This is a genomic window from Candidatus Pelagibacter communis (genome assembly GCF_001179925.1).
Taxonomy (GTDB): domain Bacteria; phylum Pseudomonadota; class Alphaproteobacteria; order Pelagibacterales; family Pelagibacteraceae; genus Pelagibacter; species Pelagibacter ubique_E.
In genome coordinates this window covers 57,672-110,237 of record NZ_CVSF01000064.1, presented here as the reverse complement: position 1 = coordinate 110,237, position 52,566 = coordinate 57,672, and the positions used below count along the sequence as shown (strand labels likewise).

The 52,566-nt window shown below is 28.9% G+C and carries 60 protein-coding genes, 1 tRNA gene, 1 pseudogene and 1 riboswitch (1 of these 63 cut by a window edge); of the genes and pseudogenes, 35 read left to right on the top strand and 27 right to left on the bottom strand.

Annotated features, from left to right (window positions below; genetic code table 11):
- A pseudogene (locus AMN70_RS04140) lies at positions 1 to 285 on the bottom strand (5'-methylthioadenosine phosphorylase); the annotation flags it as partial.
- Positions 286 to 326: 41 nt separating this feature from the next.
- On the opposite strand from AMN70_RS04140, the gene AMN70_RS04135 reads away from it, so the two are divergent.
- The 7 genes from AMN70_RS04135 to AMN70_RS04105 all read left to right on the top strand — a co-directional run bounded on the left by AMN70_RS04135 (position 327) and on the right by AMN70_RS04105 (position 7,081).
- Entirely contained in the window at positions 327 to 854 is a 528-nt protein-coding gene (locus AMN70_RS04135) for an adenine phosphoribosyltransferase (RefSeq protein ID WP_075502036.1), read from the top strand.
- A gap of 7 nt (positions 855 to 861) precedes the next feature.
- Positions 862 to 1,875: a dTDP-glucose 4,6-dehydratase gene (gene rfbB, locus AMN70_RS04130; RefSeq protein WP_075502034.1), complete on the top strand. Its 1,014-nt coding sequence runs from the start codon at positions 862 to 864 to the stop codon at positions 1,873 to 1,875.
- Entirely contained in the window at positions 1,872 to 2,747 is an 876-nt protein-coding gene (locus tag AMN70_RS04125) for a sugar nucleotidyltransferase (RefSeq protein WP_075502032.1), read from the top strand. Before rfbB ends, AMN70_RS04125 begins: the two co-directional genes overlap by 4 nt.
- A 15-nt stretch (positions 2,748 to 2,762) precedes the next feature.
- Entirely contained in the window at positions 2,763 to 3,467 is a 705-nt protein-coding gene (locus AMN70_RS04120; RefSeq protein WP_075502030.1) for a sugar nucleotide-binding protein, read from the top strand.
- Between the two features lie 109 nt (positions 3,468 to 3,576).
- A complete protein-coding gene (locus AMN70_RS04115; protein WP_179850389.1) occupies positions 3,577 to 4,143 on the top strand; it encodes a DUF4956 domain-containing protein in 567 nt (188 codons plus the stop codon).
- Positions 4,144 to 4,145: 2 nt separating this feature from the next.
- The gene (locus tag AMN70_RS04110; protein ID WP_075502026.1) at positions 4,146 to 6,461 is read left to right on the top strand and encodes a hypothetical protein; all 2,316 of its coding nucleotides are present in this window, start codon (positions 4,146 to 4,148) and stop codon (positions 6,459 to 6,461) included.
- Between the two features lie 2 nt (positions 6,462 to 6,463).
- Positions 6,464 to 7,081, top strand: coding sequence for a VTC domain-containing protein (locus AMN70_RS04105; RefSeq protein ID WP_075502025.1), 618 nt, complete (start codon positions 6,464 to 6,466; stop codon positions 7,079 to 7,081).
- Positions 7,082 to 7,093: 12 nt separating this feature from the next.
- Here the strand turns inward: AMN70_RS04105 and AMN70_RS04100 are convergent.
- The 3 genes from AMN70_RS04100 to AMN70_RS04090 form a co-directional block, all read right to left on the bottom strand.
- A tRNA-Met gene (locus tag AMN70_RS04100) sits at positions 7,094 to 7,170 on the bottom strand.
- 58 nt (positions 7,171 to 7,228) lie between these two features.
- Positions 7,229 to 7,447, bottom strand: a complete 219-nt coding sequence (locus AMN70_RS04095; protein WP_075502024.1) for a hypothetical protein — start codon at positions 7,445 to 7,447, stop codon at positions 7,229 to 7,231.
- Between the two features lie 40 nt (positions 7,448 to 7,487).
- Positions 7,488 to 7,718: a hypothetical protein gene (locus AMN70_RS04090; RefSeq protein ID WP_075502022.1), complete on the bottom strand. Its 231-nt coding sequence runs from the start codon at positions 7,716 to 7,718 to the stop codon at positions 7,488 to 7,490.
- 111 nt (positions 7,719 to 7,829) lie between these two features.
- Between AMN70_RS04090 and AMN70_RS04085 the strand changes: the two genes are divergently transcribed.
- Positions 7,830 to 8,807 carry a DeoR family transcriptional regulator gene (locus AMN70_RS04085; RefSeq protein ID WP_143323418.1) on the top strand — a complete coding sequence of 326 codons (978 nt, stop codon included), beginning with the start codon at positions 7,830 to 7,832 and terminating at the stop codon, positions 8,805 to 8,807.
- 40 nt (positions 8,808 to 8,847) lie between these two features.
- Positions 8,848 to 9,699, top strand: a complete 852-nt coding sequence (locus tag AMN70_RS04080; protein WP_075502018.1) for a bile acid:sodium symporter family protein — start codon at positions 8,848 to 8,850, stop codon at positions 9,697 to 9,699.
- Here AMN70_RS04080 and AMN70_RS04075 read toward each other — a convergent pair whose 3' ends face one another.
- Together AMN70_RS04075 and AMN70_RS04070 are read right to left on the bottom strand one after the other, a co-directional pair.
- Entirely contained in the window at positions 9,700 to 12,144 is a 2,445-nt protein-coding gene (locus AMN70_RS04075) for a GcvT family protein (RefSeq protein WP_075502016.1), read from the bottom strand. It abuts the gene before it with no gap.
- Positions 12,141 to 13,199 (bottom strand): NAD-dependent epimerase/dehydratase family protein, encoded by a 1,059-nt coding sequence (locus AMN70_RS04070; RefSeq protein ID WP_075502014.1) that lies wholly within the window; start codon positions 13,197 to 13,199, stop codon positions 12,141 to 12,143. The genes AMN70_RS04075 and AMN70_RS04070 overlap by 4 nt, the downstream gene beginning before the upstream one ends.
- A 67-nt stretch (positions 13,200 to 13,266) precedes the next feature.
- On the opposite strand from AMN70_RS04070, the gene AMN70_RS04065 reads away from it, so the two are divergent.
- Positions 13,267 to 14,274, top strand: coding sequence for an NAD-dependent epimerase/dehydratase family protein (locus tag AMN70_RS04065; protein ID WP_075502012.1), 1,008 nt, complete (start codon positions 13,267 to 13,269; stop codon positions 14,272 to 14,274).
- On the opposite strand, the gene AMN70_RS04060 is transcribed toward AMN70_RS04065, so the two are convergent.
- Positions 14,271 to 15,428 (bottom strand): glycosyltransferase, encoded by a 1,158-nt coding sequence (locus tag AMN70_RS04060; RefSeq protein ID WP_075502010.1) that lies wholly within the window; start codon positions 15,426 to 15,428, stop codon positions 14,271 to 14,273. The two genes, AMN70_RS04065 and AMN70_RS04060, sit on opposite strands and share 4 nt — an antisense overlap.
- A 57-nt stretch (positions 15,429 to 15,485) precedes the next feature.
- Here AMN70_RS04060 and AMN70_RS04055 point away from each other — a divergent pair, with 57 nt between their 5' ends.
- Together AMN70_RS04055 and AMN70_RS04050 are read left to right on the top strand one after the other, a co-directional pair.
- Entirely contained in the window at positions 15,486 to 16,697 is a 1,212-nt protein-coding gene (locus AMN70_RS04055; protein ID WP_075502008.1) for a nucleotide sugar dehydrogenase, read from the top strand.
- A 1-nt stretch (position 16,698) separates the two neighbouring features.
- A complete protein-coding gene (locus tag AMN70_RS04050) occupies positions 16,699 to 17,820 on the top strand; it encodes a glycosyltransferase (RefSeq protein ID WP_075502006.1) in 1,122 nt (373 codons plus the stop codon).
- On the opposite strand, the gene ald is transcribed toward AMN70_RS04050, so the two are convergent.
- Both ald and AMN70_RS04040 read right to left on the bottom strand, forming a co-directional pair.
- Positions 17,813 to 18,925 (bottom strand): alanine dehydrogenase, encoded by a 1,113-nt coding sequence (ald, locus tag AMN70_RS04045; RefSeq protein WP_075502004.1) that lies wholly within the window; start codon positions 18,923 to 18,925, stop codon positions 17,813 to 17,815. The two genes, AMN70_RS04050 and ald, sit on opposite strands and share 8 nt — an antisense overlap.
- A 9-nt stretch (positions 18,926 to 18,934) precedes the next feature.
- Complete coding sequence (locus AMN70_RS04040; protein WP_075502002.1) at positions 18,935 to 20,281, bottom strand: omega-aminotransferase AptA; 1,347 nt, start codon at positions 20,279 to 20,281, stop codon at positions 18,935 to 18,937.
- Positions 20,282 to 20,458: 177 nt separating this feature from the next.
- Here AMN70_RS04040 and AMN70_RS04035 point away from each other — a divergent pair, with 177 nt between their 5' ends.
- The 3 genes from AMN70_RS04035 (at position 20,459) to AMN70_RS04025 (ending at position 24,212) form a co-directional block, all read left to right on the top strand.
- A complete protein-coding gene (locus AMN70_RS04035; RefSeq protein WP_075502000.1) occupies positions 20,459 to 21,400 on the top strand; it encodes an ABC transporter substrate-binding protein in 942 nt (313 codons plus the stop codon).
- Positions 21,401 to 21,488: 88 nt separating this feature from the next.
- Positions 21,489 to 22,286 carry a taurine ABC transporter ATP-binding protein gene (locus AMN70_RS04030; RefSeq protein WP_082255077.1) on the top strand — a complete coding sequence of 266 codons (798 nt, stop codon included), beginning with the start codon at positions 21,489 to 21,491 and terminating at the stop codon, positions 22,284 to 22,286.
- Positions 22,287 to 24,212 (top strand): ABC transporter permease, encoded by a 1,926-nt coding sequence (locus AMN70_RS04025; RefSeq protein WP_075501998.1) that lies wholly within the window; start codon positions 22,287 to 22,289, stop codon positions 24,210 to 24,212.
- Between the two features lie 12 nt (positions 24,213 to 24,224).
- On the opposite strand, the gene AMN70_RS04020 is transcribed toward AMN70_RS04025, so the two are convergent.
- The gene (locus AMN70_RS04020) at positions 24,225 to 25,103 is read right to left on the bottom strand and encodes an NAD-dependent epimerase/dehydratase family protein (RefSeq protein WP_075501996.1); all 879 of its coding nucleotides are present in this window, start codon (positions 25,101 to 25,103) and stop codon (positions 24,225 to 24,227) included.
- Positions 25,104 to 25,187: 84 nt separating this feature from the next.
- On the opposite strand from AMN70_RS04020, the gene AMN70_RS04015 reads away from it, so the two are divergent.
- From AMN70_RS04015 to hisD, 3 genes are all read left to right on the top strand, one after another.
- A complete protein-coding gene (locus AMN70_RS04015; protein WP_075501995.1) occupies positions 25,188 to 26,192 on the top strand; it encodes an Ldh family oxidoreductase in 1,005 nt (334 codons plus the stop codon).
- A 65-nt stretch (positions 26,193 to 26,257) separates the two neighbouring features.
- Complete coding sequence (locus AMN70_RS04010; protein ID WP_075501993.1) at positions 26,258 to 27,169, top strand: bifunctional enoyl-CoA hydratase/phosphate acetyltransferase; 912 nt, start codon at positions 26,258 to 26,260, stop codon at positions 27,167 to 27,169.
- Positions 27,170 to 27,264: 95 nt separating this feature from the next.
- Complete coding sequence (hisD, locus tag AMN70_RS04005; protein WP_075501991.1) at positions 27,265 to 28,551, top strand: histidinol dehydrogenase; 1,287 nt, start codon at positions 27,265 to 27,267, stop codon at positions 28,549 to 28,551.
- On the opposite strand, the gene AMN70_RS04000 is transcribed toward hisD, so the two are convergent.
- Together AMN70_RS04000 and AMN70_RS03995 are read right to left on the bottom strand one after the other, a co-directional pair.
- On the bottom strand, positions 28,544 to 29,152 hold the full coding sequence (locus AMN70_RS04000; protein WP_075501989.1) for a LysE/ArgO family amino acid transporter: 609 nt from the start codon (positions 29,150 to 29,152) through the stop codon (positions 28,544 to 28,546). The two genes, hisD and AMN70_RS04000, sit on opposite strands and share 8 nt — an antisense overlap.
- A 12-nt stretch (positions 29,153 to 29,164) precedes the next feature.
- Positions 29,165 to 29,575, bottom strand: a complete 411-nt coding sequence (locus tag AMN70_RS03995) for a VOC family protein (protein ID WP_075501988.1) — start codon at positions 29,573 to 29,575, stop codon at positions 29,165 to 29,167.
- An 82-nt stretch (positions 29,576 to 29,657) separates the two neighbouring features.
- On the opposite strand from AMN70_RS03995, the gene epsC reads away from it, so the two are divergent.
- From epsC to AMN70_RS03960, 7 genes are all read left to right on the top strand, one after another.
- The gene (gene epsC / locus AMN70_RS03990) at positions 29,658 to 30,227 is read left to right on the top strand and encodes a serine O-acetyltransferase EpsC (protein WP_075501986.1); all 570 of its coding nucleotides are present in this window, start codon (positions 29,658 to 29,660) and stop codon (positions 30,225 to 30,227) included.
- The gene (locus AMN70_RS03985; RefSeq protein WP_075501984.1) at positions 30,227 to 31,228 is read left to right on the top strand and encodes a cysteine synthase A; all 1,002 of its coding nucleotides are present in this window, start codon (positions 30,227 to 30,229) and stop codon (positions 31,226 to 31,228) included. The genes epsC and AMN70_RS03985 overlap by 1 nt, the downstream gene beginning before the upstream one ends.
- A gap of 68 nt (positions 31,229 to 31,296) precedes the next feature.
- Positions 31,297 to 31,671 (top strand): hypothetical protein, encoded by a 375-nt coding sequence (locus AMN70_RS03980; protein WP_075501982.1) that lies wholly within the window; start codon positions 31,297 to 31,299, stop codon positions 31,669 to 31,671.
- 20 nt (positions 31,672 to 31,691) lie between these two features.
- Positions 31,692 to 32,108: a hypothetical protein gene (locus AMN70_RS03975; RefSeq protein WP_075501980.1), complete on the top strand. Its 417-nt coding sequence runs from the start codon at positions 31,692 to 31,694 to the stop codon at positions 32,106 to 32,108.
- Between the two features lie 16 nt (positions 32,109 to 32,124).
- Positions 32,125 to 32,445: a nuclear transport factor 2 family protein gene (locus AMN70_RS03970; RefSeq protein WP_075502050.1), complete on the top strand. Its 321-nt coding sequence runs from the start codon at positions 32,125 to 32,127 to the stop codon at positions 32,443 to 32,445.
- Positions 32,445 to 32,666, top strand: a complete 222-nt coding sequence (locus AMN70_RS03965) for a DUF2798 domain-containing protein (protein WP_075501978.1) — start codon at positions 32,445 to 32,447, stop codon at positions 32,664 to 32,666. Before AMN70_RS03970 ends, AMN70_RS03965 begins: the two co-directional genes overlap by 1 nt.
- Positions 32,667 to 32,682: 16 nt before the next feature.
- Positions 32,683 to 33,018, top strand: a complete 336-nt coding sequence (locus AMN70_RS03960; protein ID WP_082255076.1) for a DMT family transporter — start codon at positions 32,683 to 32,685, stop codon at positions 33,016 to 33,018.
- Here the strand turns inward: AMN70_RS03960 and AMN70_RS03955 are convergent.
- A complete protein-coding gene (locus AMN70_RS03955) occupies positions 33,011 to 33,817 on the bottom strand; it encodes an inositol monophosphatase family protein (RefSeq protein WP_075501976.1) in 807 nt (268 codons plus the stop codon). The genes AMN70_RS03960 and AMN70_RS03955 overlap by 8 nt on opposite strands.
- A 67-nt stretch (positions 33,818 to 33,884) precedes the next feature.
- Here AMN70_RS03955 and AMN70_RS03950 point away from each other — a divergent pair, with 67 nt between their 5' ends.
- On the top strand, positions 33,885 to 34,988 hold the full coding sequence (locus tag AMN70_RS03950; protein ID WP_075501974.1) for a TauD/TfdA family dioxygenase: 1,104 nt from the start codon (positions 33,885 to 33,887) through the stop codon (positions 34,986 to 34,988).
- On the opposite strand, the gene AMN70_RS03945 is transcribed toward AMN70_RS03950, so the two are convergent.
- The 3 genes from AMN70_RS03945 to AMN70_RS03935 are packed head-to-tail and all read right to left on the bottom strand — an operon-like array spanning position 34,981 to position 37,730.
- Positions 34,981 to 35,562: an FMN-dependent NADH-azoreductase gene (locus tag AMN70_RS03945; protein ID WP_075501972.1), complete on the bottom strand. Its 582-nt coding sequence runs from the start codon at positions 35,560 to 35,562 to the stop codon at positions 34,981 to 34,983. The two genes, AMN70_RS03950 and AMN70_RS03945, sit on opposite strands and share 8 nt — an antisense overlap.
- Before the next feature lie 6 nt (positions 35,563 to 35,568).
- Positions 35,569 to 36,276 carry a cytochrome c biogenesis CcdA family protein gene (locus AMN70_RS03940; RefSeq protein WP_075501970.1) on the bottom strand — a complete coding sequence of 236 codons (708 nt, stop codon included), beginning with the start codon at positions 36,274 to 36,276 and terminating at the stop codon, positions 35,569 to 35,571.
- Positions 36,277 to 36,287: 11 nt separating this feature from the next.
- Positions 36,288 to 37,730, bottom strand: a complete 1,443-nt coding sequence (locus tag AMN70_RS03935; protein WP_075501968.1) for an NAD-dependent succinate-semialdehyde dehydrogenase — start codon at positions 37,728 to 37,730, stop codon at positions 36,288 to 36,290.
- 102 nt (positions 37,731 to 37,832) lie between these two features.
- Here AMN70_RS03935 and AMN70_RS03930 point away from each other — a divergent pair, with 102 nt between their 5' ends.
- From AMN70_RS03930 to AMN70_RS03920, 3 genes are all read left to right on the top strand, one after another.
- The gene (locus tag AMN70_RS03930) at positions 37,833 to 38,150 is read left to right on the top strand and encodes a GYD domain-containing protein (protein WP_075501966.1); all 318 of its coding nucleotides are present in this window, start codon (positions 37,833 to 37,835) and stop codon (positions 38,148 to 38,150) included.
- Positions 38,151 to 38,291: 141 nt separating this feature from the next.
- A complete protein-coding gene (gene msrP / locus AMN70_RS03925; protein WP_075501964.1) occupies positions 38,292 to 39,191 on the top strand; it encodes a protein-methionine-sulfoxide reductase catalytic subunit MsrP in 900 nt (299 codons plus the stop codon).
- A gap of 6 nt (positions 39,192 to 39,197) precedes the next feature.
- The gene (locus tag AMN70_RS03920; protein WP_075501962.1) at positions 39,198 to 39,779 is read left to right on the top strand and encodes a protein-methionine-sulfoxide reductase heme-binding subunit MsrQ; all 582 of its coding nucleotides are present in this window, start codon (positions 39,198 to 39,200) and stop codon (positions 39,777 to 39,779) included.
- Here the strand turns inward: AMN70_RS03920 and AMN70_RS03915 are convergent.
- From AMN70_RS03915 to AMN70_RS03885, 7 genes are all read right to left on the bottom strand, one after another.
- Positions 39,762 to 40,337, bottom strand: a complete 576-nt coding sequence (locus tag AMN70_RS03915) for a nucleotidyltransferase family protein (protein ID WP_075501960.1) — start codon at positions 40,335 to 40,337, stop codon at positions 39,762 to 39,764. The two genes, AMN70_RS03920 and AMN70_RS03915, sit on opposite strands and share 18 nt — an antisense overlap.
- Entirely contained in the window at positions 40,334 to 41,014 is a 681-nt protein-coding gene (locus AMN70_RS03910; protein WP_075501958.1) for an XdhC family protein, read from the bottom strand. Before AMN70_RS03910 ends, AMN70_RS03915 begins: the two co-directional genes overlap by 4 nt.
- Positions 41,014 to 41,343 (bottom strand): XdhC family protein, encoded by a 330-nt coding sequence (locus AMN70_RS03905; protein ID WP_075501956.1) that lies wholly within the window; start codon positions 41,341 to 41,343, stop codon positions 41,014 to 41,016. The genes AMN70_RS03910 and AMN70_RS03905 overlap by 1 nt, the downstream gene beginning before the upstream one ends.
- Positions 41,344 to 41,364: 21 nt before the next feature.
- Complete coding sequence (locus tag AMN70_RS03900; RefSeq protein WP_075501954.1) at positions 41,365 to 42,150, bottom strand: FAD binding domain-containing protein; 786 nt, start codon at positions 42,148 to 42,150, stop codon at positions 41,365 to 41,367.
- 9 nt (positions 42,151 to 42,159) lie between these two features.
- Positions 42,160 to 44,538: a xanthine dehydrogenase family protein molybdopterin-binding subunit gene (locus AMN70_RS03895; RefSeq protein WP_075501952.1), complete on the bottom strand. Its 2,379-nt coding sequence runs from the start codon at positions 44,536 to 44,538 to the stop codon at positions 42,160 to 42,162.
- Between the two features lie 24 nt (positions 44,539 to 44,562).
- Positions 44,563 to 45,024 carry a (2Fe-2S)-binding protein gene (locus AMN70_RS03890; protein ID WP_075501950.1) on the bottom strand — a complete coding sequence of 154 codons (462 nt, stop codon included), beginning with the start codon at positions 45,022 to 45,024 and terminating at the stop codon, positions 44,563 to 44,565.
- Positions 45,025 to 45,151: 127 nt separating this feature from the next.
- Entirely contained in the window at positions 45,152 to 45,730 is a 579-nt protein-coding gene (locus AMN70_RS03885) for an SRPBCC family protein (RefSeq protein WP_075501948.1), read from the bottom strand.
- Positions 45,731 to 45,754: 24 nt separating this feature from the next.
- Between AMN70_RS03885 and AMN70_RS03880 the strand changes: the two genes are divergently transcribed.
- Positions 45,755 to 46,000: a DUF1244 domain-containing protein gene (locus AMN70_RS03880; RefSeq protein WP_075501946.1), complete on the top strand. Its 246-nt coding sequence runs from the start codon at positions 45,755 to 45,757 to the stop codon at positions 45,998 to 46,000.
- A gap of 1 nt (position 46,001) precedes the next feature.
- On the opposite strand, the gene AMN70_RS03875 is transcribed toward AMN70_RS03880, so the two are convergent.
- Together AMN70_RS03875 and AMN70_RS03870 are read right to left on the bottom strand one after the other, a co-directional pair.
- Entirely contained in the window at positions 46,002 to 46,718 is a 717-nt protein-coding gene (locus AMN70_RS03875; RefSeq protein WP_082255075.1) for a class I SAM-dependent methyltransferase, read from the bottom strand.
- Positions 46,719 to 46,723: 5 nt separating this feature from the next.
- Complete coding sequence (locus AMN70_RS03870; protein WP_075501944.1) at positions 46,724 to 47,224, bottom strand: molybdenum cofactor synthesis domain-containing protein; 501 nt, start codon at positions 47,222 to 47,224, stop codon at positions 46,724 to 46,726.
- An 11-nt stretch (positions 47,225 to 47,235) separates the two neighbouring features.
- Between AMN70_RS03870 and AMN70_RS03865 the strand changes: the two genes are divergently transcribed.
- From AMN70_RS03865 to AMN70_RS03850, 4 genes are all read left to right on the top strand, one after another.
- Positions 47,236 to 47,982 (top strand): sulfite exporter TauE/SafE family protein, encoded by a 747-nt coding sequence (locus AMN70_RS03865; RefSeq protein ID WP_075501942.1) that lies wholly within the window; start codon positions 47,236 to 47,238, stop codon positions 47,980 to 47,982.
- 36 nt (positions 47,983 to 48,018) lie between these two features.
- A complete protein-coding gene (locus AMN70_RS03860) occupies positions 48,019 to 48,624 on the top strand; it encodes a putative 2OG-Fe(II) oxygenase (protein WP_075501940.1) in 606 nt (201 codons plus the stop codon).
- Between the two features lie 59 nt (positions 48,625 to 48,683).
- A riboswitch (SAM riboswitch) is annotated at positions 48,684 to 48,747 on the top strand.
- Between the two features lie 6 nt (positions 48,748 to 48,753).
- Complete coding sequence (locus tag AMN70_RS03855; protein ID WP_075501938.1) at positions 48,754 to 49,665, top strand: homocysteine S-methyltransferase family protein; 912 nt, start codon at positions 48,754 to 48,756, stop codon at positions 49,663 to 49,665.
- 26 nt (positions 49,666 to 49,691) lie between these two features.
- Positions 49,692 to 50,597: a glycosyltransferase gene (locus AMN70_RS03850; protein ID WP_075501937.1), complete on the top strand. Its 906-nt coding sequence runs from the start codon at positions 49,692 to 49,694 to the stop codon at positions 50,595 to 50,597.
- A 2-nt stretch (positions 50,598 to 50,599) separates the two neighbouring features.
- On the opposite strand, the gene AMN70_RS03845 is transcribed toward AMN70_RS03850, so the two are convergent.
- Entirely contained in the window at positions 50,600 to 51,472 is an 873-nt protein-coding gene (locus AMN70_RS03845) for a DMT family transporter (RefSeq protein WP_075501935.1), read from the bottom strand.
- The gene (locus AMN70_RS03840) at positions 51,469 to 51,948 is read right to left on the bottom strand and encodes a YbaK/EbsC family protein (protein WP_075501933.1); all 480 of its coding nucleotides are present in this window, start codon (positions 51,946 to 51,948) and stop codon (positions 51,469 to 51,471) included. Before AMN70_RS03840 ends, AMN70_RS03845 begins: the two co-directional genes overlap by 4 nt.
- Positions 51,949 to 52,087: 139 nt before the next feature.
- Here AMN70_RS03840 and glnA point away from each other — a divergent pair, with 139 nt between their 5' ends.
- Positions 52,088 to 52,566, top strand: the start of a protein-coding gene (gene glnA / locus AMN70_RS03835; protein ID WP_075501931.1) for a type I glutamate--ammonia ligase. The gene runs 928 nt beyond the window's last position; only the first 479 of its 1,407 coding nucleotides appear in the window; its start codon is at positions 52,088 to 52,090; its stop codon lies off the right edge, out of view.

The following is a 52,566-nucleotide window of genomic DNA, read 5'->3' as shown; positions in this document are numbered from 1 at the left end:
ATCTTCTTTTAAAGAACCAACAGCAGATACTGAAACTATATCTGTTACCCCTAACTGTTTGAGTGCATCAATATTTGCCCTAAAATTTATTTTTGATGGTGAAATACAATGACCTCTTCCGTGTCTAGGCAGAAAATAAACTTCTTTATTTTTATAGTTGGTTTTTAATATTTTATCTGAGGGTTTTCCCCATGGTGTATTTAAGTCTAATAATTCTCGATTTTTGAATTCCTCAACATCATAAAGTCCACTTCCACCTATGATTGCTAATTTATTTATTGTCATGTTCAAAATTTAATTTATTTATTGTTTTATAAATAAGTATTATGAATTTAAAAGATTTTATTAGATCAATTCAAGATTATCCAAAAAAAGGTATATTATTTAGAGATATCACAACACTAATAAAGGATGAAAATGCATTTTCTGAAACAATTGACCAAATTGTAAAAAAATCAAAAAAATTTAAATTTAATAAAATTGCTGCAATAGAATCAAGGGGCTTTGTATTTGCTTCAGCTGTTTCATACTTATTAAAAAAACCTTTTGTGATGCTAAGAAAAAAAAATAAATTACCTGCAGAAGTCCACTCTGTTGATTTTGAGTTGGAGTATGGAACTGCTACCATAGAAGTTCATAAAGATTCAATTGAAAAAAATGATAATATCTTAATAATTGATGATTTAATTGCTACTGGTGGTACTGCTGAAGCTGCAGCAAAATTAGTTGAAATTTCTGGTGGTAAAGTAGCCTGTTTTATATTTGTAATTAATCTTTTTGACTTAAATGGATCAGACAATTTAGTAAAAAAAGGTTATAACGTTGAAAATTTAATTGAATTTCCGGGTCATTAAAATTTAGATGAAAAAAATTATTGTTACAGGAGGACTGGGCTTTATAGGTAGTAACTTAATTGACCTGTTAATTAGAAAAAATTATTACGTTATTAATATTGATAAAGTAACTTACTCATCTAATTTTTATAACGTCCAAGAACACAAAAAATCAAAATATTATAAATTTTTAAAATGTGACATCAAAGATAAAAAAATTAAAGAAATTTTATTTAAATATAAGCCAGTAGCAATTTTTAATCTTGCGGCTGAAACTCATGTTGATAGATCCATAGATAACCCTGAAAATTTTATTCAAAGTAATATTGTTGGAGTTTATAATTTACTAGAATGTTTTAAAGAATATGTAAAAAGTCATAAATCAAAACTAATTCATATTTCTACAGATGAAGTTTATGGAGACATTTTATCTGGCAGATCTTCTGAAAATTATCCTTATCAACCTAGTTCTCCATACGCTGCAAGTAAAGCTTCTTCAGACCATTTGGTTAGTTCTTACGTAAGAACCTATAAAATTCCAGCTATGATTACAAATTGCTCAAATAACTATGGTCCCAAACAACACCCAGAAAAATTAATACCTAAACTAATTTACAACATATTAAATAATAAACCTCTTCCAATTTATGGGAAAGGCACCAACTCTAGAGAATGGATATATGTCAAAGATCATTGTGAGGCTTTACTAAAGGTTTTTATCAAAGGTAAAATAGGAGAATTTTATAACATTGGGTCTAATAAAAATTTAAATAACATTCAAGTTTCAAAAGAACTAATTAATGTTTCAAAATCAGTTTGTAAAATTGGAAAAAAAGTTAAAATTTTATTTGTAAAAGACCGTCCAGGTCACGATGTTAGGTATGCTTTAAACAGTAATAAAATTAAGAAAAAAATTGGATGGAAACCCAGAACAAATTTTAGACAAGGTATTAAATTAACATTTGATTGGTATTTTAAAAACAGAAATTATTATAAATCACTATCTAAAAAAGATATTGTTAAACGATTGGGTAAACTATGATCAAAAAGGGAATTATATTAGCTGGTGGCAAAGGAACACGAATGAGTCCAATTACTAAAGCTGTCAACAAACAACTTCTTCCAATTTATGATAAACCATTAATTTTTTATCCCTTATCAATTTTAATGTTAGCGAATATTAAAGATATACTAATCATTGTAAATAAAGGGCAACTTAATCAATATAAGAAAATTATACCTAACGGAAATAACTTAGGTATCAAAATTAATTATTTAGAACAAGATAAACCGAGAGGTTTACCTGATGCATTTGTGATTGGTGAAACATTTATAGGAAAAGAGAATGTTGCAATGATACTTGGAGATAATTTTTTTTATGGCCAAAATCTTACAAAAAAACTTCTAGAAAATACAAGACTTAAAAAAGGTGCAAGAGTTGTTTTGCACAAAGTTCCAAAACCAGAACTATTTGGAGTAGCTAAAATTAATAAACAAAATAAAATTATTTCTATAAAAGAAAAACCTAAAAGATATATATCTGACCTAGCAATTACTGGTTTATACTTTTTTGATAATCAAGTAATAAAATTTGCAAAAAACTTAAAACCCTCAAAAAGAGGTGAAGTTGAAATTGTAGATCTTTTAAATCGTTATAAATCAAAAAAACAATTAACTGCTGATTTAATTGGAAGAGGTGGTGCATGGCTTGACACCGGTTCAATTGAAGATTTTTACAAAACTTCTGCTTTCGTTTCAGCAATAGAGAATAGACAAGGTTTTAAGATCGCTTGTTTAGAAGAAATAGCTTTTAACTCAAAATGGATAAATAAAAAACACATTAAAAAAGCGATTAATTTCTATGGTAATTGTGATTATTCAAAATACTTAAAAAAACTAATCAACAAATCATAAATTGATAAAATCTGAATGAATAAAAATAAAATTCTTGTAACTGGTGGCAGTGGAAGGTTTGCGAAGGTTTTAAAGGATAAAAATTATAAATTGAATCTTTATTTTGCGTCGAAAAAAGAATGTAATATTTTAAGTGAAAACTCAATTATTAAAATTATAAAAAAAATAAAACCTTCTATAATTTTACATACTGCAGGTTTGTCTAGGCCAATGAATATTCATGAGACTAATATTAGCAAAAGTATTGACCTAAATATTATTGGCACAGCTAATTTAGTAAAAGTTTGTAAGAAATATAAAATTAAAATTGTATATTTTTCTACAAGCTATGTTTATGAGGGATTGCGCGGAAATTATAAAGAAACCGATCCTGTTAAACCATTTAACAATTATGGTCTTTCAAAGTTAGGTGGAGAATGTGCTGTCTCAATGTACAATAATTCTCTAATATTAAGAATAAATATGACAGAAAAACCATTCATGTTTAAAAAGGCTTATAATAATTTAATTGCAAATTACATGTATCACGAAGATTTAGTGAAAATTTTACCAAAAATAATTAATAAGAGAGGGATATTAAATATAGGTGGAAAACCACAGTCTGTTTATAAATTTGCAAAATCAAAAAAACTTGACGTAAAAAAAATTAAAGCTAAAAATTTATCAAAACTCCCCTTAAGACAAGATATGAATATAAATAAACTAAAGAAATTAATTTAAATCTAACAAATCTTTATATATAACATTAACTATGTTCGAGTTTATTGATTATAATCGATACTTATATAAATGCCTTTTTTTAATTTTTGCAGGTTTTACACTTAGGTATGTGCTTATAATTTGTGGACAAAGATGGGCTAATACGTATCATCATCTTGGTTCCTACCTGTTATTACCAATAATTTCTTTGGTAATTAGCACTATCATAAAAGATGACATAGCATTATCTTTGGGAATGATAGGAGCTCTTTCGATAGTAAGATTTAGAAATCCTGTAAAAAGTCCTTTTGAATTAGTGATGTTTTTTGCTCTAGTAACTCTTGGAGTAACTGCAGGTGTTAGTATTGGTTTATGTCAAAATTTATTTTTCATGATAGTCTTTGTTTTACTTGGTATTAAGATATTGGATGCTTTTTTAAAAAAATACCTTAACTTAAGCTTATTTCAATATTCTTTTGGCGATGGAAATATATCCTATTCATTAGAAATAGAAGCTTCAAAAGATTTAAAGATCTTAAGTGAGCATAAAGGGCTAATAAGTTCTTTTAATGATAAAAAAAATAACGCATATAATTATCGATTAGTTTTTAAAAATAGAAATGAATTAATTCAATTCAAAAATGAATTATCAAATATTGAAAATATAAATAATATCAGATCTGACCTTCAATCTTAAATATGTTTTCAAAAATTTTAGGATTAATTTTACTTGTAACGATAGTTTTCTTTTCCAGCTTTAAAGAGAATTTAAACTATGAAGTTTTTAAAAATAAAAAAAAAACAAACCAATGTAGTAAATTGAATTATGAAGAATTAGATTACATTGAAAATCAAAATTTTTCTGATTTAAGCTTTGAAGTTTACTTTAAAAATAAAAGAAAATGGAAGACAAACAGATTAGAAGCACATATACAAAGTGAGAAGAATAAACTTGCATCATCAGAAGGCATTAAATTTTATAATATCTCTGAAAGACAAAAAGGTTTTATTAAAATAAAAACAAATAAAATTGAATGTACACTAGAGGCTAGTATTAGACCACACGGAAATTTTGAAGATCATAGAATTGGAAATATGCCAAGCTTGAACATCAACCTCAAAGAAGGAAATATAAAAGGAATTACTCGTTTTCTTTTGTTAAAACCAGAGACTAGAAATGGAAATAATGAAATATTTACCACAATTTTATTAAAAAATGTTGGTTTCTTAACACCTACAACTTTTAAAACCGATCTATTTTATAATGACCAAAAATTTAATGTTATTTTTCAAGAAAAAAGAGCAAAAGAAATGCTTGAACGAAATAATTTACGCGAAAGTTTTATGTTGGAAGTTGATGAAAGATTTTATCGACTTGATCCTGTAGAGGCAAAACACTTTTCGCTTTATGGAGTTTCAAATTCCAAGCTTGTCTTAAAAAATGAAAAAAATAGAATTATAGCTGAATATGCAACTTCATTATTAAACGATCTCAATAGAGTTCATGTAAAATTAGAGAGAGACATAAAAGATTTCTCAACATTATCGCAAATTTTGAACAAAGATTATTTCGAAAGAGTGGAAGTTTATGATGCACTTATGTATTCGCTTTATGCAAGTCATGGCATAGAGTATGATGATAGAATATTTTATTTTGACCCTTTTTCCAGAAAGTTTCTACCAATTTATTATGATGGTATGGGAAATATATTAGATAAAAAAAAAAATAAACTATCAAAAAGAAATATAACCGAAAAAGATAAATTTTTACCCTCAGGAAAAAAAGGTGCTAGTCAAGCATTTAAGGCTATATCTGAAATAAACTTAGAATTTTTACAATTGGAATTAAGAAAAATGGGAGTTTTTATAGATAAAGAGGAATTATATTTAGTAATTGAAAAAATAAAATCTAATTTGTCATATTTGAACTCTTTAGATGAAGATCAATTATATAAGATTTCTGCTGTTGAGGAGAAAGAAGTGATTAATAGTAAAGTTAATTCTTACAATAAGTCATTAAAAAGAAATTTTGTCTATTATTCTGACGATTTCCAAAAATTTATAACTTGTGAATTTAATAAGGTAAATTGTAGAGACTTCAATACAAATACTAAGGATATCAGTGAATTATTAAGACAAAATTTATCCTATAATCAAACTCATTTTGTTTACCTGGGGCAAAATTTATTGGGTTCTTCCTCAAAAAATTTCTACTATCAAAATGTTGATAAGATTAGAAAAAATAACTTCGATACCAAAATTATAAATGATGAAATTAAAATTTTTTATAATAAAAAAACAAATATTGAATTTTTTGAAAATAAAAAAGAAATTCATATAAAAAACTCCGGTCAGGAAAAAATTGTTTTTTTTGACTCTAGCTTAAAAAATTGGAAAATTTTTTTTTCAAGGGATCAAATAAAGGATGAAAAAAACGAAATATCAAATTTTACTAGGTCTGATGAATATGGTTTAACTGGTTGTTTAACCTTTTTAAATTCAAAAATTCATAATCTAAAATTAAATATAGAAAATATGGAATGTGAAGATTCAGTTAATTTTATTAATACAATTGGAAGTGTGGAAGAACTTAAAATAAAAAACTCAAAATATGATGGGGTTGATGCGGATTTTTCAGAAATTAGTTTTAAAGATGTTGAAATTAAAAACAGTGGTAACGATTGTTTAGATTTTTCATATGGAAATTATAAGATACAAAATGCACTCCTTGTTCAGTGTAGTGATAAGGCTATTTCAACTGGTGAAAAAAGTATGTTAAAAGTTGAAAAAATTAATATCTCTAATTCAAATATTGGAATTGCCTCAAAAGATAGTTCAAAAGTTTTTATAGATAATGCTGAGATGAAAGATATTACTAATTGTTTATCTTCTTATAAGAAAAAACAAGAATTTTGGGGTGGATATATTTTTTCAAATAATATCAAATGTTCAAATTTTTTTGAATTTTTAAAAAAAGATAAATATTCAAAAATAATTATTAACAAATCAATTTAGAAATGAGTTTCAGATTAGAGGATAAATATATTGTTAATAATGAAGATAAAATTAAAATTTTATCTTTCATAGAAAAGTCTGATTTTGAACAAGAATTCAAAAATAGAGATATTACAAGTATTTATTTTGATGATAAAAATTTAAGAATGTTTCACGATTCTGAAGAGGGTTCAACACCAAGAAAAAAAATAAGAGTAAGATTTTACGAGGATAAAAATAAAAATTTAAATTTAGAAAAAAAAATAAATAGTCAAGAGGGTAAATTCAAAATTACAAAGAAAATTAACTTTAATGATTTAAATAATTATAAAAAAAACGGATATTATGACTCAACTTATGGAATTTGTTACCCTGTACTTAAAGTAAATTACAATAGATATTATTTTAAAAAAAAAGATTATAGAATTACATTTGATATTAATATTAATTTTAAAGACACGAATAATGAAAATTTTAGATATTTAGAAAATTTTTCTGTTTTAGAAGTGAAAATATTAAATAAGTTTAATATTCCATTGGAGTTAGAGCAATTACCATTAAATAAAATTAGATACTCAAAATATTCAGAGGGTATTAAAAAAATCTATGATAGAATTGATAAAAATAGAATATATTTTTAATTAGCGTTAAAATGGTAGCGGGAAGTGGGATCGAACCACTGACCTCGGGCTTATGAGTCCCGCGCTCTAACCAACTGAGCTACCCCGCCAAATTAGCCTATCGGTTTATACTACTTTTAAATAATGATGCAAATATGAAGAAGTATTTTAAAATATTAAAACACCAAATAAAACAACACCTAATGATGTTGCGGCAGTAAATATAAGTTTTTTTCTACTCTCTTTTTTTTGATCTAGTTTAACTCTATTTAGTAAAACATTAATATTTGTAGATTTAGCACTTTCTAAATTTTCATCGATAGATGTATATCTCTCTGTATATTTTTGAATAATTTTGTCTTTTAAAGATGAAAACGAATTTTTCATAGAGTTATATAATCATCAAAACTTAATATTTACAAATTATTTATATGGAGAGATAAATTCCAACCACTCCAAGAATTGCTAAAAAGAAAACAAAAATAAAAATATTTTTTCTATTTTCTTTATCTTGGATTTCTTGAGCTCTAGCTTTAAGAACATTGATATCAACTTTTTTAGCTCTGTTATTCTCGGATTTTAAAGGCTTTTCTTCAGTTACTTTAAAACTTGGGGTCTCATTAAAAGTAATATCTGCATCAAAGCCTTTTTCATTCATGAGGACATTTAAACATATAAATTTATTGTACTCAAATTAGGCAAGTTCAAACTGGGTCACTAATTGATTGACAACTGTCCAAAATGGGTTTCTACTCAGATTTTTGAAATTATGAATTTACAAGAAATAGACTTTACAAAAACACTCACCGACGATCAGGTCTATGAGAGTATCATGTCTAATTATTCTGATCTTAGTAAAGAATGGATATTTCACCAATGGAATTGGATGAATAGTGTCTATTCCTCATTTAATGATCATTATAAGTACTTAATAATAATTTCTTTAGTTGAAAAAACTCTTCAATTTTTCGATCAAATGAACATTCAATATAATTATGATGAATATTATTCAAAATCATATCTGCAAATTGAAAGATTTAGTATTACTGAACTCTGTGAAAAATTAGATTTACCAAAAGAAACTGTTAGAAGAAAAGTTTTAGAGCTTGAAAAAGAAGGGGTAATAACACGTACTAAAAAAAAAATTGTAATTGACAGAAAAGCATTTTCTTTTGTTAAGCCTGAAAATCAAATTAAATTCTCGTCAAAATACATTTATTTAGTATCTAAACTTTTAAATAAAGACCATAATTTTTCAAAAAAATTAGATCAAAAGTTTATTGAAACTGTAATAAGAAAAAAATTTACATTATGTTGGAGATGGTTTTATAGAATGCAAATCCCGTTGGTGATTGGATATCATAAATTTTTTAAAGATTTAACTACTTTTCATATTTGGGGAACTATTTGCATGAATCAGGTTTTGAATGTTACGAAACAATTAGATACTCCTGTTGACCAACCTGCGTTAGATTATTTTAGGACTAATAATATTCTTATAGATAACATGGGCTCAGATGCTGGTATAAGCGCTATGTCGATTTCTGATATGACTCAAATTCCTCGAGCAACAATTATTAGAAAATGTAAATATTTAGTTAATGAAGATTTAATTAAAATGAATAGTAAAAAACAATACATGTTATCAACCATGAATTTTAGAAAGATTTTACCTTATCAAACAGAAATTTTTAAATTTAAAGCCAAATTTATTCGTAAAGTTTTAAATCTTCTTGTAATTTCTTAAATCTCTAATAAATTGTCCTAGAGTATTACACAGAGGGGTCATGGGTATAGTAACAACAATAGCGCCATTTGCGCTAGCTCTTATAATGTTAGGGCTTGGTGCTTCATTAACAGTAAAAGATTTCACAAGAGTTTTTCAGCATCCAAAAGAATTTTTTGTTGGTTTAATTTGTCAATTAGTTGTTCTTCCAATTATAGGTTATGTGTTAATAATTATTTTAAAAACTCCTGTAGAGTTGGCATTAGGGGTAATGTTGATTGCAGCTGCACCTGGTGGGGTAACTTCAAATGTACTTACTAAATTTGTTGATGGTGATGTTGCGCTATCTATATCTCTTACTGCATTTACTAGTTTAATAAGTATTATATCAGTTCCTTATATTGTTTTTTTATCAATTGATTTATTTGATATTACTTATGTTGAAAAAGAAGTTTCAATGCTTGGAATATCGTTAAAAATGTTTTTTGTTGTGACGATCCCTGTAATAATTGGAATGATTATTAGAAAATTTTTTAATAATTTTATTGAAAATAACATGAAATATATCGAAAAAATATCTATTGGATTATTTTGCCTAGTTTTTATTGCCATCTATATTGAGGAATGGGATAGCATTATAATGTTCATGACTACAGCTGGATCTGTATCTTTGATTCTAAATATTTCTATGATGATAATAGGATACTACGTAGCTAAATTTTTTGCATCAGGCATTGCTCAACAAAGATGTATTTCTTTAGAGTGCGGATTACAAAATGGAACTTTAGCAGTTTTTGTTGGAACACAATTGTTTGGCCAAAACATGACTTACATGGTACCAACTGCAGCTTATGCTTTAATCATGATGGCAACTTCAGTTATATTTGTACTTTTTTTAAGAAAAAGAACTTAATTACAAATTTTTATAATTTGTTCGTTTTAAGGAATTTTCTTCAATATTGATAGGATATTTCTTTTTTTCCACCTCAATAAATAAATTCTTTTTTTTTAGTTCCTGATTAGAAAAGTCATTATTAATATATCCAAAAGTCAAATTTTTCTTAAAATTAAATGAATAATTACCTGAGGTTGATCTACCTATAATTTTATCGTCTAAATAAATAGGTTCATCATGGAGTAATAATGGTTCACCTGGTTTACTTTCTTTTAAAGTAAACATTGCAAATCTACGTTTAATCTTATCTTTTTTAATTTTTTCTAAAGCTTGTTTTCCTATAAAATCTATATTTTTTTTATTACTTATAGTGAAAGATAAACCAGCTTCATATTGATTTTCCTCAGGTGAAATATCGTGACCCCAATGTAAAAAACCACTTTCCATTCTCATAATATCCATTGCATGCATACCACAATTTGAAAGATTAAAATCTTTGCCTTTTTCAATCAATAATTCATATATTTTTTTTGCATTGCTAATTTTTACGTATAACTCATATCCTAATTCACCGACATAAGATAACCTTTGAGCCCAAATTCTTATCTCATCTACGGTAATATATTTTGCAGTACCAAATTGAAAATTATTATTATCAAAATTATCTTTTGAAATTGTTTTAATTAAATCTCTGCTCTTTGGTCCAAATAGCCCAAATACACAATAATAATCAGTTACATCCTTTAATTCTATTCCTTTAGAAAGATGTTTGTTTATATGAAATTTATCTCTTTCCCTTGTAGCCGCTGAACTTATTATTCTGAAATAATTTTGATCTAAACAAACAATCGTTAAATCAGTCTCAATTCCACCATCACTATTTAACATATGAGTATATGTACATTTGCCAATCTCATTTTTAATATTTGCAGTACAAATTCTCTGTAATTCTTGATGAGCTTTATCAGATTTAATCTCAAACTTAGAAAAAGGCGTTAAATCAAATAAACCAACATTTTTTATAGTATTATTAGTTTCATATTCTGCAGAAGGATACCAAGACTGATAATTGTAACTATATTCATATTCAGCTTTTTCTCCATCTAAGGCAAACCACATAGGTCTTTCATATCCTCCTGAAACACCAAAACATGCTCCAAAGCTTTTTAAATTATCATGATACGGGAGTGTTTTAATATTTCGGGAAGTCTTGTGTTGTTTAAAAGGCCAATGCATTCCATATAAATCACCTAAAGACTCTGTAATTCTTTTTTTGATAAAACCTAATTCTGAGTGAAATTTTTGAAATCTTTTTATGTCATAATTAAAAATATCCTCATTAATGTGACCGGTCATCATCCATTCAGCTGTAACTTTGCCAACACCTCCTCCACTCCCAATACCAATACTGTTTAATCCACAACATACAAAAAAGTTTTTAACCTCTGGAACTTCACCTAATAATGTATTTGTATCTGGAGTAAAAGATTCTGGTCCTGAGAAAAATTTTCTTATTCCAGCAGTTTCTAAAACTGGAAATCTTTTTATTGCAGATGTTAAATAAGGTTCAAAATGTTCAAAATTTTCTTGAAATTCACCAAAAGAAAAATCCTCTGGAACTTTATTTGTTTTATCCCAAGCAGGAATTGAATTTCCTTCAAAAATACCCACTAATATTTTACCAGCATCTTCTTTAATATAAGTTCTATTATCAAAGTCCCTTATAACTGGTAAAGTTTTTGAGAGATTTTCTATCGGCTCAGTAATAATGTAAAAATGTTCAGCGGGATAAAGAGGAATACTTACACCAGTTTTTTCTCCAATTTGTCTTGACCACATCCCAGATGCTAGAACGATATACTCACAATGAATTATTTGACCATTAACTTTAACACCTGAAATTTTGCCATTCTTAATAAAAATTTCTTCAACAGGTGATTTTTCAAAAATTTTTGCCCCTTCCATTCTTGCAGCTTTCGCTAACATATGAGTTACACCTGATGGGTCAGCTGCTCCATCACCTGGCATTAAAATTCCACCTATAACATTATCGGTGTTTACAATTGGATAATCTTTTTTTATTTGATCTTTATTTAAAATTCTTACATCTACATCATAAAGCTGCGCAGTTGTTGCTTGTCTTTGTAACTCTTGCCATCTTCCTTTAGTTTCTGCAATTGAAAGTGCACCGTTTAATCTCAATCCTGCAGAATGATCAACTTTTTTTTCAAGTTCTTTGTATAAGTCTAAAGTATATTTTCTTATTTTAGTAATTGATGCGGATGGTCCTAATTGGCTTACAAGTCCTGCTGCATGCCATGTTGTACCTGAGGTAAGCTGATCTCTTTCTAAAAGAATTGTATCTTTCCAACCAAATTTAGCTAAATGATATGCTACAGAACATCCAACCACACCACCGCCTATAACAATTGTTTTTACAGATTTTGGTAAAGTTTTAATCATCCAAGATTTTTTATTTCATGAGCTATCATTTTTTCAAGAGATTTTTTTAAGTTAACTTTTATCTTCCATTTAGGAAAATCTTTTTTAAATTTAGAATTATTAGAAATCCACCAAATATGATCTCCAACTCTATTTTTATTTAAGATTTTATATCTACTTTTTTTACCACTTATTTTTTCAATCATTTTTATCGCTTCAAGAATTGAACAACTGTTTTCTCTACCACCCCCTAAATTGTAAACCTTACCTCCTCTCAAAGGTTTTTTAATAAAATGATCAAAAGCGTTAACAACATCAATACTGTGAATATTGTCACGAACTTGCTTTCCTTTATAACCAAATACTGAATATTTTTTTCCCGAAATAATTGATTTAACCAAAAAAGATAAAAAACCATGAAGTTCAGCACCAGAATGATTTTCTCCAGTCAAGCAGCCACCTCTAAAAGTTACAGTTTTTAGATTAAAATATCTTCCATACTCTTGCACAAGTAAATCTGCTCCAGTCTTAGATGCTCCAAAAATTGAATGAGTAGTTTGATCTAATGACATACTTTCATCTATGCCTTTTTTATAAAATTGATGTTTTTTATCTATTTCAAATCTTAATTTTTTTTCTTTCAATGGGAGATAGTTAGGCCTATCTCCATAAACTTTATTAGTAGAAGTAAAAATAAAAGAAGCTTCGGGACAAAAAATTCTTAATGCTTCTAAAAGATTTAATGTTCCATTGGCATTCACTTCAAAATCAGTAAATGGCTCTTTAGCAGCCCAATCGTGAGAAGGTTGAGCGGCGGTGTGAATAACTGTTTCTATTCTTTTTCCATATTTACTAAAAATTTTGAAAATCCTTCTTTTATTTCTTATATCTATAGAGAAATGATTGTATTTCTTATTTTTTTTAAGAATTAGTTCTTTCCATTTATTACTACCCTTTTTTCCAAAAAAATAACTTCTTAAATCATTATCAATACCTATAACTGTTTTTTTTTTATTTAAATAAAACAAGCTGGCATCAAATCCAATTAATCCAGTAGATCCAGTGATTAAAATCATTTTAAAGTTGTTTGATAATTTTAAACCAATATATATTCTAAATATAAATTAATAAACAAATTACTCTATGAAAATACTAGTCACAGGTTCCTCTGGATTTATAGGATTTCACTTTTCTAAGCTTCTTTTAGAAAAAGGCCATCAAGTCCATGGGATAGACTCAATGAATAGCTATTATGATGTAAAATTAAAGAAAGCAAGATTGAATATTCTGACTAAATATAAAAAATTTTCATTTACCAAAATAAATCTTCAAAATGACAGAAAAATTAAAAACATATTTAAAAAATTTAGACCAAAAATTGTAGTTCATTTAGCAGCGCAAGCTGGAGTAAGATATAGTATTCACGAACCAAGAGTATATTTAAGTTCCAATATTGATGGAACATTTAATGTAATTGAAGCTGCACACAAAATTAAAGTAAAACATTTAATTATGGCTTCTAGTTCATCTGTGTATGGTGGAAACAAAAAACTTCCTTTTAAAGAGATTGATAAAACTGAAAGTCAATTAAGTATTTATGCTGCAACAAAAAAAGCAAATGAAAGTATGGCTCACTCGTACTCAAATATATGGAAAATTCCAATTACGATGTTAAGATTTTTCACAGTATATGGACCTTGGGGGAGACCAGACATGGCTTTATTTAAATTTACAAAAGGAATAATAAATGGAAAGTCTATAGATGTTTACAACAAAGGAAAGATGTTCAGAGATTTTACGTACATTGATGATGTTGTTAAAGGGATCTATTTATTACTAAACAAAATTCCAAATAAAAAACAATTTGGTAAATATAAATATGACAGCTTGTCAAATGTAGCTCCTTTTCGAATCTTAAATATTGGGAACAAGAAAAAAATTCTTTTATTAGATTTTTTAAAAGAAATCGAAATAAGATTAAGTAAAAAAGCAAATAAAAATTTTAAACCTTTACAAAAAGGTGACGTTAAAAGAACATTGTCAAATATTGATCTTTTAAAATCAATTACAGGGTATAATCCAAAAACTAATTATAAAGAGGGAATAAATAAATTTGTTAAATGGTATAAAAATTATTATAAAAAAAATTAATTTAGAATTTCTTTCAAAACCAAACTATGATGAAAAATAGTAAAATTTTTTATTCTTTTTTTTAGTATTATTTTCTTTGAAATCTTATTTTTTTCTGAGTCTTTCAAAAAAGACTCGATTGTATTTATAAGACTTTGACGATTATTAGATCTAAATAAATATCCTCCATCATTACTTATTATTTCACTAGGACCATTAGGACAATTACTAGAAATCACTTGACAATTGTTATAGCCTGCTTCTACTAAAACAAAACCAGGGTCTTCCCATAAAGAAGTTAAAACTAAACACTTCGACTTTTTCATAAAATAATGAACATTATCGGTATTTTGAATAACAAATATTTTATTTAAAATATTTAACTTTTTTGCAGTTTCAAAAAAGATTTTTTTATCTTCTCCCTGACCAATAAATAAAAAATATAAATTTTTATTAATTTTTAAAATCTCTGGAATGCATTTAAGGTAAAAAATAAAATTTTTTTGTTTAGTAAATCTTCCAATGGACAAAAAAAAATCATTATTTGATAAAATCTTTTCAACATCTTCACTAATATTTACATGTTTTTTTTTTGCTTTTTGAATATCTCTACTTTTAATTATTGGATCTTTCAAAATGATTAATTTGTCTTTCAAATAAGAAAATCTAGATAAATCTTTATAGGTATCTTGAGTTGGACATGTTATCTTATGAATTTTGTTGCTACTCAACTTCCAAATTATCTTACGAATAAATGTCATCTTTGGAAGACCTGAAACTCTGAGTATTAATTTTGTTTCGTAATCTTGAAAAATAAATAATATTAATGGCAAAGAAGTTATTAGATGAATTACTAGATATTTAGGTTTATATACCTTCAGTTGATTGTGAAGAGGCAAAAGAGATTTAAAAAAAATATACAAATATGCAAGCCTGCTTCTAATAAAACCATCTTTTTTGAAAGAGTGAAAAATGGAGTTTTTATTTAGATGTATAATTTCTATATTTTTTCTATTTAACTCTTCTTTATAATCCTTCCATTCATCAACTGCATCAATTATCATAGCTTTATACTTTTCTTTAAGATATCTGTTAACTGCATCAACTGAATTAATTACTGATTTAACTGTGGCAACTTTCGAAGTAAATGGCGACCAATATAATATTTTGTTCATTAAAAAAATCTTAATTGATAATATTATAGTTTCATATAATAAAATAAAGTTTAATTAATGAAAAAAGTTTATCCATGCATAATTGGTCTTGGTTATGTTGGCCTACCCTTATTTGTAGCTTTAAAAAAAAAGTTTAAAATTACAGGTTACGATATAGACAAAAGTAGAGTTAGTGAACTAAAGAAGTATTTGGATAGAAATAGAGAATTCAAAAAAAAAGACCTTAAACTTAATAAAGGATCTTTAATTACATCAAGTCATAATGAAATAAAAAACTCAAATTTTTATATTGTTACAGTCCCAACGCCAATTAAAAAAAATAAACTTCCCGATTTAGATCATGTTAAGTCAGCTTTCAAATTGATTTCAAAATACATTAAAAGTGGTGATATTATCATTTTGGAGTCTACAGTTTATCCGGGAACAACACTAGATGTATGTAAAAATATCTTAAAAAAAAATAATAGAAAGACTAACTTTTTTATAGGTTATAGTTCAGAGAGAATTAATCCAGGTGATAAGACAAATAATATAAAAAATATCTCTAAAGTTGTATCTATTGATGCAGGTAATAAGATTATTTCATGTGTTAAGAAAGTTTACAAATCTGTTTCAAAAAAAATAGTTTTTACAAAAAAAGTAAATGAAGCAGAGTTATCTAAATTAATTGAAAATACTCAAAGGGACCTAAACATAGGATTAATGAATGAAATCATGATTTTGTGCGAAAAAGCGAAAATTGATTTTAATGAGGTATTACGACTCGCAAGTACAAAATGGAATTTTTTGAATTTTAAACCTGGTTTAGTGGGCGGACATTGTTTACCTGTTGACCCTTATTATTTAAGTCACTACGCCAAAAAATTAAAATTTGAGACTAAAATTACTCTTGCGGCAAGGAAAACAAATAATTTCATGGAGAAATTTATTTTTAAAAAAATAATTTTTGAACTAAAAAAATTAAAAAATTTTAAAAAGAAAAAAATTGTTATTTTAGGATTAACATATAAACCTAATGTACCTGACTCAAGAAATTCACTTGCAATTAATATCCATAAAAAATTAAAAAAAATTATTAAAAATATTAAGGCTTATGATCCAATAATCGAGAATAGTTTTGCTAAAAAAAATAATATATATAAAAATTTTAAAAATATAAGTAATTCAGAGATATTTATTATTTTAGTTAAACATAAAGAAATATTTAAATCAATTAAATTTGCAAAAAGAAATAAGAAAATGATTATTGATCCTTTATCTTTAATCTAAAATGAAATCAAATTTTAAAAAAAAAAGAATAATTTTTTTTCTGCCAGTATTCAAATTAGGTGGAGCTTCTGAGTCAATCACTAGATTATCGAAATTTTTAGTTGATCAAAATTTTTCAGTTCTATTAATATCAATTGGTAAAAATTCATACAAAAAATATTTAAAAAAAATTGGGTGTGATGTTTATGAAATGAAATCAAAAAGAGCTTTGTTTTCGATATTTTCTTTAAGGAATTTAATTAAAGATGAAATCAACAAAGAATACTTACAAACTATTTTAATTTCAAATATTCATTATGCAAATTTGATTTCTTTAATTTCTTGCATCAATCTCTCAAAAGTAAAGATAATTTTAACTGAAAGAAGTTCTTTATCAGAATTGAATATATACAATAATTTTTTTAGATTTTTAAAAAATAAATTAGTTTTTTTTCTAGCTAAATATTTCTATAGATTTGCCGACCTTATCATTACTAACTCAAAGTTCGAAAAAAACTTTATAATAAATAATTTTAATATTAAGAATATAAAATATATTTATCCACCATCTATTTCTAAAATAAATAAAGGAAATAGGTTAAGAAATAAGATTAATTGTCTTAAAAAGATAATCTATGTTGGTAGATTGTCTAAAGAAAAAGGCGTAATTACTATTGTTGAAGCACTCTCAGAAATAAAAGACAAATTTAATTTTACATTTGAAATTTACGGTGATGGCATCGAAAAAGATAATATTAAAAGATTTATCAAATCAAAAAGACTAGATAAAAAGGTTATTTTTAAGGGCTATAATAAAGATAGAGATAAAATTTTTAAAAATGCAAATTTGTTTATAAATGCATCTTGGTTTGAAGGTTTGCCAAATGCATTAGTTCAATCTATTAATTATAATGTTTTTCCAATTTGTAGTAAATCTCCTGGAGGAAACTTTGAAGTAATTAAGTATGGTAAATTAGGTTTAACTTTCAAACCAGGTTCAAGCTATGAACTTAAAAACAAAATTTTGATTTTTTTGAATAAAAATTTAAAACTAAACCCAAAAATTAGACATAAACATCTAAAAAACTTTACACAAACTAAATCTAATCAAGAATATTTTAAAACTCTTAATAATCTCAAATAACATCTTCGGCTTTTTGATATTCATAACCAAATACATCTGCAACTGCTTTATAAGTCACTTGCCCCTTGCAAACATTTAGTCCTGCTAAAAAATTTTTATCTTCTTTTAAAGCTTTTTGATAACCTTTGTTAGCAAGTTTGACTAAATAAGGAAGAGTTGCTTGATTTAATGCAAAAGTAGAAGTCCTCGGAACTCCCCCGGGCATATTAGCCACACAATAATGTACTACATCATCAACTATATATGTTGGATTACCGTGAGTAGTTGGTTTACTTGTTTCAACACATCCTCCTTGATCGATGGCTACATCGACAATTACTGATCCTCTTTTCATTAATTTCAACATATCTTTTGTTATTAATTTTGGTGCTTCCGCACCTGGTATTAAAACCCCACCTACTAATAAATCTGATTCAGAAACTAATTTTTTTAAATCAATTTTATCACTCTGCTCTGGAATAATTTTGTCTCCAAATATTTCAACTAACTGTTTTAATCTTGCCTCAGATTTATCTACAATATGAACCTTCGCTTTCATTCCAGTAGCTATTATTGCTGCATTCTCTCCTACTACTCCACCACCAAGAATTAATACATTTGCTGGTTCACCCCCCGGTGCTCCTCCTAACAATACACCTCTACCTTTTTGATTTTTTTCTAAACAATGTGCACCCGCTTGAACCGACATACGGCCAGCTACAGCACTCATAGGTGCAAGTAATGGAAGTCTACCATTGTCATCAGTAACAGTTTCATAGGCAATGTTAATGCTTTTTGATTTAATCAAACCTGCAGTAAGTTCTTTTGCAGCCGCTAAATGAAGATAGGTATAAATAACTTGATTTTCTCTTATCATATCAACCTCAACTTTTTGAGGCTCTTTAACTTTTACAATTATTTCTGAATCGTTAAAAATATCTGAAGCTGTGTTTACTATTTTTGCTCCAGCTTTAATATATTGATCATTTTCAAAGCCTGCTTCAAAACCACCATTATTTTCAACTAATACATCATGGCCCTCTGACACAAGAGTTTTTACACTCTCAGGTGTTAAACCAATTCGATTCTCTTGTGGCTTTATTTCCTTCGGAACGCCGACTATCATTTATGATATCTAATTCTTTTTACTTTTTGCGTAGTTAGTTATTCCAGTTCTTAGTTTTTCTATAATTTCATCTATATGTTTTTTTTCACAAATGAACATTGGAGCAATAATTAAACAATCACCAGTAGCTTTAAAATTTACACCAGCCTCGTAACAATGTTTAAAACAAGTAAAACCTGCTGCTCCTGGTTTTTTATCCATCTTTATATCTATACCACCCATCATTCCATAACCTCTTATATTTTCAACCACATCAATATCTTTAAGTGAAAATAATCCTTTTTGAAAATAAGGTGCTAATTCTTTTGCTCTATTAAAAATATCATCTTTCTCAAAAATATCTTGAACAGCCAATCCCGCTGCCACCGAAATTGGTATTCCTGAATAAGTATAACCATGAAACAATTCGATAGTTCCCTTTGGTGCATTATCCATAAGAGCATCATAAATTTCCTCTTTGCAAGCAACAACACCTAGTGGACTTATTCCATTAGTAGTAGCTTTTGCCATGGTCATTATATCTGGAGTAACTCCAAACTCTTGTGAACCAAATGGAGATCCCATTCTCCCCCAGCCAGTTATTACTTCATCAAAAATTAATAGAATTCCATGTTTGTCACAAATTTCTCTTAATCTTTGTAAGTATCCTTTTGGTGGAACTAGTGTTCCTGTAGAACCGGCAACTGGTTCAACAATACAAGCAGCGATATTTTCTGCTCCAAAATTCATACAAATTCTTTCTAAATCTTCTGCAAGCTCTACTCCTGTTTCAGGTTGTCCGCTTACAAATTTATGTTCAGGTAAATGTGTATGTCTCATATGAACAACACCAGGCATCAAAACACTTGCAAATGTTTTTACATTATTTACCATTCCTCCTACTGAAGTAGCTCCAATATTCATTCCATGATAGCCTCTTTCACGTCCTACAAATCTGAATCTTTGACTATCACCTCTTGCTCGATGATAAGCTATACATATTTTAATTGCAGTCTCAACTGCTGTTGAACCACAAATTGTATAAAAAATTCTATTTAAGTTACCTGGCGTGTGTTTAGCAATTTTTGTTGCCAACTCAAAAGATCCACCAAACCCTTGTTGAAAGGGTTGACAATAATCCAAAGTTTTTAATTGATTGCTAATCGCTTCAATAATTTCTTTTCGTCCATGACCTAAAGGGTTACAGAATAATCCAGAGCTCGCATCTATCTGTGTTTTTCCTTGGTGATTTTTTAAATAAACTCCTTTTGCCTCTACTATTAATCTTGGATTTTCCTTAAAATCTTTATTAGATGTAAATGGCATCCAATGTTCGTTTAATGAATTGGGCACTGATGTTCTTTTTTCTGAGCTCATATTTTTTTTTAAATTTTAAATTGTTAATTTTTAAATTCTTTAGACTAAATAGGTATAATTAACCACCAAAATAATTGACGCAACTCAAAGTTGTATTCAAATTAGACACTTTTTTGTTTTACTTCTTAATGAATTTAATTTTTACTCAATGAATTATAAATCAACTAAGAGGATAAAATGAAAAAAATAATTAGTTTTCTTTTAGGATGTTTTGTAGCTCTTAATTTAAACATTTCAGTTGCTAATTCAGCTGCTAATGAAGTGAGAGTTGCTTACTTTCTAGAATGGCCAAGTCCAAACTTGGAAGACATGCAAAAGAAAAATTTTGCGAAAGCTTTGGGAGTTCCTGTTAAATGGACTAACTTCACAAATGGTGGAGCAATGACCGATGCTATGTTAGCAGGAGATATTGATATCTCTTACTCTCAAGGTTTAGTACCTTTCATTAACGCTGTAAAATCTAAAGCGCCTATTAAATTAGTAGACATTGCTATGGAATACGGAATGGGAGGAACTACTTGTGTTACTTCTAATGCTTCTGGAATCACAAAAGCAAACGCTACTGAATTAGAAGGTAAAAAAGTTGCTGTTCCACTAGGAACGATGGCTGAGTATGTTTTTGATGAAAGTATGAAAGTTGTTGGAGCTGACAGAAAAAAAATGGATATTATTCAAATGGATCCTGAGGAAGGAGCTGCTGCTTTAGTAAGTGGTGATGTTGTAATGGCATGTTTATTTGGTGGTAATTCTATTAAAGCTGCAACTGCGGTTGGATCTAGATTACTTACAGTTCAAGAAGCTAGAGACGCTGGTATTTTAGGGATAGATATTACTTCTGTAACTACAAAGTTCATGAAGGAAAATCCTGGAATGCTAAGAACTTTTATCGAAGTAACTCATGAAGCTAATGCAAGATATAGAGCTGGTAAAAGCGATATGAATTCTATGTCAAAAGCTTCAGAAATGAAAGTTGCTGATATGAAAGAAACTTTAGATGGTTTCAAATTCTTAACTCCAGAAGAAACAAAACAATCTATGGAGAGTGGAAATCTTGATGCATTCTTAAAAGGAATGGGAACACCAAGAGGAAACGTAGATACAAGTTTCTTACCTTTATAATTTAAAGGTAGGTAAAAATTTAGATAGGCGCCAATTTTCATAGATTGGTGCCTATTTTTTTATTAAAAATTCTAATATAAAGCTTTTTATGAGTGATTTAGTTTCTCAAAATCTAAATATGATTTTTAAAACTCCTAAAGGAGAAACAGTTCACGCTTTGAAAGATTTAAATTTTACGTTAAAAAAAGGTGAACTTCTTACAGTCCTCGGTCCATCTGGTTGTGGAAAAACAACTTTATTAAACATCACTGCAGGTTTTATCAGACCAACTTCAGGAAGTATTACATTAAATGATAAAGAAATAGATGGTCCTGGAGTTGAAAGAGGAATGGTTTTTCAACAAGGAGCTTTATTTGAATGGTTAACTGTAGCTGAAAATGTCAACTTTGGATTAAGAATGAAAAAAAAAGATCCAATTGAAACTCAAAAAAAAGTTGATGAGTGGTTAGAAATTGTTGGTCTAAAGGGGTTTGGTAATACGCCTACATATCAATTATCTGGAGGAATGCAGCAAAGAGTTGCTCTTGCAAGGTGTTTAATTAATGATCCAGATTTAATTCTTATGGATGAGCCTTTGGGAGCTCTTGATGCTTTAACAAGAGAGAAGATGCAGTCCTTAGTTTTAAAAATTTGGAAAGAAACTGGAAAAACAATTATATTAATCACTCACTCAGTTGAAGAAGCGTTATTACTTGGTGAAAGACTATATGTAATGGCTCCTCGACCAGGACGTATACATAAAGAATACAATCTTCCATTTGCATCAATGGGTCTAAAACAGGATTTAAGAGAAATTAAAAAAGATAAAGATTTTTCTGCAAAGCGAGAGGAAATTTTAGAAATGATTTGGAATATGGAAGAAGAAATTATGGGGAAAGAAAATTAAATGTTAACACAAATAGTAACTTTTTTAATATTTTTTGCTGTCATTGGCTGTATCCTTTACGGCAGACGTCTAATTAAAACTGAAAAAATTGATGCAGTTTTTGGAAATCCTGAAAGAGCATTAGGTGGAACACACTGGGTAGTTGTTGGAAGTAGTTTTCTTCTTTTAATTTGGCTGTACTATTCATGGGATATCGCAAAAGGTTTTTATCCAAAATCTGCAAATGAGCTTTGCCAAGTAGGAAAAGTGAATGACTCCTTGTTAGGATTAAAATATCAATTTCCTATAGAAGAAAGAGAGTTTAAAAGTACTTCTCAAATTAAAAAAGAAAATAAGAACTTAGAAGGGTTATCAAATGAAATAAAAAATTCTAAAGAACTTAATAATGAGGAAAAAACAATTCTTTTAGGTTTTATAAATAAAACAAATCAATTAATTCCCTTATTAACAAATGAGGATTTACTTGAAAATGAAACTAGAGAAAAAATTGAGGATATAACTGGTAGAATTAATCTTTTAACAGAAAATTTTCAAAAACCTGATTATCCATTTGAAACAGAGCAAGAACTTAATGAAAGACTTAAGGCTGTAAATGAAGAAGGTGGTTGGGGTATCACAAAAATTGATGCAGGTTCAGGAAGTATTGAAAATACATTAGAAGTACCTCTTGTGCCTGCTACAGACAGGGGCTTAAAATTTCATGCTGCAGCTCAAGAATTAAATTTGATAAGTGAGGAATTTTTCAAACTAAGAAACCATAATCCAGAATTCAAAAATAAAATTAAAGAAATTAAAGATAAAATTAAAATCTACAGAAACGATTTAAGTGAAACTGAAGAAATAGCATCTACTTATGCTAAGAACATCGTTAAAATTGCAAGGAGAATAGAGTTTGCAAGTATTTATCCACCAAATGTATTAGATAAAATGCAGAATGCTATTATCAAATTTGATAACGCTCAACTAGATGCTCAAGGCGGCTTGAGACTTATTGATATCTTTCTGTTTCCAGCTGGTACAATTGTTGCTAGCGGTCCAAGTTGTTCAGAACAAGGTTCAGGTAGATGGCTTCCTAAACCATCTGATACTTTTAACAAATTTGTATTAATGTCAAAACCAAGCGTAGGTTACAAAGACATTCCACTTTTATGGATTAAGATGGTCGATATAAGTACATGGATAGGTTTTATTCTGCCAGATTGGATAGCTGATATTCTTCCTGGCGAATATCCAGTTCATACTAAAGAAGGAGTAGTGAAACAAAACTTTAAGGGTTACGTGCTTAAAGTTGTAACAGGTGACTTCAAACTATTTAAAGTACCAGTGCCTTATGGTCATATATGGGACTCTTTTTTAAGGGTATTTTTAGGATTAGTTTTTGGAATTATAATTGGAGTTCCATTGGGATTATTTATGGGTTTAAACAGATTTGCTAAGGGCTTTTTTGATCCTTTAATTGAACTATATAGACCAGTTCCGCCTTTAGCTTGGGCGCCACTCATAATTTCTGTTCTAGGAATTGATAACACCGGTAAAGTGTTTTTATTATTTATGGTTTCTTTATCAATAATGATAATTTCTGCAAGAGCTGGTGCTTCAGGTACTCAGTTGTCAAAAATTCATGCAGCTCACTCATTAGGGGCATCAAAAAAACAAATATTAAGATACGTAATTTTTCCAAATTCTTTACCTGAAATTTTAACAGGCATAAGAGTTGCTGTAGGTATGTGTTGGGGAACTCTAGTTGCAGCAGAATTTTTAGCTGGAACTACAGGTATCGGCTTTGTAGAAAATGTGGCTAAGAAATATTTTCAATATGAGGTTATTTGGATAACAATATTCATAATGGGTATGCTTGGGTTATTATTTGACATAACTTTAAGAAAAATTATTGATAAAACGATTCCATGGCGAGGAAAAGGTTAATTAAGAATTTTATTAAGAAATTATATTTTTGATATAATCTTTTAGTTTCTTTTTTCCAAAGTGTTTATGGACTTTGTTAGATAAATTCATGTTAGTAAGAGCAGATGAATATCTTTCCCCAGGACGTTTTTTTAAAAATTTTATTTTTGATCCAAACATCTTTGCAACATCTAAAATTGAAAAACTTTGCTTATGTGAGATAGAATAGTGTCTAGATAAATTTCTTTTCCATGCCAGCAAACATACTTCTATTGTATCATCTATATGAGTAAATCTTCTAGATTGTGTTCCAGGTAAAACAATTGGTAATGGTTTGTTCATTTTATAAGCTTCTTCAAAAATGCCAATCACAGTAGCCATTTTTCCTTTAGAAATTTGTCCAGGTCCATAAACATTATAGAAATAGATTACTTCATATTTAAAATTGAACCACTTTTTAAGATTTTCTAATAATTCTAAATTTTTTGCCTTGGTAAATGCATAAGGTGATAAATTTTTATCCTTTCCATCATTTCCCAATGAAGCAGAAGTTGCGGAATAAATCAGTTTAATTTTATTTTCTAAACAAAAATTAAAAACTGAATTTGTTCCAATAGTATTTGAGTCTAAACATTGACTCATGTTGATAAAGCTTTGATAAATTCTTGCAAATTCACCAAAATGAAAAACAGAGTGAATCTTTTTAGGTTGTTTGATCAAAGTCTTGATATACTTTGTTTCTCCTTTTAAATATTTTACTCTTTTATCAAAAATATGATTTTTTTTAGAACCAGCAGAGTAATTATCTAAACTAATAATATTAAATTTTGTTTTCTTTAATAATGTTTTTATTAAATTAGATCCAACAAAACCCGCACCACCTGTGATTAAGATACTTTTTTTATTACCCATCAGTTAAATTGCTTCAATATATATTGAATTTTTGTAATCATTATTGTTATTTTTAAAACATGATATAGAGATATTCCTTATAATATGAAAGTAAAAAAACTTAAAACTTTATTAATTAAGATTTTTAAAAAACATGGTCTTAAAGATAATCATGCAATTATTTCCTCAAATGCTTTGATTAATGCAGAGCTTGTTGGCGCTTATGGTCATGGTTTATCTAGGCTTAAAATGTATTGTGACCGTATATCTAAAAAAGTTATAAATCCTAAGCCAAAAATAAAGATTAAAAAAATTTCTCAATCAATATCTCATATTAATGCTAATGACAGTATCGGTTTCGTTGCAGCAGATATTGGAATTAAAGTTGCAATAAAGAATGCAAAAAAAACTGGTGTTGGATTAGTTGCTATAAAAAATAGCGGACACTATGGTTTATCTGGTTATTATGCTGAACAAGCTGTAAAAAAAAATCTTATCACAATGATATATACAAATGCACCCCCAGCTGTAGCACCTCATGGATCTTTGAAAAGTTTGTTCGGAACTAATCCAATTTGTTTTGGAACTCCAACGGGATCTAATATTCCTTTCATTTTAGACACATCGATATCTATGATTAATAGAGGAAAAATTAGAGTTGCTGCTCGTAACAATCAAAAAATCCCCGAAGGAGTAGCACTTGATAAATTTGGAAACCAAACTACAAATGCAAAAAAGGCTTTAGAAGGTGTTCAATTGCCAATAGCAGGTTATAGAGGATCTGGACTTGCGTGGATGGTAGATATTTTAAGTGGTGTATTGACTGGTGGAAACCACGCTGGAAAAGTTAAAGATCCTTTTGATGATTTTACCGGTCCACAGAATATTGGTCATCTTTTTATTACTTTTAAAGCGAATATTTTTCAAAAAAATTTTAATCAAAGAATTAAAGAAAATATAAGAACTATAAAAAAATTACCAAAAATCAAAGGTGTAAAAGAAATTTTATATCCGGGTCAAAATAAATTTATGAGATTTAAAGAAAATTCGAAGAAAGAGATTAATGTGCCTAATATTATTAAAAAAGATATAGAATTATTGCTAAAATAATCAAATAATAAACAAAATTTAATTATATTTATTGTTCTTTTATTAAAAGATTATATCTATTTAAAATGCTTTCAAATAAAGAAATAGTTTGTCCTAACAACTTACTTAATTATGCTCATAAAAAAAAAGGAGTAAAAGCAGGTATAGTCAACGCGGGAAAACCTTTGCCAATGTTGTCAGTCCAAGATGCAGTAAATGAAAATTTAATTGAACCTGTTTTTATAGGTGATGAAAAAGAAATCATGAAATGTGCTGAAAATTTAAAATGGGATATTTCTCAATATGAAATAATAAATGAACCTATAGAAAACAATACAGCTGCAATTGCAGCAAAACTTGCAAGTGAGGGAAAAATTAGAATTATTGTTAAAGGTCACATACATACTGATATATTAATGAAAGAGGTTCTTAAAAGAGAATATAATTTATTAGGAAAAACTAGATTAAGTCATATTTGGCATATGACTTTAGAAAAAGAGGATAAACCTCTGATTATTACTGATGGTGCATTAAATGTCTTGCCTAATGTAAAAACAAAAATGCACATACTTAAAAATGTAATTAATTTTTCAAGAAGAATTGGAATTGAAAGACCTAAAATCGCAATTTTATCAGCTACTGAGGAAGTTTTAGATAGTGTCCCAAGTTCTAAAGATGCAGAGGAGTTAACTAAACTTGCAAAAAAAGAAAATTTAGATGCAGATGTTTTTGGTCCTCTTGCATTTGATAATAGTATATCAAAAAAATCGGCAGCAATTAAAGGAATTAAAAATGATGTTGCTGGATTAGCTGATGTTTTGCTTGTTCCAAGTGTAGAAACAGGAAATGGGTTAGTTAAAATGTTAATTTACTTTTGTGGAGCATGTGCAGCAGGAGTAGTGGTAGGAGGAAAAGTGCCTGTGGTTATAACAAGTCGTTCAGATGAAGCGACTGCTAGATTGGCTTCTATAGCAGCAGCTGTTGTTGCTTTAGACTGATTCTGAACAATTAATTTGATTTATTTTAATTCTTCATTGAAAATATCTATCTTATACTTTAAATACATCGGCAACTAATCAAAAGAAAATAATTAATGGCAATAAAATATTTAAAAAAATCTCCAAAAACTTCATCAACTGATGACCATAAAACCACAGGTATAGTGCAGGAATTATTAAAAGACCTTGAAACAACTAAAGAAAAAGGCTGCATCGACTTGACAAAAAAGTTTGACAAATATGATGGTGAGATTGTTGTTTCAAAGGAAAAAATTGAACAAATTAAAAAAAATTTAGATCAAAAAACTAAAGATGATATTCAATTTTCATTTGATAGAGTTAGAAAATTTGCTGAAGCACAATTAAAAAATTATGGTCAAGACTTTGAAGTAGAGCTTTCAGATGGTCTTTATGCAGGTCAAAAATTAGTTCCGGTAAATACAGCCGGTTGCTATATACCTGGTGGTAGATATGCTCACATTGCATCAGCAGTAATGAGTGTTACTACCGCTAAAGTTGCGGGAGTAAAAAATATCATAGCCTGCAGTCCGCCGAAAGAAGGTATTGGAGCCCACCCTACTATTGTTTATACAGCTGATCTATGTGGTGCAGATATAATTTTAAATTTAGGTGGTGTTCCCGCTATTGCGGCAATGACTAATGGATTATTTAAAAACCCACCAGCAGATATTATAGTTGGACCTGGAAACCAGTTTGTAGCTGAAGCTAAAAGAATTTTGTACGGTAAAGTTGGTATAGATTTATTTGCCGGTCCAACAGAAATTGGAATTATCGCAGATGCAAAAGCAGATCCAGAAATTGTTGCAGTTGATTTAGTGGGTCAGGCTGAACATGGATACAATTCACCTTGTTGGCTATATACAACTAGTAAAGAACTTGCAGAAAAAGTAATGAAAAGAGTTCCAGAATTAATTGCAGAACTTCCTGAGGTACCAAGAAAAAATGCCGATGCTGCATGGAAAGATTATGGTGAAGTAATTCTTTGCGATACCGATGAAGAAATGGTTAAAATCAGTGATGAGTACGCTCCTGAACATCTAGAAGTTCAAACAGAAAATTTAAAATGGTTCCACGAAAAATTAACTAATTATGGATCTTTATTTGTAGGTGAAGAGACAACAGTAGCATATGGAGATAAGTGCTCAGGAACAAATCATATTCTACCTACCAAAGGTGCTGGAAGATATACTGGGGGTTTATTTGTAGGTAAGTTTATTAAAACTTTGAGTTTCCAAAGAATGACTAAAGAATCTACAGAACTTGTCGGTGCTGCTGCAGCTAGAATATCTAGATATGAAGGCATGGAAGCACATGCAAGAACTGGTGATGTTAGATTAAGAAAATACGGATACTCTAATTAATCGTTTCCAAAATAACAAATATTGTAAGTAAACTCATAAAACTAATAATGAATATATTTATAATTTTCCAAACTTTTTCGCTCTGAGCATATTGAGACAAATATTTAGATAAATAACCAATGACAAAAAAGAAAACAAAAGATGCAATGGATGCCCCTACCCCAAATAATATCTTTTGATTTATAATAAAGTTTTTTGAAAAATTGCCCAAGAAAAATACAGTATCTGAATAAACATGTGGATTTAGATATGTAAAGCCAAGAGTTTTTAAAAAGATATTAATTTTTGAAATATCTGGAACCTCATTATTAAAATTAACTTTTAAATTAAAAGACTTAATTTTTGTATAAATAAAGTGAATCAAGAAAATTATTAAAAGAATGTTAAATAATAACTCAATTGTTGGATTAAAGTATTGAATAAAATAATGAAAAAGAAATATTCCTAAAAATATTAAGATTAAATCTGATATTGAACAAACAAGACAAACAAGAAAGATGTGTTGTTTTTTTAATCCCTGCTCTATTACAAAGACGTTTTGTGCTCCAATTGCTAAAATTAGACTAAGCCCAGTAAAGAAACCTACTACTAGGTATTCCATCCAAAACTTTAACTATTCTGCGTTAGCAGTTAATGTCTTAATTTCTAAAATATTTTCGTTAGGATCTTTAACAAAAAAAGTTTCTTGCTCATACTTTGTGCCTTTAAATCTTAAGTAAGGCTCGTCATAATATTTAGCACCTTTATCCTTTAATCTCCTTTTAAGAGCATCAAAATCTTTTCTTGATAAATGAACTCCAAAATGAGGAACAGAAACATTTCCCATATCAACATCATGTCTTTCGTTATCTAGTTTATGCTCACTTGCATGAAGTGTTAATTCATTTCCCCAAAAATCAACGTCTGCCCACTCTTGAGCAGAATTATCTAATCGACAGCCAAGTGTCTCACTATAAAATTTCTTTGCTGTTTCTAAATCTCCACATGGAATAGCTAAGTGGAAACAGTTTGTATTTTTATACATTTTAACCCTCTTTAAATTACCTATATGGATACTATATAGAGTATATACTTTTTTTTATCAACTGTTAGAAAATTCAAAAAAAATGAATGATTTTTTACAATCTATAATTGACCGAGACCCTGCGGCAAAATCCAAGTTAAGTTTAATCTTAACTTATCCAGGTGTTAAGGCCATTTTTTTTTATAAGATTGCAAATTTTTTTGCTATCGCAAAATTTGATTTAGTTGCAAGAATCATTTCACAATTTTCAAGATTTTTAACAGGAATAGAAATTCACCCGAGAGCAAAAATAGGAAAAAATTTATTCATTGACCATGGTATGGGAGTTGTTATCGGTGAAACGTCTGAGATTGGAAATAATGTTACAATTTATCATAATGTTACATTGGGAGGAATTGCTCCTAGCATTAATTCAAATGATCAAAGAAATATGAAAAGACACCCGACTTTGGAAGATAATGTAGTTGTTGGTTCTGGAGCTCAAATATTAGGACCAATTATAATTGGGAAAAATTCATTAATTGGATCAAACTCAGTTGTAACAAAAAATGTGCCAGAAAAATCAGTTATGGCTGGTATTCCCGCTAGAAGAGTCGGTGATGCTACAAAAGGATTTAAACCTTATGCTGTTACAGATGAAGATAAAGAATAATGAAAAATACAAAAAATAATTTTATCGACTCAATTGGAAATACCCCTTTAATAAAACTAAAAGCAGCATCAGAAATTACTGGGTGTAACATTTATGGTAAAGCTGAATATCTAAATCCAGGTGGCTCAGTAAAAGATAGAGCTGCACTAGCTTTAATTAAAGACGCACAGGAAAAGAAACTAATATCTGAAGGTGGGATTGTAGTCGAAGGAACTGCAGGAAATACTGGAATAGGATTATGTCTCCTTGGAAACTCATTAGGTTATAAAACAATAATTGTAATGAATGACAATCAAACACAGGAAAAGAAAGACACTTTAAGAAATATTGGTGCAGATTTAAGATTAGTTCCACCCAAACCATATAAAGATAATGGTAATTACGTTAAGGTTGCAGGTAGACTTGCTGATGAACTAAAAAGTACAAATAACAATGGTGTAGTTTGGGCCAATCAATTTGATAATACTGCTAATGCTAAAGGACATTATGAAACTACTGGTCCTGAGATATGGGAACAAACAGATGGTAAAGTTGATGGATTTGTTTGCGCATCAGGAACTGGTGGAACTATAGGTGGTGTAAGTAAATTCTTAAAAGAGAAAAATAAAGATATCAAAATTTTTCTGTCAGATCCAACTGGCTCAGCTCTATATAATCATATAGTTAATGGAGAGTTAAAAGCAGAAGGTGGATCGATCACGGAAGGTATTGGATCAAGTAGAATCACTAAAAATTTTGCAGAGGCTAAAATTGATGGAGCTTTTTCAATAAGTGATCAAGAGTCTTTACCTGTTCTTTATGACTTAATTCAAAATGAAGGTTTGAGTTTAGGAACAAGTTGTGGAGTTAATATTGCAGGGGCAATTAGACTTGGAAAAGAACTTGGTCCAGGTAAAACAATCGTAACAATCCTTTGTGATAAATCAGATAAATACAACTCAAAGATGTTTAATAAAACATTTTTAAAGGAAAAAAACCTACCTATACCTGGCTGGTTATAATAACGCATACCAGCCATGTAACAAAACAGTTACATTTTTATAATAATATTAATTATCGTTGAGGTTATATGAAAAAGTATATTTTAATAATTTTTTCTTTCTTAATCTTTAATCTTGCTCATGCAGGGATGAGTAACGATGATAAATCAAAAGCTTGGGAATGCAGTGGTATTTATATGGCAAATTATTTTTTACCTTCAGGTGAAGAGTTTGAATACAGTATGAAAGAAAAATCAATGGCATCAGTAAAAGTAATGAAGTCTTATGCGCTTGAAGTTGGTATTTCAGAAAAAGAGTGGGATGAGGGCGTAAACAAAGCTGTAGATAAATATTATGGTTCTAAGTACGACAAAGCAAAAACTGAAGATTGTCATTCATTTATAGCTAATTCAATCCCTAATGGAGCTGAAAGAGTTAAAAAAGTAGTTCAAACTTTATATTAAAAAATAAGATAGGAGACGTCATGATAGAAAAATTTAATGGAATATTTTATTTAGCAGTTTTTATAATTCATTTTATAGGATTTGCTTACTATGGATTTAGATGTGTTTTTCAAACAAAATCTTTCTTAGATCAGTATGGTATTGATGACACTGGCGCAGGGATGGTTAGATTTTTTGGATCAATATTTTTTGGCTCTGTAGTTATGGCTATCTATGTTGGTTTTATAAGACCTAATGGTTTAGAAGCAACTTGGGGATTCTTTAATCTTATATTCTTACAGAACTTATCAGCTTTTATAGTTGGTTTTTATAATACAAAAATTAATAAGCTTGGTCATACAGACAAAACTTCTGATGAAGGGATATATGCGCCGTTAGCTCTAACTATTTTAAGTGCTGTGTTATGTTACGGTCTAGCTGATAAAATTTATATTTAATTAAAAGAGGTAAATGATGTCGATATTAAAAAAATATACAGATGCAATAGATAATAAAGACGAAAAAACTATGAATGAACTTTTGCATGATGATTTTAAGTTCACAATGCATAAATCTGGAAATTCTCTTGGAAAAGCTGATGTAATCAAATGGGCAATGAGTGGTGATATAAATCAAGATAAAGCTCGCATTGTTTATGAGAATGATGAAGTTGGTGTACATCATTCTATAGTAACTTTCAAAGATGGAAATGTGGAAGCTGTAATGGCAGTTTATAGATATAAAGATGGAAAGATTACTAGCTTAGAAACCGGTGCTACTCCAATGTCTAAATAATGTTTCCAAAAAAATATTTTGATTTCATATTTATTTTGATTATGGGTTTTGGCATGAGTTTGCTAATGACACTTATAATTACTTATATAAACACAGGAATGGATAACGAATATATCAATAGATTTTTTAAAGCATGGTCTGTAAGTTTACCTATAGCAATAATTGCTGCACTTGTTCTTGGTCCACCAATAAAGAAATTGGTGGATAAAATTACCGAATAAGAATATTCTTAAATTAGTGAGTAATATAATTGCATACATTGTTCTTATACTTGCGGTTATTTTAGGTACCGCTGCAAATGGATTTGCCAAAGGTGCGAATGGTTTTACACTACTAATACCGAGCTTGTTAACAGCGATAACAATAGTTGGTTGTATGTTTACATTATCAATTGTTATGAAAACTATTCCTGTTGGTATAACTTACGCATCTTTTGCAGGTTTATGTATAATAGCTACAACAATTGTTGGAATATACAAATTTAATCAAACACCAGATCTTTTCACTGTCATAGGACTTATTTTAATTATTGCAGGTGTTTTAATTGTAAATCTTATTGGTAAAACTACTTAACGACTGGTTTTAATAATTTAATAAATTTATTATGCAAAGTTTTATTAGAAGATACCAATATATTCCCAGCTTTAACTGGACTCTTATTATCCCAAGTTGAAATAATTCCTCCAGCAGCTTCAATTATTGGGATTAATGGATGAATATCCCATATTTTATTTGATGTCTGAATGACTATATCTAATTTACCTTCAGCGAGATGAGAATAACTCAAAGCATCAGTGCAAGGAAATTGCATTAATTTTAAAATTTTTGGAATTTTTTTTTGCTTAGTTAATGATAATGAGCCATGAAAAGCAGCTGAAACTTTTACGTTATTATATTTAGCTTTTTTATTAACTATAAGTTTTCTCTTTTTTCTATTTTCAAACACATAGGCTGTTTTTTCAGAGGTGTTTAAGTAGTATTTTTTAAGGGCAGGAAAATTTGCTAAACCTAAAATAGGCAATCCTTTAAAATTTAAAGAAATTAAATTACTCCAAGTTGGATTACCAATTACAAAAGATCTAGTTCCATCAATAGGATCTATTACCCAAGTAAAATCACTTTTATTTACCTTTAAACCGTATTCCTCACCAATAATTTGGTGTTTTGGAAATCTTTTTTTAATCTTGGATCTAATAAATTTTTCAAAGGCTTTATCTGCCGTTGTTACAGGATCATAGCCTTTTCCTTTTAGTTTATTTGATACCTTAAAAGGTTTATTTAATTTTAAGTAATATAACTTAGTCAAATCTGAAGCTAATTTATTTAAAAATTGAGCATAAATAGCGTATCTTTTTCTATTAAAATTATTCACAATGATCTCTTACTATTTAATTTCTATTGATTAAAGTTAAATTTTAAATAATCCTTAGTTTATATTTATGAAAATAGAGCTAATCCAAAATAAAGTTTATTTAAATAATGGATCAAAAAAAAAGGAGATACACCCATTTTGGTTAAGGGAAAGAGTTAATGGTGAAAAATATTTGGATAAAAAGACACAACAAAGGTTGTTTGACCCAACAAAAATCAAAGAAAAAATAAGAATTAATAAATTGAATTTGTCAAATGATTATCTGGAAATAACATTTAATGATGGGGCTTTTACAAAGTTAACAATTCAGAATATTTTGAAAGAATTTTCAAATTTTAATGAGATTAAATTCATTGATAAAATTGAATGGGACTCGTCCTTAAAAAGTTTAAACAATTTTGAATTTAAAGAAAATTTTTATGAACAACAAGAAATGTATAATGCTTTAGTAAATTTTTATAAATATGGTTTTGTTATATTTAAAAAGGTTCCAACAAAAAATAATTTTATAATCAATTTTGCAAATTCTATTGGAAGTGTTCGAAGAACAAACTTTGGAGAATTTTTTAATGTTAAATCAAAGCCTAACCCAAATGACTTAGCTTACACTTCTCTGCCATTAGCACCTCATACCGATAACCCCTACAGAAATCCTGTTCCTTGCATTCAAATATTACACTGCATAGAAAATCAAGTAAGTGGTGGTTATTCAACTTTAGTAGATGGTTATACTGTTACTGAAAAACTCAAAAATGATTATCCAAATTATTATAAAATTTTAACACAAATAAAAGTAAGATTTCAATTTATTGATCAAAGTATAGTTTTAGAAGATTGGTCTGAAATGATTAAGTTAGATGACAATGGAAACTTTAAACAAGTGAGATTTAGTCCAAGATTAGACTTTGTCCCCTTAATGGATAAAGAAAAATTAGATTTATACTATGAGGCAAGAAATAAGATTTCAGAGCTTTATAATTCAAAAAAATACAGAATAGAATTTAAATTAATGCCTGGTGATTTATTAATGATGGATAACCATCGTTTACTTCATGGAAGAACTTCCTATGATGCCAATGAAGGTGAGAGATTTTTACAGGGCTGTTATATTGATTATGATAGTACCGAAGGTAGATTAAAACATTTAAAAAGAAAATTTAATATTAAATAACTTTATCAATTTGTTTTTCTGCTTCTCTAATTGATTTATCGTAATCTAGTGCCATTTGGTCAGCACTAATTACTATGACTTCTTCAATGCCAAAAAAATTGAGTATAAATTTTAACCAAGGAGTTAAAAAATCCTCCTTACTGTTTAATTTTGTGCCTCCAGAAGTAATCACAAGATAAGCTTTTTTATTTTTTAACAAACCTTCTCTTCTTCCATTAGGTTTAAATTTAAAAGTTTCTCCAACTCTAGCCGCAAGGTCAGACCATGCTTTAAGAGTGGCTGGAGGACCGTAATTATATATTGGTGCTGAAATGATAATTACATCACTCTCTTTAAGCTCTCTTACTAATTGATTCGAAAGTTCAAACATTTTTTTATGATTTTCATTTTGATCCTTTTCCTCAATATTCATTCCTGATTCTGTTAATCCAGTTACAAAAACCATCTCATCATTAAGATCTCTATAAATTACCTCATCCTCAGGTTTTTTTATTTTATTTAACAATTTTTTTGCTAAAGCTCTTGAGGTTGATCCTTCTTTTCTAGCACTTGAATCTATTTGATAAATTTTCATAATTAATTATCCAATATTCTCTAAAAAAGGAAAAATATCCTGTAAATAATACCCTAATATTTGTAATTGATTAGTTATTATTAAAACTCCAGTTATTAACAAGATAATTCCACCTGTTTTTGATACTAAATTTATATTTTTTCTAAAATTTTTTGAAAAAATTAAAAACTTTTGGATTAAATATCCAGATAAAATAAATGGTATAGCTAATCCTATAGAATAGAAAGATAATAACAATATACCCTTACTTAAACTTTCCTCTGTTGCTGCTAAAACCAAAATTGATCCTAAAATTGGACCAATACAAGGGGTCCATCCAAATGCAAAAGCCATACCTATGGCAATTGGACTTAAAAAGTTGGATTTTATATTTGTATTAATTCTTTTTTCATAATTTAAAAATTTTATATTTACGATACCAATTATGTGTAAAGAAAAAATAATTATCACTAATCCAGCAACTACTCTAAATTCATTTGAATTTTGTAGTAACATTTGACCTAAAAAAGTTGATGCAGCACCAAAAATTATAAAGACTATTGAAAATCCAATAGTAAACAAAATTATTGGAATTAAATTTATATTTTTTTTTTCAATTATTTCATTTAAAGAACTTCCTGAAATATATGAAATATATCCTGGTATTAAAGGTAATACACATGGAGATAAAAAACTTATTAAACCTGCTCCTAACGCAATAACTAACTCAATCATTAACTTTAAATTTATCCTTTTAAGCCTAGGTGAGTGTATTTAACATTCAAATAATCTTTGATGGCCATTGATCCACCCTCTCTTCCATAACCCGCCTGCTTAATCCCTCCAAAAGGAGCTTCTGCAATTGCAACTAAAGGAGTATTTACTGCAACTGTTCCTGTTTCCATTAATTCAGAGGCTTTATGAGCTTTATCCATTGAGTTTGTACAAATATAACTTGAAAGTCCAAGTTCATGATTATTTGCTCTTTCTATTACTTCATCAAAAGTTTTAAACGATAACATTGGCACTAATGGACCAAATGGTTCTACTTTCATTATAGTAAAATCATCTTTTACATCATCAAATATTGTTGGTTCGTAATAAAAACCTTTATTAAATCCTTTTGGTCTTTTTCCTCCTAAAAGTACCTTTGCACCTTCTTTTTTTGTAGTCTCAACTAATTCCTCAACTTCATTCAATCTTTTTTTTGTAGTTAATGGACCAAGTTGTACAGATGGGTCCATTCCATCTCCTATCTTAAGTTTCTTGGTTTTTTCAACAAATAAACTTACAAACTCTTCCTTTTTACTTTCTTGAATATAAAATCTATTTGGAGATATGCATACTTGTCCATTATTTCTGAATTTTGCAGCTATTGCCATATCAGTGGCTTTTTTTATATCAGCATCATCAAAAACTATAAAAGGTGAATGACCACTTAACTCCATAGTTACTCTTTGAACTTTATCAGCTGCTTGTTTTAAAATTAATTTTCCAACTCTAGATGAACCTGTTATCGAAATTTTTTTTACAATATCAGATGCAATAAGTTGTTGGGCAATACTTGGAGGATCTCCAGATAGAAGATTGACTACGCCAGGAGGCACTCCACATTCTCTACATATGTCTACCATTTCCATTACAACGCCCGGAGTTATTACATCAGGTTTTATAATTACAGAACAAGCTGCTGCTAATGCTGTAGAAATTTTTCTTGCAGATAAAACTGCTGGAAAATTCCATGGAGATAATGCTGCAACTACTCCAACCGGTTGGTAGTAAACATGAACTCTAGTATCCTCAAATCTACTTTCTACAGTCTGGCCATAAATTCTTTTGGTCTCCTCAGCGTTCCATTCAAAAATGTCTGCTGCTCCATTTATTTCCCCTTTTGCTTCTGCTAAAGGTTTTCCAACTTCAAGTGTCATCCATTTTGCTAACACATCTTGTTTCTCTCTCATTTTATCAGCAATTTTTCTTATAATATATGACCTCTGCCAAGGTGGAGTTTTTTTCCAAACTTCTAATCCTCTAGAGGCTGATTGCAAAGCTTCATCTACATCTTGAGAAGTTGCTTTAGAAGCATGTCCTAAAATTTCTTCATTTGCAGGATTTATGACTTCATAAGTACCTTTATCTGAGGATTGTTGCCACTTACCGTTTATGAATTGTCCAAATTTTTCGTACATATTGGTAATTTAGCATTACTTGTGGTTGTGTCTACCATGCAAATAAAACATATCAACATTTATGTATCACTAGTAGAATAAATAAAAAAAAAAGGGGTAATTATGAAAGCATATATTATGGGAAACTATACAGATAAAGCTTTCCAAGGATTTCTTAAAGATCCTGCGAGTGATAGAAAAGCTGTCGTAGAACAACTTACTAAAGCAATGGGTGGCACTATGCATAGTATGGACATAGTAAGAGGTTCTTATGACTTTATAGTAGTTTCAGAAGTACCTAGCTTTGATGATTTTGCTGCCATAAAATTAGTAGTAGAAGCCTCAGGAGCAGTTAAGAATTTAACAATGCTAGAGGCAATCGATTTCACAAAAGCTACTACAAAGGCTAGTAAAATTGGTTATAAAGCTCCAGGTCAATAAAACTTATTTTAACTTCCAGTTTTTACTGGAAGTTAAACTTTTTCATTTTCTTATATATTGGCTTAATCAAACTGTCGCAATATAGGTATCAATTGCAAATATCTATTTTTTAATATTTCATTTAGTATAAATTTCATTTTGATGAAAAAATTTAAATATTCTGAAGTGACCCCAGAAAAAATTTACTTAAAAAGGAGATCTTTTATTAAATCTTTAAGTTTTGGATTAGGCACGCTTACTTTTAGCTCATTTCCTCTAATTAGTAGTAATGCTAGTAATTCAAATGAACTCACAAGTTATAAAGATGTTACAACATATAATAATTATTATGAATTTGGTACTGGCAAAGGAGATCCTCACAGAAGAGCAAAAAATTTTAATACAAGGCCTTGGAGTATAAAAATTGAAGGAGAAGTAGAGAAATCATTAGAACTCCCAATTGAAGAAATTTTGGCCATTAAATCTGAGGAGAGAATTTTAAAACTAAGATGTGTTGAAGGTTGGTCAATGGTAATTCCATGGTTAGGTTTTTCATTGAATAAATTACTTAAAAAAGTTCAGATAAAACCGAGTGCCAAGTTTGTTGAATTCGAGACAGTTTACAATCCAGAAGAGATGGTAGGTCAAAGATATCCTGTTTTAAACTGGCCTTATATAGAAGGTCTTAGAATTGATGAGGCGATGCACCCACTGACAACAGTAGTGACAGGTTTATATGGTAAGCCTCTACCAAATCAAAATGGAGCACCTCTAAGAATATTTATTCCGTGGAAGTATGGATTTAAAAGCGCAAAAGCGATTGTAAAAATAAAACTTACTAAGAATATGCCTAATACTGCATGGAAAAATGCTTCACCAAGGGAATATGGTTTTTATTCAAATGTAAATCCTGAGGTTGATCATCCAAGATGGTCTCAAGCAACTGAGAGAGTAATTGGAGAGAGTATTTTAGCCCCAAGAATTAAAACATTAATGTTCAATGGCTATGGAGATGAAGTTGCACATCTTTACAGTGGTATGGACTTAAAAAAAAATTACTAGAATAAATTGAAAAAATATTTCAAGCCTGCTGTTTTTGTATTATCACTTTGGCCAATTTATATAATTACCTATCAAATATTATATAATCAACTGGGTCCAGAACCAGTTGATAGAATTATTAACCATTTTGGAGAATGGACCTTGATCTTTATTCTTTTAACTTTGTCTATGACTCCTCTCAGAAAAATTACAAAATCTTTCGAGTGGATAAAATTTAGAAGAATGCTTGGATTATTTGCTTTTTTTTATGCTTCAATTCATATGTTAAGTTATGTTGGTCTTGATTATAGATTTGATTTCAAACCATTGATTAATGATGTATTAAAAAAGAAATTTGTATTTGTTGGTTTTTCTGCTTGGCTTTTATTGATACCTCTAGCAATCACTTCATCAGATAAAATAGCAAGACTTCTGAAACAAAATTGGAAAAAATTGCATAGACTCATCTATGTAATCTCAATTTTTGGTGTATTGCATTTTATTTGGTTATCTAAAACTATTTTTTTTAAACCATTGATTTTTTTGATTATCTTAATAATTCTTTTACTTTTGAGAATCAACTTTAGCAGATTAAGTTCTAAAGTCTGATTCTTTATCAAAATCTTTAAAAGACCTCAGACTATTTACATTAATAAATTTAGTTTGATCTTTTAATCTTTTAACCATAAATTTTGCTCCAACATCTCCTTGCATTCTCTTAAACTTTTTTACAATTGATATATCAAAACCGATCGGGTTCCCTATTTTTTTTTTATATATAAGAGCATGAACTAAGAATTTTTGAGATTTAATTGATCTACAGATTTTATTTAAATCTGATGATTTTATAAATGGCATATCAGATTGAACAACAATAAAACCTTTATCAGTTTTATTTACTTTTTTTAAACCCTTTTTAATTGAGGAAGCCATACCTTTTTTAAAACCTTTATTATAAATAAAAATATTTTTTTTATTTTTTTTAACTATTTTTTTTACCTTATTCTTTTGATGACCAAGAACTATTATAACTTTATTCACTTTACTTTTGTGTAATGCTTGTAGTGAATGATTTATTAAATGTTTTCTTTTATATAATTTGATTAATTTATTTTCAGATTTTAATCGCTTTGATTGACCGGCTGCTAATAAAATCGCCTTAATCACTTTTTATATGTTTCTGAAACTAATTGAGCAATTATTGATAAAGCTATTTCAGGCGCAGATCTACCACCTAATTTAATTCCAATTGGACCATGGATTGAATCAATTTGATCATTATCAAATCCAGCCTCTTTTAATCTTTGACATCTATTTTCATGAGTTTTTTTACTTCCAAGAGCACCTATGTAATAAAAATTTTTTTTTAACGCATGTTGTAATGCTGGATCGTCAATTTTTGGATCATGTGTTAAAGCAATTAATGCAGTATTCTCGTTAGTTTCAATTTCTTTAAAAGCTTCATCTGGCCATTTATTGATTATTTTCATATCAGGAAATCTCTGTTCCGATGCAAAATATCCTCTTGGATCTATTATAGAAATTTCAAAATTTAAGCTCCTTGCAAAGTCTACTAAATATTGAGCTATATGAACTGCTCCAACTACAATAACTTTTATAGGTAGTACATATGTTTCAACAAATATTTCTGTATTTTCAATAATCCCATTTTTTTTTGATTTAAATAATTTGTTTATTTGATTTGTGTAAGTCTCCATTTCTTTACTTAATGGTTTATCTTTCTCAAAAATCTCACTTTCTCCCGTAGTAAGATTTGTAATTATTGCAAATTCAGATTTATTTTTCTTTTTTTCAATAATAGATTTTAATGTTTGTAATTTCATTAATTAACTTGTTCTAAATAGACAGCTATTTCGCCACCACAAGCAAGTCCAACTTCCCAAGCACTCTCATTTGAAACTTTAAACTCTATTTTTTTATATGGTTTATTTTCTTTAATTAAACCAATACATTCTCTTACAACTGCTGACTCTACACATCCACCTGAAACAGAACCAGAAAAGTCACCCTTTTCATTTACAATCATTCTACTACCAACTTGTCTTGGAGAGGATCCCCAGGTTTGGATTACAGTCGCTAGGACGACTTTCTGATTGGCTACTACCCAATCGTGAGCTTCTTCTAAGATTTTTTCATCAAATGAGTTTTTCATTTGATAAAATATAAAACTTAACTAACAAGCTTCAACAGCTTTTTTTGTGTAAAGTGAAACTAAATTAGCTCTGTACTCTGCAGAAGCATGCATATCCGAATTCATTCCTGAAGATTTTACTTCCATGCCTTCAATTGCAGATACTGAAAAGTTAGAGCTTAATTTTTTTGACAAATCTTTATCAATATAAACACAAGATTTTGCACCTGTTACAGCAACATTTACATCTTTTTTATGTTTCGCTAAAAAAACACCGATAATCGCATATCTAGATGCAGGATTTGGATGTTTTTGATAGTCTGCCTTTTCTGGGATTTCAAACTCTACAGCCTCTACAAGTTCTCCACTTTTTAATGCTGTTTCAAACATTCCTGTAAAAAACTTATCTGCATCTATCTTTCTTTTACTTGTATGAATAACTGCGTTCAGCGCCATACAAGCTGAAGGATAACAAGCTGAAGGATCATTGTTCGAAATAGATCCACCAATAGTTCCTCTGTTCCTAACTTGAGCATCACCAATATTACCAGCTAATTTTGCTAAAGCCGGAATAGCCTTTTTAACATCTTTAGATGCTGCAACCTCTGCATGTTTTGTAGTCGCACCTATAGTTACAGTTTTTCCACTAACTTTGATGCCTGATAGTTTTTTAATATTTTTGATATCAATAACATCTTTGTAACTTGCTAATCCTAACTTCATTGAAGGAATAGTTGTCATTCCTCCAGCTAAAAAAGCTGAACTAGAGGAAGCTAGTTTAGTAGCATCTTTAACATCTTTTGGTGCGTGATAATTAAATGATTTCATGTGTTCCTCCTATGCTGCTTTAGCGTTAGATTTTTTCATTGTTTTACAAGCCTTCCAAACTTTCTCAGCTGTAGCTGGCATTGAAATTTCTTGACCACCTAATGCATCTATTACTGCATTCATCACTGTTGGTGGTGAAGCGATAGCACCTGCTTCTCCACAACCTTTAACTCCAAGTGGGTTAGATGTTGCATGAGTACAAGTGAAACCTAAATTAAACTCTGGAAAATTATCTGCTCTTGGCATTGTATAATCCATATATGAAGCTGTCATTAACTGACCTGTTTCATCATACTGAGTATTTTCGTGTAAAGCTTGACCTATACCTTGGGCAATCCCCCCATGAACTTGTCCTTCAACAATCATTGGGTTTACAATTCTTCCAAAATCATCAACTGCAGTATATTTTTCAACTTTTACATTTCCAGTATCAGGATCAATTTCTACTTCACAAATATGTGAACCTGCTGGAAATGAGAAGTTTGCAGGATCAAAAAATGAAGACTCAATTAAACCTGGTTCATCACCTTCTGGAATTGGTGATTTCATTTCATCTCTTTGACCTGGTAAATAACAAGCAAAAGCAACCTCACCAATTGTTTTTTTCTTATTAGATTTTAGAGCTACAAACTCTCCATCCTTGAATTCAATTTCATCTTCATTAACTTCAAGCATTTTAGCTGCAACTCTTTTGCCTTTAGCAACAATCTTCTTACAAGCATTAACGATTGCAATACCACCAACAGTTAATGATCTGGAACCGTAAGTACCCATCCCAAATGTTCCTTTATCAGTATCACCATGAACTACATCAATATTTTCCATTGGCACACCCAACTCATCTGCAGCTATTTGTGCAAAAGTGGTATCGTGACTTTGTCCGTGACTATGTGCTCCAGTGAATACTGAAATTTGACCTGTTGGATTAAATCTTACCTCAGCAGATTCCCAAAGACCAACTCCGCATCCTAAAGACATTACAGCAGCTGATGGTGCAATACCACAAGCTTCAAAATAAGATGAAACACCTATTCCTCTTAATTTTCCATTTGCTTCAGATTGTTTTCTTCTAGCTTCAAAGCCAGAATAATCTGCCATTTGTTTTGCTTTTTCTAGTCCAGCAACGTAGTCACCAGAATCAACTGTATGAACTAATGTTTGTTTAAATGGAAACTGAGTTGGAAAATTTTTCATTCTTATTTCAGTTTTATCCATACCTAATTCCAATGCAGCTTTTTCAACTAATCTTTCAATTGTATAAGTTGCTTCTGGTCTTCCAGCTCCTCTATAAGCATCAACTGGTGCTGTGTTAGTATACACAGCTTTAACATTAGAATATGCAGCAGGAATTACGTAAACACCTGTTGCGCAAGGCCCGAATAAATATGTTGGAGTAACTGTTCCAAATACTCTTGCGTAGGCTCCTAAATTTGCAATTGTTTCATTTTTGAAACCTAAAAACTTACCATCATTAGTTACAGCAAGTTCTGCATGAGTAACATGATCTCTTCCATGAGTATCCGTTAAGAAAGATTCTGTTCTCTCCGCAACCCATTTAATTGGTCTTTCAATTTTTTTTGAAGCCCAACTACAAACTATTTCTTCATTGTAAACATTAATTTTAGATCCAAATCCACCACCCACATCTGGAGCAACAACTCTTAATTTGTTTTCTGGTGCAACACCTCCGAACGCTGACATAACTAATCTTGATAGGTGAGGGTTTTGACTTGTTGTATATAAAGTGATTTCTTCCGAAGCTGTATTATAGTCTACCACACATGCTCTAGGCTCCATTGCATTAGGAACTAATCTATTATTGATTAAATCAACTTTAATAATTTTATCAGCTTTAGCAAAAGCCTCATCAACAGCTTTTCTATCACCAAGCAACCAGTCGTAACAAAGATTTTTATCTACACCATCATGAATAGCATCACTCTTCATTGCTTCAGCTGGGTCTACTACAGCTTTTAAAACTTTGTAATCAACTTTTACTTTTTCCGCACCTTCTTTTGCTTCATCTAAAGTTTCTGCAAAAACAACTGCTACAGGTTCGCCTACAAAGTTAGCTATATCTTTCGCCAATGGAGGGTTAGCTGGAACTTTCATCTCAGAACCATCTTCACTTCTGATTGCCCAACCAGCAATTAAACCACCAATTTTATCTTCAGCTATTTCTTTACCTGTTAGAACTCCAACAACACCTGATGACTTTAATGCTTTTGAAGTATCTACGCTCTTAATTTTTGCCCTTGCATGCGGAGATCTTACAAACACGGCATATGTTTGGTTTGCTATATTTATGTCTGCTGTATATCTTCCTTTTCCTTGTAAAAATCTTGTATCTTCTTTTCTTTCAACTCTTGATCCAACTAAACTTGCCATTTTTTTATTCTCCTTCTGTATTGTTTACATTTTTGTTGCAGCTTCTTTAACTGCAGCGACTATGTTTTGGTAACCTGTACATCTACAGATATTACCCTCTAACCATTCTCTAATTTCTTGATCACTCGGATTTTTCTTTGTCTGTAAAAGATCAACTGCACTCATGACCATGCCTGGTGTACAATATCCACATTGTAATCCATGAGTTTTTTTGAATGCTGCTTGCATTGGATGAAGTTTTCCATTTTTAGCTAGGCCTTCAATGGTTGTTACTTTAGATCCTTCAACATCTGTTGCTAATGTAGAACAACTTTTTATTGATTTACCATTAACATGTACAACGCATGCTCCACACTGGCTAGTATCGCAGCCAACGTGTGTGCCTGTTAAATTTAAATTATCTCTTAAAAAAACTGATAAAAGTGTATGGTCTGGAACCTCTTTGCTGACCTTTTTACCATTTACTTCTAGTGTTACTTTTGTCATCAAGTGTCTCCTTCCTGAATAGACATTAAGTACACCACAAGTTATTTTGATAAGCAATTACTAATTTTGTAACATTTCTACTTCAAGTAGAAATAAAGATTTTAATTTCTCTGTATTTTCTATGTTTTTAAATAAATGAATAAACCAAAATTGCTAAGATTGCCGCAACACCAGCGTAGATTAAAATTTTTTGATTTTGTTTTTTAGGTTGAGCTTCAGTTGTTTGATCAATTTTATTCTCAGATATCTGTTCACTAGATGAACTGTCGTCATTTGAAATTAATTCTGAAAATTTTCCAAAAAAAATATCTGCCATTTTCTTTGCTGTCATATCTATTAGTCTAGATCCAACTTGTGCAATTTTTCCACCTACATTAGCCTCAACTTCATAAATAAGCTTGGTGCCGTTATTAAAATCTTCTAATTTTACTTTTGCTTCACCTGATGCAAAACCAACTGGTGAGTTTCCTGAGCCAGTAATTTTATAACTATTTGGCGGATTGAGATCTGAAAGTTCAATATCTCCAGTAAAACTTGCATTAAATGGTCCAATCTTGTTTGTTGCTGTAGCGGTAAATTCTGTTTCAGAGTTTTTTGTAAATTCCTCACACCCAGGAATTGCCTGTTTTAAAATATCTGGATCATTTAAGGCTTCCCAAACTTTTTGTTTAGATAATTTAATTTGATAGGATCCTGAAAGTTTCATACTATATTTATATATAAAAATTTTATGGATGATAAAACAAAAAAAGAATTACAATCTGCTGCATTTGATAGGTTAATTCAGCATCTTAGAGATAGGAAAGATGTTCAGAATATTGATTTAATGAATCTAGCTGGCTTTTGTAGAAACTGTTTATCAAAATGGTATAGAGAAGAAGCGGAAAAGAAAGGTGTTCAAATTACTGACCTAGAAGCAAGAAAACATGTATATGGTATGCCTTACTCCGAATGGAAAGAAAAATATCAAAAATAAACTACAAAATTTTTTTTAATTCATCATATTCAATAATATTCATTAAATGATAAGGATCTTTGTGATACTCATCAAATTTCAATTTTGAAAAGTCAGAGATATGATAATTTAATAAATTCTTATTGGGTCTTTTTAGTATTACACCAATCCCAAAATCTGCATAACATGTATAAACATCTAAATGTTTATCAGTTCTACATTCAACAATTGCTTTCCATACATCGCCATTCCAAGTCCATTGACACCTTGGAGTTGCCTGTTCATAAAAATTATTAGGCAAACAATCGTGTAACAAAATAATTCCATTATCATTTAAAAAGTCTAAAGAATTTTTAATATCTTTTTTAACTTGATTATAAGTGTGTAAACCATCAATAAAAACACAATCAAAAAATTCTTTATTATTTTTAAAAAATTGATCACTTGTAAGTCTGATAGTTCCACCAGAAACTGGGTCAACTCCTGTTTTGTTTTCAATTTTTATTTCATCAAATAATTCATTATCAAAACATCCTATTTCAAGATATTTTTTGAATTTTTGTTTGTTTATTATATCTTGTACTATAAATTTTCTATCTTTTTTAGAGGTGAAATCAAAACCAATATCCTTTAAACCTTTGTTATTGAAAAATTTATGATAATAAAAAAAAATTTTTAATAATTTCTCACTATTTAAAAATCTAATAATTTTTTTTTGCAAAAATTTTATTAAAAACATTTTGATTATTTTTCTTTTAATCTAGATATTAACTCAACAAAATTACAAGGTTTATGATTTACATCTAACTGATATTTCAATATTTCTTCCCAAGCATCTGTTACTCCACCAGATGATCCTGGAAGAGCAAATATATATTTGCCTTTAGCTAAAACTGCGCACGCTCTTGATTGAATAGCAGATGTGCCAACAGATTTAATACTCACGTATCTAAACATTTCTCCAAAACCAGGTATTTCTTTGTCTGCAATTTCCTTTAAAGCCTCTGGAGTAATGTCTCTACCAGTCAAACCTGTTCCTCCAGTTGTAATGATCACATCAATTTCATTATGATTTGTCCACTCATCCAATATTGATATAATATCATTTTTATTATCTTTACAAATTTTTCTATCAATTAAATTATGATTTGCTTCACTTATTTTTTCTTTTAAAATTGAACCAGATTTATCATTTTCAAAAGTTCTAGTGTCTGTAACAGTTAATAATGCTATGTTTACTCTCATAAAATTCTAAAATGTTTATACTATCTCTTTTATTTTTTGTAACAGCTATTTTATACTCTAGTGTTGGTTTTGGAGGTGGGTCAACTTATTTAGCGTTATTGCTCATATGGGATATTCCATATTATATTATTCCAGTTATAGCTTTGTTTTGTAACATTATCGTTGTTTCAGGAAATTCTATAAATTACATCAAAGCTGGAAATCTAAATCATAAATTGTTAATTCCATATTTAATTGGGTCTGTTCCTTTTTCTTTTATAGGAGGATCAATCAGTTTAGAAAAAGAGATATTTGAAATCATTTTATTTTTTGTTCTAAGTATTGCTGGAGTATTACTGCTCATCAATAGTAATTCATATAAAGAAGACAGTTTAAAATTGAGAGACATACCAAAAATTTTTTCAATTTTGATAGGATCTATACTTGGGTTAGTATCTGGTATTGTTGGAATTGGAGGAGGGATTTTTTTAAGCCCTATCCTTTTTTTATTGAAAGCAGGACATCCAAAACAGATCGCAACCACAGCATCACTATTTATACTAATAAATTCTATTTCAGGAATTTTTGGTCAGTTTACCAAGCAAAATATTTTAAATGATATTTTTGATTATTGGATATTATTTTTAGTAGTTTTGTTAGGTGGTCAAATAGGCAACTTTTTAAATCTAAAATTTTTGTCTAATAAGTTATTAACAATAATTACCTCAGGATTAGTTATTTTTGTGGCAATAAGAATTGGTTCAAAAATTCTAAGTTAAAGTTGAATTAAAATTATATTGGTATATTTAAAACTCGTGAAAAATATAAAACCTTTCGGTCCAACTATAGGTATAACTAAAATTTCAAAGAAGTTGATAAATAAATTAAATAATGAATTTGATCTAAAATCGACCTCAAAGAAAAGAGACTATTCAACAAAACTTGCAAGTCAAATTAAAAATGAATTATTGTTCTCTAGAGATTTTGTAAAAAAAAACATAGATAAAGAATTAAAAAAAATAATAAAAAAATTTTTGATTAAAGAAAAAGTTAAAAATGTAAAAGATATCAAGATACTAAATTTTTGGGTAGTCAGACAGTTTAAAGGAGAATACAATCCAATTCATTATCACAACGGAGATATTTCTGGAGTAGGTTACTTAAAAATACCTAAGTTTATTTTTTCAAACAAAAAAGTTAAGAATAAAAAAGATTTAACAAATGGTACAATTGATTTTATTAATGGACAAAAAGCTTTTTTAAGCAAAAGCATACATAATGTAAAACCAATAGTTGGAAATGTTATAATTTTTCCAAATTATTTAATGCATACTGTTTATCCTTTTAACATTAATGGCGAAAGAAGATCTTTTTCATTTAACGCAAAAATAATCTTTACAAATCGAAAAAACAAAATATAAATTAGTAAGCCGATTTGATCCTTATTGCGGGCATAACAGCTAAAATGGAATCTTCATATAAATCGGTTAGGTATTTGAACTGTATTGTGCACCTTGCATTAAGCAGAAGCACTAAAAAAGTGAGGATATATGGATTTAAATTTTTTCAAACAAACTAGAATTTTAGATGGAGGAATGGGACAAGAATTACTTGCAAGAGGCATGGAACCTAATGGAACCTTATGGAGTGCTAATGCTTTACTTCAAGAAAAATATCACAAACTATTATTGGATACTCATATCGATTTTATCAGGGCAGGAGCAGAAGTAATTGTAACTACTACTTTTACTACAAGAAAAATACGATTAAGAGATAACAATATTGAAGATAAATTTGAATACCTAAATAAAAAAGCAGGTGAAATTGCATTAAAAGCAAAAAAACTTTATCCACATATCTTAATAGCCGGTGGACTGCCTCCGCAATTTTTAACTTATGAAGCTGACCCGAGATCTGATGAAGAAATAAATGATAATTTCAGTTTACAAGCTGAGCTTTTGAATCCTTACGTAGATTTTTTTTATTTTGATGTATTGAGCAGTATCAAAGAATTTAAGATCGCTATTAGTAGTATTAAAAAGTTTAATAAACCATATTTAATAGGAGCTCATATTTCTGAAGGAACAAGATTGCCAAGTGGCGAAAAAATTTCAGAAATCATTAATGTTACTAAAAATGAAAAACTTTTAGGAATCATTCTATCCTGTATTTCTCCAGAAAATTATGAATTAAATATTGACGAATTGAAAAGTTTGAATGTGCCTTTTGGATTTAAACTTAATGCTTTTATAAAAACAAATCCAAAACCTAATTACACCGGTGCTTATAAAAAAAGTAAAACTGGAAATCCTAATGAATTTTTGGGTGTGCGTAAGGATTTAACCCCAAAAAAAATGTCAGAATTTGCTAAAAAATTTAAAGAAGCTGGAGCAACTATTCTCGGAGGATGTTGCGAAACCAGGCCGGCTCATATACAAGAATTATCTAAACTTGCTAAATAAAAAGCAATAAATAACTTAAATTTGTAATGTATAGCCTAGATAATATTACAGTTATAATAGTTACTTACTTAACTAAAAAACAATTGTTGATTAATTGTCTAAAATCAATTGATAAAAGGGTGAAAATTAAAATCATCGAAAATTCTCACACATTTGAGCACAAAGATGAGATTCTATCAAATTTTCCAAATGTAGATATTAATTGTACCGGTGAAAACCTGGGTTATGGTAAAGGAAATAATTTTGGATTAAAGTCTACAAAGACTGATTATGCTTTAATTCTCAATCCTGATGTTACTTGTGATGTTAATTTTTTTTCAAATATTACAAAAGTTTTAGAACATGCAAAAGATTTCACGATTATTGGCTGCCAATATTTAAATGATAAAATATTTTTACCTGCTGGTTTTTTTGATAACAAAAAAAATAAAATGTTTGTTAATACTTTTAAAAATCAAAAAATTGAAAAATTAGAAAAAGTTGAGTGGGTTACGGGATGTTCAATGTTAATGAATCTTAATAAATTTGAAAACAAAGAAATTTTCGATAAAAACTTTTTTTTATTTTTTGAAGAGTTTGATTTATGTAAATCTATAATAAAAAAAGGAGAAAATATCTATACCTCTAAAGATTTAAAGATAGATCATCTTGGATTTCAAAGCTCTTTAGGTCAAAATTTAGAAAATAAAAGTAGAGCGAATAGAATAAGAGAATGGCATTGGATGTGGTCGAGTTTCTATTTTTATAAAAAAAATTATAGCTATTCAAAAGCTGTTTTGAAAATGTCAGGTAAATTTATTAAGTCGTTTTTTAAATTTAATTATTATTTTTTAACATTCCAAAAAGAAAATAAAGAAAAATATTTTTATAGATTTTTGGGTATTTTAAATGGGATGTTAGGACGTTCCTCTTTTTTTAGAGATAAAAAATAAAATTAATTTGCTTTTTTAACAAAATAAATTCCTATGATTACTGCAATTAATGAAATTAACACTTTAAAAGTGATTAACTCTTTAAGAAAAATATAACTTAAAATTGTTCCAAATATTGGAATTAAATAGGATACTTGAGATTGAAAAATTAAACCATTATTAATTAATATTCTAAATCTTAAAAGCCAAGCAATTCCCGTCGAAACCAATCCAAGATATATAACAGAAATTGTAGAGTCTAACCTTGGAGTCAATTGCCAAGGTTGTTCAATAAAACTTACAAGTGGTATCAAAATTATTGTTGCCCATATTAATATTGAACTGGTAACGTTCTCATTTTTTTTCTTACTTATTTTTAAAGTTAAAACACCTCCAATAACGTAACAAGTTGCTCCTAAGAGTATTAATAGAGCTGAAAAAAAATTATTTTCATTAATTAATAAATTGTCTGAGAATAAATAAACTATTCCTGAAAATCCAATTAGAACACCAATAGTTCTAACCAAATTAAATTTTTCATTTTTAGTATAGAAATGCCCAAGAACTGTTGAACTCAACGTGGTTGTTGACATTAAAATTGCTGCTAAATTACTCTGAACAGATTTAACTCCATATGCAATTAAAAAAAAAGGAGCAACTAAATTAATAAACCCTATCATCGCAAACCAATGCCAATCTTTTGAAAATGCTTCAATTTTTATCTTTTTAAAATAACACAATAACAAAACTGGAATTGCCCCAAAAAAGACTCTTAAAAAAGCAATTGTGATTGGGCCAAAAGAATATGTTGCAATCTTTATATTAAAAAAGGCAGAAGCCCAAATTAAAGCAAGTGTTACTAATAATATATAATCAAGTAGTTTAGGTTGTCTCATTCTGTTATTTCGTGAATTTCACCATTGGTTATATTTTTTAAATCTTTCAAACTTATTTTAAAAACACAATTTGGATGTCCTGCTGCTGCGAATAAATCATTAAATCTTTCAAATGAATTATCTATTAAAACTGCAATTTGGCTTAAATGACCAATTGGTGAAACTCCCCCTATAGTATATCCGGTAATTTTTTTAACTTCATCAGCTGAGGCCATAGAAACGTCTTTAATATTTAATTTTGATTTAATCTTATTTAATGATGCTTTTTTATCTCCAGAAATTAAACATAGCGTAAAAGTATTTTCAGTCTTAAACAGGAGACTTTTAATTATTGCCCCAACTTCACAACCCAAAGATGAAGCCGCTTCAGATGCTGTTTTAGCTGATGAATTTAAAACCATAACCTCTAATTTAGCGTCAAATTCTTTCAGCTTTCCCATTACTCTTTTTACAGGCTCTTTATCTAATAAAGTCATTATTCAACTTTTAATTGTTAGTTTTTTATATCGTTTAATTATACACTTATGTGAAATTTGCATAGGTGTTATTAAGTAAAAGAGCATTATTAATCAATCTTTTTTTGGTAAACATCACGCAGCTTAAAAAGGAGAGTTTATGAGTGCTAACGATGTTTTAAAATTTATTAAAGATAAAGAAGCTGAATTTGTAGACTTAAGGTTTACTGATCCTAGAGGAAAATTACAACATTTAACTATGGACTCAACAGCAGTCGATGATGGAATGTTAAATGAAGGAGTATTTTTTGATGGATCTTCCATAGCTGGTTGGAAAGCTATTAACGAGTCTGATATGATTTTAAAACCTGATCTATCGAGATATTTTTTAGATCCATTTACTTCTCACAACACCGTAGTCCTGTTTTGCGATATTTTGGATGCAATTAAGAAAACTCCTTATGAACGAGATCCAAGAGGTGTTGCTAAAAAAGCTGAAGAATATTTAAAGGCTTCAGGTATTGGAGATAAAGCATTTTTTGGTCCAGAACCCGAATTTTTTGTTTTTGATGATGTAAGAATAAAAAATGATATGAACGAATGTGGTTTTAAAATTGATAGTAAAGAAGGCCCATATAA

Coding starts and splice junctions, on each gene's coding strand:
- AMN70_RS04110 (WP_075502026.1), top strand. CDS start 4,146: ATGTTTTCAAAAATTTTAGGATTAATTTTACTTGTAACGATAGTTTTC.
- AMN70_RS03945 (WP_075501972.1), bottom strand. CDS start 35,562: ATGAAAATTTATCAAATAGATTCAAGTGCTAGAAAAGAAGGATCAACC.
- hisD (WP_075501991.1), top strand. CDS start 27,265: ATGGCAATAAAATATTTAAAAAAATCTCCAAAAACTTCATCAACTGAT.
- AMN70_RS04075 (WP_075502016.1), bottom strand. CDS start 12,144: ATGATTAAAACTTTACCAAAATCTGTAAAAACAATTGTTATAGGCGGT.
- AMN70_RS03855 (WP_075501938.1), top strand. CDS start 48,754: ATGGATTTAAATTTTTTCAAACAAACTAGAATTTTAGATGGAGGAATG.
- AMN70_RS03910 (WP_075501958.1), bottom strand. CDS start 41,014: ATGAAATTACAAACATTAAAATCTATTATTGAAAAAAAGAAAAATAAA.
- AMN70_RS03900 (WP_075501954.1), bottom strand. CDS start 42,150: ATGAAATCATTTAATTATCACGCACCAAAAGATGTTAAAGATGCTACT.
- AMN70_RS03935 (WP_075501968.1), bottom strand. CDS start 37,730: ATGTACGAAAAATTTGGACAATTCATAAACGGTAAGTGGCAACAATCC.
- AMN70_RS03930 (WP_075501966.1), top strand. CDS start 37,833: ATGAAAGCATATATTATGGGAAACTATACAGATAAAGCTTTCCAAGGA.
- AMN70_RS04055 (WP_075502008.1), top strand. CDS start 15,486: ATGAAAAAAGTTTATCCATGCATAATTGGTCTTGGTTATGTTGGCCTA.
- msrP (WP_075501964.1), top strand. CDS start 38,292: ATGAAAAAATTTAAATATTCTGAAGTGACCCCAGAAAAAATTTACTTA.
- AMN70_RS04050 (WP_075502006.1), top strand. CDS start 16,699: ATGAAATCAAATTTTAAAAAAAAAAGAATAATTTTTTTTCTGCCAGTA.
- rfbB (WP_075502034.1), top strand. CDS start 862: ATGAAAAAAATTATTGTTACAGGAGGACTGGGCTTTATAGGTAGTAAC.
- AMN70_RS03980 (WP_075501982.1), top strand. CDS start 31,297: ATGAAAAAGTATATTTTAATAATTTTTTCTTTCTTAATCTTTAATCTT.
- AMN70_RS04085 (WP_143323418.1), top strand. CDS start 7,830: ATGAATTTACAAGAAATAGACTTTACAAAAACACTCACCGACGATCAG.
- AMN70_RS03975 (WP_075501980.1), top strand. CDS start 31,692: ATGATAGAAAAATTTAATGGAATATTTTATTTAGCAGTTTTTATAATT.
- AMN70_RS04080 (WP_075502018.1), top strand. CDS start 8,848: ATGGGTATAGTAACAACAATAGCGCCATTTGCGCTAGCTCTTATAATG.
- AMN70_RS03845 (WP_075501935.1), bottom strand. CDS start 51,472: ATGAGACAACCTAAACTACTTGATTATATATTATTAGTAACACTTGCT.
- AMN70_RS03905 (WP_075501956.1), bottom strand. CDS start 41,343: ATGAAAAACTCATTTGATGAAAAAATCTTAGAAGAAGCTCACGATTGG.
- AMN70_RS04020 (WP_075501996.1), bottom strand. CDS start 25,103: ATGGGTAATAAAAAAAGTATCTTAATCACAGGTGGTGCGGGTTTTGTT.
- AMN70_RS04065 (WP_075502012.1), top strand. CDS start 13,267: ATGAAAATACTAGTCACAGGTTCCTCTGGATTTATAGGATTTCACTTT.
- AMN70_RS04060 (WP_075502010.1), bottom strand. CDS start 15,428: ATGAACAAAATATTATATTGGTCGCCATTTACTTCGAAAGTTGCCACA.
- AMN70_RS03880 (WP_075501946.1), top strand. CDS start 45,755: ATGGATGATAAAACAAAAAAAGAATTACAATCTGCTGCATTTGATAGG.
- AMN70_RS03965 (WP_075501978.1), top strand. CDS start 32,445: ATGTTTCCAAAAAAATATTTTGATTTCATATTTATTTTGATTATGGGT.
- AMN70_RS04095 (WP_075502024.1), bottom strand. CDS start 7,447: ATGAAAAATTCGTTTTCATCTTTAAAAGACAAAATTATTCAAAAATAT.
- AMN70_RS04030 (WP_082255077.1), top strand. CDS start 21,489: ATGAGTGATTTAGTTTCTCAAAATCTAAATATGATTTTTAAAACTCCT.
- AMN70_RS03895 (WP_075501952.1), bottom strand. CDS start 44,538: ATGGCAAGTTTAGTTGGATCAAGAGTTGAAAGAAAAGAAGATACAAGA.
- AMN70_RS03995 (WP_075501988.1), bottom strand. CDS start 29,575: ATGTATAAAAATACAAACTGTTTCCACTTAGCTATTCCATGTGGAGAT.
- AMN70_RS04070 (WP_075502014.1), bottom strand. CDS start 13,199: ATGATTTTAATCACTGGATCTACTGGATTAATTGGATTTGATGCCAGC.
- AMN70_RS04125 (WP_075502032.1), top strand. CDS start 1,872: ATGATCAAAAAGGGAATTATATTAGCTGGTGGCAAAGGAACACGAATG.
- AMN70_RS04015 (WP_075501995.1), top strand. CDS start 25,188: ATGAAAGTAAAAAAACTTAAAACTTTATTAATTAAGATTTTTAAAAAA.
- AMN70_RS04135 (WP_075502036.1), top strand. CDS start 327: ATGAATTTAAAAGATTTTATTAGATCAATTCAAGATTATCCAAAAAAA.
- AMN70_RS04120 (WP_075502030.1), top strand. CDS start 2,763: ATGAATAAAAATAAAATTCTTGTAACTGGTGGCAGTGGAAGGTTTGCG.
- AMN70_RS04105 (WP_075502025.1), top strand. CDS start 6,464: ATGAGTTTCAGATTAGAGGATAAATATATTGTTAATAATGAAGATAAA.
- AMN70_RS03940 (WP_075501970.1), bottom strand. CDS start 36,276: ATGATTGAGTTAGTTATTGCGTTAGGAGCAGGTTTAATAAGTTTTTTA.
- AMN70_RS03970 (WP_075502050.1), top strand. CDS start 32,125: ATGTCGATATTAAAAAAATATACAGATGCAATAGATAATAAAGACGAA.
- AMN70_RS03950 (WP_075501974.1), top strand. CDS start 33,885: ATGAAAATAGAGCTAATCCAAAATAAAGTTTATTTAAATAATGGATCA.
- AMN70_RS04010 (WP_075501993.1), top strand. CDS start 26,258: ATGCTTTCAAATAAAGAAATAGTTTGTCCTAACAACTTACTTAATTAT.
- AMN70_RS04035 (WP_075502000.1), top strand. CDS start 20,459: ATGAAAAAAATAATTAGTTTTCTTTTAGGATGTTTTGTAGCTCTTAAT.
- epsC (WP_075501986.1), top strand. CDS start 29,658: ATGAATGATTTTTTACAATCTATAATTGACCGAGACCCTGCGGCAAAA.
- AMN70_RS03890 (WP_075501950.1), bottom strand. CDS start 45,024: ATGACAAAAGTAACACTAGAAGTAAATGGTAAAAAGGTCAGCAAAGAG.
- AMN70_RS03885 (WP_075501948.1), bottom strand. CDS start 45,730: ATGAAACTTTCAGGATCCTATCAAATTAAATTATCTAAACAAAAAGTT.
- AMN70_RS04000 (WP_075501989.1), bottom strand. CDS start 29,152: ATGGAATACCTAGTAGTAGGTTTCTTTACTGGGCTTAGTCTAATTTTA.
- AMN70_RS03870 (WP_075501944.1), bottom strand. CDS start 47,224: ATGAGAGTAAACATAGCATTATTAACTGTTACAGACACTAGAACTTTT.
- AMN70_RS03865 (WP_075501942.1), top strand. CDS start 47,236: ATGTTTATACTATCTCTTTTATTTTTTGTAACAGCTATTTTATACTCT.
- AMN70_RS03850 (WP_075501937.1), top strand. CDS start 49,692: ATGTATAGCCTAGATAATATTACAGTTATAATAGTTACTTACTTAACT.
- AMN70_RS04025 (WP_075501998.1), top strand. CDS start 22,287: ATGTTAACACAAATAGTAACTTTTTTAATATTTTTTGCTGTCATTGGC.
- ald (WP_075502004.1), bottom strand. CDS start 18,925: ATGATAGTCGGCGTTCCGAAGGAAATAAAGCCACAAGAGAATCGAATT.
- AMN70_RS04090 (WP_075502022.1), bottom strand. CDS start 7,718: ATGAATGAAAAAGGCTTTGATGCAGATATTACTTTTAATGAGACCCCA.
- AMN70_RS03875 (WP_082255075.1), bottom strand. CDS start 46,718: ATGTTTTTAATAAAATTTTTGCAAAAAAAAATTATTAGATTTTTAAAT.
- AMN70_RS04040 (WP_075502002.1), bottom strand. CDS start 20,281: ATGAGCTCAGAAAAAAGAACATCAGTGCCCAATTCATTAAACGAACAT.
- AMN70_RS03985 (WP_075501984.1), top strand. CDS start 30,227: ATGAAAAATACAAAAAATAATTTTATCGACTCAATTGGAAATACCCCT.
- AMN70_RS03840 (WP_075501933.1), bottom strand. CDS start 51,948: ATGACTTTATTAGATAAAGAGCCTGTAAAAAGAGTAATGGGAAAGCTG.